Origin of the sequence: Thioalkalivibrio sp. AKL19, from assembly GCF_000420165.1 — a bacterium.
Classification (GTDB): domain Bacteria; phylum Pseudomonadota; class Gammaproteobacteria; order Ectothiorhodospirales; family Ectothiorhodospiraceae; genus Thioalkalivibrio.
This window is the reverse complement of the sequence record NZ_ATUK01000014.1, coordinates 20,001-75,355: the sequence shown is the minus strand read 5'-3', so window position 1 is coordinate 75,355 and position 55,355 is coordinate 20,001. Positions and strand designations below refer to the sequence as shown.

At 67.3% G+C, this 55,355-nt stretch carries 54 protein-coding genes, 1 tRNA gene and 2 pseudogenes (2 of these 57 cut by a window edge); 38 read left to right on the top strand and 19 right to left on the bottom strand.

Features of this window, described 5'->3' with window-relative positions; genetic code table 11:
* Positions 1-123, top strand: partial view of a hypothetical protein gene (locus tag F817_RS0110080; RefSeq protein ID WP_024327532.1) — the 3' portion only. Its footprint begins 324 nt before the window's first position; the window shows 123 of its 447 coding nt (coding positions 325-447); its start codon lies beyond the left edge, outside the window; it ends in the stop codon at positions 121-123.
* 28 nt (positions 124-151) lie between these two features.
* Here F817_RS0110080 and rnd read toward each other — a convergent pair whose 3' ends face one another.
* The 5 genes from rnd to F817_RS0110055 form a co-directional block, all read right to left on the bottom strand.
* The gene (gene rnd, locus F817_RS0110075) at positions 152-1,300 is read right to left on the bottom strand and encodes a ribonuclease D (RefSeq protein ID WP_024327531.1); all 1,149 of its coding nucleotides are present in this window, start codon (positions 1,298-1,300) and stop codon (positions 152-154) included.
* Positions 1,293-1,595, bottom strand: coding sequence for a DUF1244 domain-containing protein (locus F817_RS0110070; protein ID WP_024327530.1), 303 nt, complete (start codon positions 1,593-1,595; stop codon positions 1,293-1,295). The genes rnd and F817_RS0110070 overlap by 8 nt, the downstream gene beginning before the upstream one ends.
* Positions 1,596-1,685: 90 nt before the next feature.
* Positions 1,686-2,177 carry a rod shape-determining protein MreD gene (gene mreD, locus F817_RS0110065; protein WP_024327529.1) on the bottom strand — a complete coding sequence of 164 codons (492 nt, stop codon included), beginning with the start codon at positions 2,175-2,177 and terminating at the stop codon, positions 1,686-1,688.
* Positions 2,174-3,019, bottom strand: coding sequence for a rod shape-determining protein MreC (gene mreC / locus F817_RS0110060; RefSeq protein ID WP_024327528.1), 846 nt, complete (start codon positions 3,017-3,019; stop codon positions 2,174-2,176). The genes mreD and mreC overlap by 4 nt, the downstream gene beginning before the upstream one ends.
* 233 nt (positions 3,020-3,252) lie before the next feature.
* Entirely contained in the window at positions 3,253-4,299 is a 1,047-nt protein-coding gene (locus tag F817_RS0110055; RefSeq protein WP_024327527.1) for a rod shape-determining protein, read from the bottom strand.
* 140 nt (positions 4,300-4,439) lie between these two features.
* On the opposite strand from F817_RS0110055, the gene gatC reads away from it, so the two are divergent.
* The 5 genes from gatC (at position 4,440) to F817_RS0110030 (ending at position 9,182) form a co-directional block, all read left to right on the top strand.
* Positions 4,440-4,727: an Asp-tRNA(Asn)/Glu-tRNA(Gln) amidotransferase subunit GatC gene (gene gatC, locus F817_RS0110050; RefSeq protein ID WP_018865860.1), complete on the top strand. Its 288-nt coding sequence runs from the start codon at positions 4,440-4,442 to the stop codon at positions 4,725-4,727.
* 62 nt (positions 4,728-4,789) lie between these two features.
* Positions 4,790-6,244: an Asp-tRNA(Asn)/Glu-tRNA(Gln) amidotransferase subunit GatA gene (gene gatA / locus F817_RS0110045; protein ID WP_024327526.1), complete on the top strand. Its 1,455-nt coding sequence runs from the start codon at positions 4,790-4,792 to the stop codon at positions 6,242-6,244.
* Between the two features lie 11 nt (positions 6,245-6,255).
* On the top strand, positions 6,256-7,689 hold the full coding sequence (gatB, locus tag F817_RS0110040; RefSeq protein ID WP_024327525.1) for an Asp-tRNA(Asn)/Glu-tRNA(Gln) amidotransferase subunit GatB: 1,434 nt from the start codon (positions 6,256-6,258) through the stop codon (positions 7,687-7,689).
* A 30-nt stretch (positions 7,690-7,719) separates the two neighbouring features.
* The gene (gene hslO, locus F817_RS0110035) at positions 7,720-8,619 is read left to right on the top strand and encodes an Hsp33 family molecular chaperone HslO (RefSeq protein WP_024327524.1); all 900 of its coding nucleotides are present in this window, start codon (positions 7,720-7,722) and stop codon (positions 8,617-8,619) included.
* Between the two features lie 146 nt (positions 8,620-8,765).
* Positions 8,766-9,182, top strand: coding sequence for a hypothetical protein (locus F817_RS0110030; RefSeq protein WP_024327523.1), 417 nt, complete (start codon positions 8,766-8,768; stop codon positions 9,180-9,182).
* Between the two features lie 15 nt (positions 9,183-9,197).
* Here F817_RS0110030 and F817_RS0110025 read toward each other — a convergent pair whose 3' ends face one another.
* Positions 9,198-9,953 carry a molybdopterin-synthase adenylyltransferase MoeB gene (locus F817_RS0110025; protein ID WP_024327522.1) on the bottom strand — a complete coding sequence of 252 codons (756 nt, stop codon included), beginning with the start codon at positions 9,951-9,953 and terminating at the stop codon, positions 9,198-9,200.
* A gap of 189 nt (positions 9,954-10,142) precedes the next feature.
* Here F817_RS0110025 and F817_RS0110020 point away from each other — a divergent pair, with 189 nt between their 5' ends.
* Entirely contained in the window at positions 10,143-10,505 is a 363-nt protein-coding gene (locus tag F817_RS0110020; protein WP_024327521.1) for a hypothetical protein, read from the top strand.
* Between the two features lie 291 nt (positions 10,506-10,796).
* On the top strand, positions 10,797-12,011 hold the full coding sequence (locus tag F817_RS0110015; protein ID WP_231369403.1) for a hypothetical protein: 1,215 nt from the start codon (positions 10,797-10,799) through the stop codon (positions 12,009-12,011).
* Between the two features lie 217 nt (positions 12,012-12,228).
* On the opposite strand, the gene prmC is transcribed toward F817_RS0110015, so the two are convergent.
* The 3 genes from prmC to hemA are packed head-to-tail and all read right to left on the bottom strand — an operon-like array spanning position 12,229 to position 15,481.
* A complete protein-coding gene (prmC, locus tag F817_RS0110010) occupies positions 12,229-13,101 on the bottom strand; it encodes a peptide chain release factor N(5)-glutamine methyltransferase (RefSeq protein WP_024327519.1) in 873 nt (290 codons plus the stop codon).
* Complete coding sequence (prfA, locus tag F817_RS0110005; RefSeq protein ID WP_024327518.1) at positions 13,101-14,186, bottom strand: peptide chain release factor 1; 1,086 nt, start codon at positions 14,184-14,186, stop codon at positions 13,101-13,103. The genes prmC and prfA overlap by 1 nt, the downstream gene beginning before the upstream one ends.
* Complete coding sequence (hemA, locus tag F817_RS0110000; protein WP_024327517.1) at positions 14,183-15,481, bottom strand: glutamyl-tRNA reductase; 1,299 nt, start codon at positions 15,479-15,481, stop codon at positions 14,183-14,185. The genes prfA and hemA overlap by 4 nt, the downstream gene beginning before the upstream one ends.
* A gap of 132 nt (positions 15,482-15,613) precedes the next feature.
* Here hemA and F817_RS0109995 point away from each other — a divergent pair, with 132 nt between their 5' ends.
* The 9 genes from F817_RS0109995 to grxD all read left to right on the top strand — a co-directional run bounded on the left by F817_RS0109995 (position 15,614) and on the right by grxD (position 23,067).
* Positions 15,614-17,359, top strand: coding sequence for a tetratricopeptide repeat protein (locus tag F817_RS0109995; RefSeq protein ID WP_024327516.1), 1,746 nt, complete (start codon positions 15,614-15,616; stop codon positions 17,357-17,359).
* 14 nt (positions 17,360-17,373) lie between these two features.
* Positions 17,374-18,018: a lipoprotein insertase outer membrane protein LolB gene (lolB, locus tag F817_RS0109990; RefSeq protein ID WP_155988450.1), complete on the top strand. Its 645-nt coding sequence runs from the start codon at positions 17,374-17,376 to the stop codon at positions 18,016-18,018.
* The gene (gene ispE / locus F817_RS0109985) at positions 18,015-18,902 is read left to right on the top strand and encodes a 4-(cytidine 5'-diphospho)-2-C-methyl-D-erythritol kinase (RefSeq protein ID WP_024327514.1); all 888 of its coding nucleotides are present in this window, start codon (positions 18,015-18,017) and stop codon (positions 18,900-18,902) included. The genes lolB and ispE overlap by 4 nt, the downstream gene beginning before the upstream one ends.
* A gap of 15 nt (positions 18,903-18,917) precedes the next feature.
* Positions 18,918-18,992: transfer RNA gene (locus F817_RS0109980), tRNA-Gln, on the top strand.
* Between the two features lie 144 nt (positions 18,993-19,136).
* On the top strand, positions 19,137-20,075 hold the full coding sequence (locus F817_RS0109975; protein ID WP_196801213.1) for a ribose-phosphate diphosphokinase: 939 nt from the start codon (positions 19,137-19,139) through the stop codon (positions 20,073-20,075).
* Positions 20,076-20,199: 124 nt separating this feature from the next.
* Positions 20,200-20,907 (top strand): 50S ribosomal protein L25/general stress protein Ctc, encoded by a 708-nt coding sequence (locus tag F817_RS0109970; protein WP_024327512.1) that lies wholly within the window; start codon positions 20,200-20,202, stop codon positions 20,905-20,907.
* A gap of 24 nt (positions 20,908-20,931) precedes the next feature.
* Positions 20,932-21,564, top strand: a complete 633-nt coding sequence (pth, locus tag F817_RS0109965; RefSeq protein WP_024327511.1) for an aminoacyl-tRNA hydrolase — start codon at positions 20,932-20,934, stop codon at positions 21,562-21,564.
* Positions 21,561-22,655 carry a redox-regulated ATPase YchF gene (gene ychF / locus F817_RS0109960; protein WP_024327510.1) on the top strand — a complete coding sequence of 365 codons (1,095 nt, stop codon included), beginning with the start codon at positions 21,561-21,563 and terminating at the stop codon, positions 22,653-22,655. The genes pth and ychF overlap by 4 nt, the downstream gene beginning before the upstream one ends.
* Before the next feature lie 82 nt (positions 22,656-22,737).
* Positions 22,738-23,067: a Grx4 family monothiol glutaredoxin gene (gene grxD, locus F817_RS0109955; RefSeq protein WP_024327509.1), complete on the top strand. Its 330-nt coding sequence runs from the start codon at positions 22,738-22,740 to the stop codon at positions 23,065-23,067.
* Positions 23,068-23,248: 181 nt separating this feature from the next.
* Here the strand turns inward: grxD and rnt are convergent, their stop codons facing one another.
* Positions 23,249-23,935: a ribonuclease T gene (rnt, locus tag F817_RS0109950; protein WP_024327508.1), complete on the bottom strand. Its 687-nt coding sequence runs from the start codon at positions 23,933-23,935 to the stop codon at positions 23,249-23,251.
* Positions 23,936-24,209: 274 nt separating this feature from the next.
* On the opposite strand from rnt, the gene aceE reads away from it, so the two are divergent.
* From aceE to F817_RS0109885, 13 genes and pseudogenes are all read left to right on the top strand, one after another.
* Complete coding sequence (gene aceE, locus F817_RS0109945; protein ID WP_024327507.1) at positions 24,210-26,873, top strand: pyruvate dehydrogenase (acetyl-transferring), homodimeric type; 2,664 nt, start codon at positions 24,210-24,212, stop codon at positions 26,871-26,873.
* A pseudogene (gene aceF, locus F817_RS0109940) lies at positions 26,863-28,224 on the top strand (dihydrolipoyllysine-residue acetyltransferase); the annotation flags it as partial. The gene aceE and the pseudogene aceF, both read left to right, overlap by 11 nt.
* A 24-nt stretch (positions 28,225-28,248) precedes the next feature.
* Positions 28,249-30,036, top strand: a complete 1,788-nt coding sequence (gene lpdA, locus F817_RS0109935; protein WP_024327505.1) for a dihydrolipoyl dehydrogenase — start codon at positions 28,249-28,251, stop codon at positions 30,034-30,036.
* A gap of 6 nt (positions 30,037-30,042) precedes the next feature.
* Complete coding sequence (locus F817_RS0109930) at positions 30,043-31,020, top strand: OmpA family protein (RefSeq protein ID WP_024327504.1); 978 nt, start codon at positions 30,043-30,045, stop codon at positions 31,018-31,020.
* A 57-nt stretch (positions 31,021-31,077) separates the two neighbouring features.
* Positions 31,078-32,301 carry an argininosuccinate synthase gene (locus F817_RS0109925; protein ID WP_024327503.1) on the top strand — a complete coding sequence of 408 codons (1,224 nt, stop codon included), beginning with the start codon at positions 31,078-31,080 and terminating at the stop codon, positions 32,299-32,301.
* 91 nt (positions 32,302-32,392) lie between these two features.
* On the top strand, positions 32,393-34,330 hold the full coding sequence (locus F817_RS0109920; protein ID WP_029681090.1) for a diguanylate cyclase domain-containing protein: 1,938 nt from the start codon (positions 32,393-32,395) through the stop codon (positions 34,328-34,330).
* A gap of 87 nt (positions 34,331-34,417) precedes the next feature.
* Positions 34,418-35,206: a VacJ family lipoprotein gene (locus tag F817_RS0109915; RefSeq protein ID WP_024327501.1), complete on the top strand. Its 789-nt coding sequence runs from the start codon at positions 34,418-34,420 to the stop codon at positions 35,204-35,206.
* Positions 35,203-35,727: a hypothetical protein gene (locus F817_RS0109910; RefSeq protein WP_024327500.1), complete on the top strand. Its 525-nt coding sequence runs from the start codon at positions 35,203-35,205 to the stop codon at positions 35,725-35,727. Before F817_RS0109915 ends, F817_RS0109910 begins: the two co-directional genes overlap by 4 nt.
* Positions 35,724-37,112 (top strand): UDP-N-acetylmuramate:L-alanyl-gamma-D-glutamyl-meso-diaminopimelate ligase, encoded by a 1,389-nt coding sequence (gene mpl / locus F817_RS0109905; RefSeq protein WP_024327499.1) that lies wholly within the window; start codon positions 35,724-35,726, stop codon positions 37,110-37,112. Before F817_RS0109910 ends, mpl begins: the two co-directional genes overlap by 4 nt.
* Complete coding sequence (locus tag F817_RS0109900) at positions 37,109-37,744, top strand: flavin prenyltransferase UbiX (protein ID WP_024327498.1); 636 nt, start codon at positions 37,109-37,111, stop codon at positions 37,742-37,744. The genes mpl and F817_RS0109900 overlap by 4 nt, the downstream gene beginning before the upstream one ends.
* Positions 37,741-38,343 carry an LON peptidase substrate-binding domain-containing protein gene (locus F817_RS0109895; RefSeq protein ID WP_024327497.1) on the top strand — a complete coding sequence of 201 codons (603 nt, stop codon included), beginning with the start codon at positions 37,741-37,743 and terminating at the stop codon, positions 38,341-38,343. Before F817_RS0109900 ends, F817_RS0109895 begins: the two co-directional genes overlap by 4 nt.
* 56 nt (positions 38,344-38,399) lie before the next feature.
* The gene (gene trxA, locus F817_RS0109890) at positions 38,400-38,786 is read left to right on the top strand and encodes a thioredoxin (protein ID WP_024327496.1); all 387 of its coding nucleotides are present in this window, start codon (positions 38,400-38,402) and stop codon (positions 38,784-38,786) included.
* Positions 38,787-38,982: 196 nt separating this feature from the next.
* Positions 38,983-39,924, top strand: coding sequence for an AEC family transporter (locus F817_RS0109885; RefSeq protein WP_024327495.1), 942 nt, complete (start codon positions 38,983-38,985; stop codon positions 39,922-39,924).
* Positions 39,925-40,162: 238 nt separating this feature from the next.
* Here the strand turns inward: F817_RS0109885 and F817_RS14845 are convergent.
* From F817_RS14845 to thiD, 5 genes and pseudogenes are all read right to left on the bottom strand, one after another.
* Positions 40,163-40,368, bottom strand: a pseudogene (locus F817_RS14845) (hypothetical protein).
* 404 nt (positions 40,369-40,772) lie between these two features.
* Positions 40,773-41,591: a sulfite exporter TauE/SafE family protein gene (locus F817_RS0109880; RefSeq protein WP_024327494.1), complete on the bottom strand. Its 819-nt coding sequence runs from the start codon at positions 41,589-41,591 to the stop codon at positions 40,773-40,775.
* 92 nt (positions 41,592-41,683) lie between these two features.
* Positions 41,684-42,961: a glutamate-1-semialdehyde 2,1-aminomutase gene (hemL, locus tag F817_RS0109875; protein ID WP_024327493.1), complete on the bottom strand. Its 1,278-nt coding sequence runs from the start codon at positions 42,959-42,961 to the stop codon at positions 41,684-41,686.
* A gap of 81 nt (positions 42,962-43,042) precedes the next feature.
* The gene (gene thiE / locus F817_RS0109870; protein WP_024327492.1) at positions 43,043-43,687 is read right to left on the bottom strand and encodes a thiamine phosphate synthase; all 645 of its coding nucleotides are present in this window, start codon (positions 43,685-43,687) and stop codon (positions 43,043-43,045) included.
* Positions 43,677-44,465, bottom strand: a complete 789-nt coding sequence (thiD, locus tag F817_RS0109865) for a bifunctional hydroxymethylpyrimidine kinase/phosphomethylpyrimidine kinase (protein ID WP_024327491.1) — start codon at positions 44,463-44,465, stop codon at positions 43,677-43,679. Before thiD ends, thiE begins: the two co-directional genes overlap by 11 nt.
* A gap of 83 nt (positions 44,466-44,548) precedes the next feature.
* Between thiD and F817_RS0109860 the strand changes: the two genes are divergently transcribed.
* Complete coding sequence (locus F817_RS0109860) at positions 44,549-44,995, top strand: hypothetical protein (RefSeq protein WP_024327490.1); 447 nt, start codon at positions 44,549-44,551, stop codon at positions 44,993-44,995.
* A 288-nt stretch (positions 44,996-45,283) separates the two neighbouring features.
* On the opposite strand, the gene F817_RS0109855 is transcribed toward F817_RS0109860, so the two are convergent.
* Positions 45,284-45,961 carry an HAD family phosphatase gene (locus tag F817_RS0109855; RefSeq protein WP_024327489.1) on the bottom strand — a complete coding sequence of 226 codons (678 nt, stop codon included), beginning with the start codon at positions 45,959-45,961 and terminating at the stop codon, positions 45,284-45,286.
* 164 nt (positions 45,962-46,125) lie between these two features.
* Between F817_RS0109855 and F817_RS0109850 the strand changes: the two genes are divergently transcribed.
* Positions 46,126-46,686, top strand: a complete 561-nt coding sequence (locus tag F817_RS0109850) for an RNA pyrophosphohydrolase (protein ID WP_024327488.1) — start codon at positions 46,126-46,128, stop codon at positions 46,684-46,686.
* 20 nt (positions 46,687-46,706) lie between these two features.
* On the top strand, positions 46,707-48,974 hold the full coding sequence (gene ptsP / locus F817_RS0109845; protein ID WP_024327487.1) for a phosphoenolpyruvate--protein phosphotransferase: 2,268 nt from the start codon (positions 46,707-46,709) through the stop codon (positions 48,972-48,974).
* Positions 48,975-49,017: 43 nt separating this feature from the next.
* On the opposite strand, the gene F817_RS0109840 is transcribed toward ptsP, so the two are convergent.
* Both F817_RS0109840 and F817_RS0109835 read right to left on the bottom strand, forming a co-directional pair.
* Positions 49,018-49,530, bottom strand: coding sequence for a CopD family protein (locus tag F817_RS0109840; RefSeq protein ID WP_024327486.1), 513 nt, complete (start codon positions 49,528-49,530; stop codon positions 49,018-49,020).
* 51 nt (positions 49,531-49,581) lie between these two features.
* Entirely contained in the window at positions 49,582-50,097 is a 516-nt protein-coding gene (locus F817_RS0109835) for a peroxiredoxin (protein ID WP_024327485.1), read from the bottom strand.
* A 95-nt stretch (positions 50,098-50,192) separates the two neighbouring features.
* Here F817_RS0109835 and argC point away from each other — a divergent pair, with 95 nt between their 5' ends.
* The 4 genes from argC to erpA all read left to right on the top strand — a co-directional run bounded on the left by argC (position 50,193) and on the right by erpA (position 52,895).
* Positions 50,193-51,248 (top strand): N-acetyl-gamma-glutamyl-phosphate reductase, encoded by a 1,056-nt coding sequence (gene argC / locus F817_RS0109830; protein ID WP_024327484.1) that lies wholly within the window; start codon positions 50,193-50,195, stop codon positions 51,246-51,248.
* 124 nt (positions 51,249-51,372) lie between these two features.
* Positions 51,373-52,032 (top strand): DUF6776 family protein, encoded by a 660-nt coding sequence (locus F817_RS0109825; protein ID WP_024327483.1) that lies wholly within the window; start codon positions 51,373-51,375, stop codon positions 52,030-52,032.
* Complete coding sequence (locus F817_RS0109820) at positions 52,029-52,463, top strand: polymer-forming cytoskeletal protein (protein WP_024327482.1); 435 nt, start codon at positions 52,029-52,031, stop codon at positions 52,461-52,463. The genes F817_RS0109825 and F817_RS0109820 overlap by 4 nt, the downstream gene beginning before the upstream one ends.
* A 57-nt stretch (positions 52,464-52,520) precedes the next feature.
* The gene (gene erpA / locus F817_RS0109815) at positions 52,521-52,895 is read left to right on the top strand and encodes an iron-sulfur cluster insertion protein ErpA (protein ID WP_024327481.1); all 375 of its coding nucleotides are present in this window, start codon (positions 52,521-52,523) and stop codon (positions 52,893-52,895) included.
* 56 nt (positions 52,896-52,951) lie between these two features.
* Here the strand turns inward: erpA and F817_RS0109810 are convergent, their stop codons facing one another.
* Positions 52,952-54,100, bottom strand: coding sequence for an anhydro-N-acetylmuramic acid kinase (locus F817_RS0109810; RefSeq protein ID WP_024327480.1), 1,149 nt, complete (start codon positions 54,098-54,100; stop codon positions 52,952-52,954).
* Between the two features lie 138 nt (positions 54,101-54,238).
* Between F817_RS0109810 and tyrS the strand changes: the two genes are divergently transcribed.
* Positions 54,239-55,355: the 5' portion of a tyrosine--tRNA ligase gene (gene tyrS, locus F817_RS0109805; protein WP_024327479.1), read on the top strand. 98 nt of this gene lie beyond the right edge of the window; the window shows 1,117 of its 1,215 coding nt (coding positions 1-1,117); its start codon is at positions 54,239-54,241; its stop codon lies off the right edge, out of view.

Sequence of the window (55,355 nt, the reverse complement as noted above, 5' to 3'; positions counted from 1 at the left end):
GAGATCAAGGCGGAGGCGGAGAAGGCCGGCCTGGATACCAAGAACATCAGTCAGACCTTGGCCTACCTGAAGCGCCAGGGTCGCCTGACCTCGCCGCGCCGCGGCGTCTACAAGGCGTCCTGACGCGGCCGCAGGCCCGCCCGGACGACGATCACGGGCGGATCTGCAGCCCTTCCTCCGTACGTGTCAGCTCCCCATCGCCCGCAAACCAGCGGGCGATGGTCTTTCCGGCGATCTCGTGGCGCCAGCCACTGCCGAGGCGGCCGCTCGTGCCGTCGCCCTTCAGGAGTTCGACGACATCCTTGCGCTGCGCAATCGCGCCGGCGGTGATCTGGTTGCGTCGTGCGCACTCGCGCAGCAGGGCCATGCCGATGTCCGCAAGGACTTCTTCTGCTTCGGTCAGCTTGGCCTTGTCCGGCAATTGAGGCCATTCCTCGCGGGGCATGGCCTGGCCCTCGCGGATTGCCTCCAGCAGTTCTTCCTGACGCGGCGACTTCATGCCGTCAGGGAAGCCGCGCAGCTGGTGCAGGGCGCCACTGTCCTGCGGGGTGCGCCGGGCGATGTCGATCAGAATGTCGTCGGCCAGGATCCAGCGACGCGGGCGGTCGCTTGCCTGGGCGGCGCGTTCGCGCCAGGCGGCCACGGCCTTCAGTACGCCGCGCTCGCGCGGCTTGAGCCGCTTGGCCCCGGAGACCCGCTGCCAGGCGTTGTCGGGGTCCGGTTCGTACAGGGCCGGGTTGCTCAGCGCCTCCATCTCCGGGCGCAGCCAGTGCATGCGGTCATGACTCTCCAGTTCGTGCAACAGGCGCATGAATACAGTCGCCAGGAAGCGCACGTCGTCCGCGGCGTAGCGGATCTGCTGCTCGCTCAGAGGGCGGCGTGACCAGTCGGTTCGCGTCTGGCTCTTGTCGAGGTCGCGGTCGAGGATCGCCTTGACCAGATTGGCATAGCCGATCTGCTCGCCATAGCCAAGCATGCTGGCCGCGATCTGGGTATCGAATACCGGGGTGGGAACCCGTCCGAGCTCGCGGTACAGGACCTCGAGATCCTGTGAAGCCGAATGGAAGACTTTGGTCACGCCGGCATCGAACAGGAGTGGTTCGAGCAGGTGGATGTCCAGCTTCAGCGGGTCGACACAGGCGATCTGGTCCAGCGTCGCCAGTTGGATCAGGCAGAGGCGCGGGTAGTAGGTCTTCTCGCGCATGAACTCGGTGTCCAGCGCGATCCAGTCGGTCCCGGCGATGGTGTCCAGAAAGTCCCGCAGGGCCTCCGGGGTCTCGATCAGGCCGTGATCATGCATCGTGTGACTTCTGACTGGCTTCGAAGGCCGCCTTTTGCTCGGCGGTGGCCTCTTTCTGGTAGCGCTCCTTCCACTCCCCGTAGGGCATGCCGTAGACGATCTCGCGGGCGCTTTCGTAGTCGACCGATTCGCCGCGCTCCTCGGCGGCCGCCACGTACCACTTGGACAGGCAGTTGCGGCAGAAGCCGGCCAGGTTCATCAGGTCGATGTTCTGCACGTCCTTGCGCTCGTCCAGGTGCTGTAGCAGGCGGCGGAACACGGCGGATTCGATCTCGGTTTGCTTGTTCGGGTCCATGGGATGCTCCTTGTTGCGGGTTGGCACAGTATGCGCGACCGGCCCGGACGCTTCGAGCAGGCCCCGGGGTTCCCGGGCCTGTGAGCCACCTCAGGTCAGGTGCAACAGCCAGCGCCGGCGCATGTCGCGCAGCAGGAAAAAGATCAGCGGCCACAGCAGCGCGCTCGTGATTGCCGGCGACCAGTACATGATGTCGCCCGGCGGGAACCCGGTGATGCCCTGGGGCCACAAGGCCAGCAGCTTGAACAGCGCGATCAGGATCGCGACCACCATCATCTGCTGCCAGACCGGGTACACCCGCAGCCGCGGATGGATCTGCAGCACGATGTAGATGATCACCGCCAGGGCGATGGCGTTCTGTCCCAGCAACTGGCCCAGCAGGGTGTCCAGCAGCAATCCGGCGACGAACGCCGTCAGGACGCCGATACGGGTCGGAAAGGCCATGGTCCAGTAGATCAGCACGAGTGTCAGCCACTCCGGGCGCGCCGGGCGCAGGGCATCCGGGACTGGCACGATCGCCAGCGCCAGGGCCGCCAGCAGGGTCAGTGCCACCGGCCAGGGGATGCCGATGGCGCGGGTCACGGCGCTTCCGGGGGCGCTGCGGCCGGCTCCGGTGCGGGCGCATCCGGCGAGACATCCCGGGCCTCGTCGGCCTCGAGGGGGATGATCCCCGGCATGCTGCCCTCCGTCCACAGCAGCAGGACCTCGCGCGAGCGGTCCAGCGCGGCGAGGGGCTCGGCCTCGATGCTCAGGAACGGCTGACCCTGCGGTCGTTCAACCGAGGTCACGCGGGCCACCGGGTAGTCCGCCGGGAAGCGGCCACCGAGGCCGGAGGTCAGCAACAGGTCGCCGGGTTCCACATCCTCCTGCAACGGGACGTGGCGCATCTCCAGGCGTTGCGGGTTGCCGGTGCCAACTACCAGCCCCCGCAGCCCCGTGCGCGCGCTGAGCACCGGAAGGGCGTGGCTGGGGTCGGAGATCAGCAGCGCGACGGAGCTGGTCAGCCGGGTGGAAAGGACCTGGCCGATCACGCCGTCGGCGTTGATGACTGGTTGTCCGGCGTAGACGTCGTCATTGCGGCCCTTGTTGAGCACGATCTGCTGGCGGAAGGGATCCAAGTCCACGGCCAGCAGCTTCGCGATCTCGACGCGTTCCTCGGCCTGCTGGGCGGTGTTCAGGAGCGCCCGCAGGCGGTCGTTCTCCTGCTGCAGGGCCTCGAAGCGCAGCTGGCGGGCGCGCAGCTCGGCGTTCTCGCTACGCAGGATGCGATTCTCGGTGATCAGGTCCTCGCGGCTGGTGAACGACTCGAATACCCGGCTGAATGCGCGGACCGGCGCGTCCACCGCGACCTGCAGCGGGTAGGTGACCGTGGCCAGGGCGCCGCGGACAAACTGCAGCTCGTTCACGCGATGATCCAGCGCCATCAGCGCCAGTCCCAGCAGGACGACCGCGAGCAGGCGCAGAGTGGGCGAGACACCCAGTCTGAACAGCGGCTTGCTGATGGCGTGACCTCCGGTTCCGGATCGCGTCGACTAGGCAAGGTGGCGCGGGGGTTCGCTCCGTGCGGCCTTGCCGACCTGTTGCGGCCCGGAGTGTAACCCGAACCCGTCGTCCGGGGAGACCCGCGCCAGGGAGGCGCGGGTGGCGTGGCCCGGTGTTATTCCATCGACAGGAAGTCGACCCGCTTCTCGTCCAGCATCTCCAGCACCCGGCCGCCGCCGCGGGCCACACAGGTCAGCGGATCATCGGCGATGACCACCGGGATTCCGGTCTCTTCCATGATCAGGCGGTCCAGTTGCTGCAGCAGGGCGGAGCCGCCGGTCAGCACGATGCCGCGCTCGGCGACGTCTGCGCCCAGTTCCGGCGGGGTCTGTTCCAGCGCGGTACGCACAGCGGAGACGATGCCGTACAGCGGGTCCTGCAGGGCTTCGAGGATCTCGTTCGAGTTCAGGGTGAACGAGCGCGGCACGCCCTCGGCCAGGTTGCGGCCCTTGACCTCGATCTCCAGCAGTTCCTTGCCCGGGTAGGCGGAGCCCACCGCGTGCTTGATGCGCTCGGCCGTTGCCTCGCCGATCAGCACGCCGTAGTTGCGGCGCACGTAGGCCATGATCGCCTCGTCGAAGGTGTCGCCGCCGATGCGCACGGACTCGGAGTAGACGATGCCGTTCATCGACAGCACCGCGACTTCGGAGGTCCCGCCGCCGATATCCAGCACCATGGACCCGACCGCCTCGTCCAGCGGGATGCCGGCGCCGATGGCCGCGGCCACGGGTTCCTGCAGCAGGTAGACCTTGCGCGCGCCGGCGCCGAAGGCGGATTCGCGGATGGCGCGACGTTCCACCTGGGTGGCGCCGCAGGGCACACAGACCAGCACGCGCGGGCTGGGGCGGAAGATCCGGCGCTCGTGCACCTTCTTGATGAAGTACTGCAGCATCTTCTCGGTGGTGGTGAAGTCGGCGATCACGCCGTCCTTCATCGGACGCACCGTTACCACGTGCTCCGGCGTGCGCCCGAGCATCTTCTTGGCCTCGATCCCCACCGCCTCGATGGAGCGCGGGCCGCCCGGGCCGCGGTCCTGGCGAATGGCGACCACGGAGGGTTCGTTCAGGACGATGCCCTGGCCGCGCATATAGATGAGGGTGTTGGCGGTGCCGAGATCGATGGAGATGTCGTTGGAGAACAACCCCAGAAGGCGTTTGAACATGAAGAAGAAACCTGCTTGAGTGGGCGGGCGGGAAAGCCGTCGACTCTAGCAAGCGCCCGGGGTTTGGGCAACAACGGCTTTGTGGTAAGTTTGCGCTCCGTTTCGCCCGTTGAATTTGAACGCTACAGGACCCTCCCGTCATGTCCGTCGATACCTCCGAAGTCCGGCGCATTGCCCATCTCTCCCGTCTGGCCATGAACGACGACCAGGCCCGGGATTTCGCCGGAGGGCTGAGCGACATCTTTGCCTTTGTCGAACAACTGGATGGTGCGGCCATCGAGGGTGTTGAGCCGATGGCCCACCCGCTGGACGCCGAGCAGCGCCTGCGCCCGGACGCGGTCACCGAGCCGGACCGGCGCGAGGCCTATCAGGCCATCGCCCCGGCCGTCGAGGGTGGCCTGTACCTGGTCCCGCGCGTGATCGAATGATCCGCGCGGTCGCCGTTCTGTTGAACCCGTCACGCTTCTAGCCAGAAAGAGTCCCCGAAACCATGGCCCAGGAAACCCTGTCCGGCTGGGTGCGCAAGCTCCAGGCCCGCGAGATCAGTTCGCGTGAACTGACCCAGCTGTATCTGGACCGGATCGAGCGTCTCGATCCGCAGTTGAACAGCTTCATCACCGTGACCGCCGAGCAGGCGCTGGCGCAGGCCGATGCCGCCGATGCGCGCCTGGCGAAAGGCGAGCAGAGCCCGTTGCTGGGCGTGCCCGTCGCGCAGAAGGACATCTTCTGCACCGAGGGTGTGCGCACCTCCTGCGGCTCGCGCATGCTGGATCCGTTCGTCTCGCCCTACAACGCCACCGTCGTCGAGCGCATGAATGCCGCCGGCGCGGTGATGCTGGGCAAGACCAACATGGACGAATTCGCGATGGGCTCGTCCAACGAGACGAGTTTCTATGGCCCCGTTCGCAACCCCTGGGATACCGAACGCGTCCCGGGTGGTTCCTCCGGCGGCTCCGCCGCCGCGGTGGGGGCGCGCCTAGTGCCGGGTGCCACGGGCACCGACACCGGCGGCTCGATCCGCCAGCCGGCAGCCTTCTGCGGCATCACCGGGCTCAAGCCGACCTACGGGCGCGTCTCGCGCTACGGCATGATCGCCTTCGCCTCCAGTCTCGACCAGGGTGGCCCGATGGCCGCGACCGCCGAGGACTGCGGGCGGATGCTGAACGCGATGGCCGGCTTCGACGAGCGCGACTCCACCAGCGTCGAGCGCCCGGAAGAGGACTTCACCGCCGGACTGGAGCAGGACCTGAAGGGCCTGCGCATCGGCCTGCCGACGGAATTCTTCGGCGAGGCCGGACTGGACGAGCGCGTGCGCGGCGTGATCGACGCCGCCATCGAGGTGCTCAAGGGCCGCGGCGCCGAGGTGCGCGAGGTCGGCCTGCCGAACAGCCACCTGTCGGTGCCGGCCTATTACGTGGTCGCCCCGGCCGAGTGCTCCTCCAACCTCGCGCGCTTCGACGGCGTGCGCTATGGCTATCGCTGCGAGAATCCCGAAGACCTGATGGACCTCTACACCCGCTCGCGCGGGGAGGGCTTCGGCGACGAGGTGAAGCGCCGCATCATGGTCGGCACCTACGTGCTGTCCGCCGGCTACTACGACGCCTACTACCTGAAGGCGCAGAAGGTCCGGCGCATCATCGCCGACGACTTCCGTCGCGCCTTCGAGGACGTGGACGTGCTACTGGCGCCGACCACCCCGGAGCTGCCGTTCGCGCTGGGTGCCAAGGCCGACCCGGTCAGCATGTACCTGTCGGATATCTACACCATCGCCGCGAACCTCGCGGGGCTGCCGGCGATGTCGCTGCCGGCCGGCGAGATCGACGGCCTGCCGGTCGGGCTGCAACTGATCGGCAACTATTTCGACGAGGCGCGCCTGCTGGGCGTCGCTCACCAGTATCAGCAAGAGACCGACTGGCACGCGCGCGTGCCGGCGGCCTTCGCCTGAGGGCCCTGAACATGGAATGGGAAACCGTCATCGGGCTGGAGATTCACGCCCAGCTCAATACCGTCTCCAAAATCTTTTCCGGGGCGCCCACCGCCTACGGCGCCGAGCCCAATCGCCAGGCCTGCCCGGTGGACCTGGGCATGCCCGGCGTACTGCCAGTGCTGAACCAGGGTGCGGTGGAGCGGGCCGTGATGCTGGGCCTGGCGATCAATGCCGAGATCACCCCGCGCTCGGTTTTCGCGCGCAAGAACTACTTCTATCCGGACCTCCCCAAGGGCTACCAGATCTCGCAGTTCGAACTGCCGATCGTGGGCCTGGGGCATCTGGATATCGAACTGGAAGACGGCACCATCAAGCGCGTCGGGGTGACCCGCGCGCACCTCGAGGAGGACGCCGGCAAGAGCCTGCACGAGGGCTTCGAGGCGATGACCGGTATCGACCTCAACCGTGCCGGTACCCCGCTGATCGAGATCGTTTCCGAACCGGAGCTGCGCTCCGCGAAGGAGGCCGTTGCCTACATGAAGAAGCTGCACTCCCTGGTGCGTTACCTCGACATCTGCGACGGCAACATGCAGGAAGGCAGCTTCCGCTGTGACGCCAACGTCTCGGTGCGGCCCAAGGGCCAGACCGAGTTCGGCACCCGCGCGGAGCTGAAGAACCTGAACTCCTTCCGCTTTGTCGAGCGCGCGATCAACTTCGAGGTCGAACGCCAGATCGACCTGATCGAAGGTGGTGGCTCGGTAGTACAGGAAACCCGCCTGTACGATCCGGACCGCGACGAGACGCGCTCCATGCGCAGCAAGGAAGAGGCGAACGACTACCGCTACTTCCCGGATCCGGATCTGTTGCCGCTGGTCGTGGACCATGCCTTCATCGACTCCGTGCGCGCGAAGCTGCCCGAGCTTCCGGATGCCAAGCGGGCGCGCTTCGTCGAGCAGTACGGCCTGTCCGACTACGACGCCGGCGTCCTCACCGCGACCCGCGAGATGGGCGACTTCTACGAGGCCGTGGCCGGCGGCTGCGACGCGCCCAAGCTGGCCGCCAACTGGGTGATGGGCGACTTCTCCGCCGCGCTCAATCGCTCCGAGGTGGAACTGAAGGATGCTCCGGTCAATGCCGATGGCCTGGCCGGTCTGCTCGCGCGCATCCAGGACGAGACCATCTCCGGCAAGATCGCCAAGGAGGTCTTCGAGGCGATGTGGAACGGCGAGGGCAACGCTGATGCCGTGATCGAGGCCAAGGGGCTCAAGCAGATCACCGATACCAGTGCGATTGATGCCATCATCGACGACGTGATGGCCAGCAACCCGCAGCAGCTCGAGCAGTACCGTGGCGGCAAGGACAAGCTGTTCGGCTTCTTCGTCGGCCAGGTGATGAAGGCGACCCAGGGCAAGGCCAACCCGGCCCAGGTCAACGAGCGCCTGAAGGCCAAGCTCGACGGCTGATGCGCTTTATTTCGTTCGAGTTCAGCTGCCATGCGTGAGACCGACACCCTCCATCGCTTCATGCTGGAGGAGGCCGGGGTGCGCGGCGAGTGGGTGCACCTGGATGCCGCCTGGCAGGCCCTTCTGGAGCGCCACGAGTACCCGCCCGTGGTGCGTGACCTGCTGGGCCAGGCCTATGCGGCGGTCGCGCTGACCGCAGCGACACTCAAGTTTGACGGCTCGCTGATCCTGCAGGTCACCGGCCCCGGGCCGGTGCACATGATCGTCGCCCAGGCCGATGGTAAGGGACGGTTGCGCGGGCTCGCCCGCTTTCGCGAGACTCCGCCGGAGGGCGCGACGCTGGCCGAGTGTGCCGGCGAGGATGCCCGGCTCATGCTGACCCTGGACCCCGGAGATGGCGGCGAGCGCTACCAGGGCGTGGTCGAGCTGGAGGGCGAGACCCTGGCGGACGCGATGAACGTCTATTTCGAGCGTTCGGAACAGCTTCCGACGCGGCTTTGGCTGGCAAGCGGGGCACAGTCCGCGGCCGGCATGCTGCTGCAGGCGCTACCCGGCGAGGGTGGTGGTGATGCAGTGACGCGGGATTCCGAGGAGTGGAACCGCGCAACGATCCTGGCCGAGACCACCACCGCCGAGGAGCTGCTGGAGCTGGATGCGGGGACCCTGCTGGGCCGGCTGTTCGCCGAGGAGCGCGTGCGCCTGTTCGACGGCACCGGTGTCAGCTTCCACTGCCCCTGCTCCCGCGAGCGCATCGGCGAGACCCTGCGCAGCCTGGGCCGCGACGAGATCCGCAGCATCATCGAGGAGCAGGGTGCGGTCGACGTGACCTGCGAGTTCTGCAACGCCCACTACCACTTCGACCCGGTGGATGCCGAGGCCCTCTGCGCCCCCGAGGGTACCCAGCCGCCGACTCCGGAAACCCGCCAGTAGCCAGCGCCTGGGGGCGGGCCGCTGGCCCCCCTCGTTAGCCCGCCGTGACCCCCGGAGGGCCGATCCGCTCGTGACGCCCGCCCGACCGTCTGCGGTCTTGCTATAGATGCAGGACTGATCTTCCAGCGTTCGCAGACGGGGGCGCAATGTATTCCCGGCACACCGAGATCCCGACCCTGGATGTCCGCCCCGGCTGGCTGGTGGAGGCGCGCTACTTCAACCAGGTCCGCCGGGGGCTGGCCCTGCTGGGGCCGGAAATCCGCCTGTCGCCGCCGGGGCTCAAGCAGCTGGACCTGATCCTGCAGCGTGATGCCTGGATCGTCGTCGACCGGGTGCTGAACGACATGCCGGTGGTCGCCTGGACCGCCTTCCACTCCCGCGGGCGGCGCAGCCTGCACCGTCCGGTTGCCTGCGAACTGCTGCTGTTTCACGCGATGGCGAGCATGGTCATGAACCGCACCCTGTCCGCGATGGAGCCCGAGCTGGCGGTGGCGCTCGCCGACGCCGCGCCGGCGCTGTCACCCGGCAAGGTCCTCCCTTTTAATCCGCGCTCCTGCGCCTGATCCGGCGCGTCCGGCTCAGGCCGGGGCGTGGCGGTGGCCGCACGCCGGGCAGGCCGGGTCGCGGCGCAGCCGGATCTCGCGGAACTGCATGGCCAGACCGTCGAGGATCAGCAGCCGCCCGCCAAGGGTCGGCAGCCCCATCAGCAGCTTGAGTGCCTCGGTCGCCTGCAGGCTGCCGACCACGCCGGGCAGGCTGGCCAGCACGCCGTTGGCGGCACAGGTGTCCTCATCGCCACCCCCCTCGCCGTACAGGCAGTGGTAACAGGCCGCTTCCGGATCGCGGTAGTCGAAGGTGGTCAGCTGCCCCTCGAAGCGGATCACCGCCCCGGAGACCAGTGGCGTGCCGGCTGCGAGTGCAGCGCGGCTGATGGCCCCGCGGGCGGCGAAGTTGTCCGTACCGTCCAGTACTACATCGGCATCGGTGAACAGCCGGTACATCGCCTCGTTGTCGAGGCGTTCGGTGCGCGGGTCCACGCGGCACTCGGGGTTCATCGCGGTGACGCGGTCGACCGCGGAGGCGACCTTGTCGCGGCCAATATCGGCTTCGGTATGGAGGATCTGGCGCTGCAGGTTGGTCACCTCGACGTGGTCGGGGTCCACCAGGGTCAGGTGACCCACCCCGGCCGCGGCCAGGTAGGCGGCGACCGGCGAGCCCAGTCCGCCAAGCCCCATGACCACCGCATGTGCTCGCCGCAGTGCCTCCTGCCCCTCGACCCCCACGCCGGGGAGCATGATCTGGCGGCTGTAGCGCAGGAGCTGGTCGTCTTCCATGCGGAGGGTCTCCGGGGGGGGGCGGGCCAAAATTGTAACCGGCGTCACGTTCGCAGGCGGCGTCAGTTGGGTACCGTTCAGGAACGCACGATTCAATCAGCGTCTCCCTCGGCAATCCTGCCACAACCATCGGTCGGTCGACGCTCCAGGCGAATGCGCGGACGACCCGAATGAAAGGAGGGATCATCCATGAAACGAACCGCGATTCTGGCACCCGCGGCATTGCTGGTGGTCGTCCTGTCCGTCCCGAGCCATGCGGCCCAGCCGGTCACCGGGCTAGTGCAGGCGGTGGGGGCCGTCAGCTCCGATGCGGCGGCCTTGCAGCCTGTGCGGCATGGCCATTCGCGTGGGCACAAGCACTACCGCGGCCACCCGGGTGCGCGTGGTCACAAGCAGGCCAAGCGGGCGAAACCGCGCGGCCGAGGGCATCACAAGCACTCGCGCAGTCATGCGCATCATTACCACCACTACTATGACAACCGTTCGAGCCGCTACCGCCACCGCTCGTCGCCCAGCGGTTCGGTCAACCTGCGCCTGCGCCTGCCGCTCTGACTCGGGCGCGCCCCTGGCGCAACGCGAGCCCCGGCCGGGGCTTTTTTGTGATGGGCGCAGAGGACGCGCGAGCTCGGGGATTCGCGTGTCCCTTTCTTTCAAATCGGTCACATTTATGTAAATATTCCGATATAGGACCCCGCCGATATAGCGGGGTTTTTTTTGGGGTGGCTCCCCATGGCGGCACCGGTGTCTCGGTGCCGGTTTTCCGCGTGGAATGGTGAGAGTGTTTGGCTCGGTGTGGTGATTCTGCGCATCTAACAGGGTTTGATTTGTCAGGGAGAACAACACATGAAGAAAGGACTCGGTGTCCTTGCTGTTTCGGTATTGCTTGCAGGCTGTCTGGCCGCACCCGAGCCTCGTCCGGTGCAGCCGGCGGAATCGGCGCAGTCGTCTGGGGACGATGATTACGAACGTGCCATGGCGCTTCTCGAGGCGATGGGGGCGGCGCAGCAGCGGCATCCGCAAAAGCAATCGGGCGTTGCGGCAGGCGGCTTCGGGCAGATGAGCCCCGAGGAAGTTGTTGAACGGTTGGAGCCTATGTGGGCGTCTGACAATCAGGGCGCCAGGTTTGAACGCCGTCGAGACGGTTTCCTGGTCGATGGTGTCGCCTATGTGGAACCACAGGGAGAGATCTCCTCCTACGGATTCGATACGACAACCGGTGCGGTCACCTACCTGATGGCTCTCACGGACCGTGAATACCAGGTGAGGATTGCGAATCCATCCAATGGTCTTGCGCCTGTGACGATTGCGCATGCCGAGCGTGGTGGATCGAACTGGAATATTCGGACGGTGACTGGAGAGACCTTGAGGGGGTCCCACTTGATGCCGACATCGCGTGGCTTCGCTGTCGCGCGAGACACGAACGCCTTTGTCTATGCTCCGGGAGAAGGTATTAGCACGGTCGGAGTCCCGGATGGTTTCCATCTGGCGGCTCACCAGAACGGCGATATTGCCTCCACGGGATACATTCTGATCGAGCGCAATCGGGCGCAGGGCAGTGGAGAGTCGATGATGCGCACGATGCGTGCTCTCGGGGATGCGCTTGGAGGTAGCTCGGCCGAAGATTATGCGTTGATCAACTACCGTGACCAATCAGTGGTTCCGATCAACATCTCGTCCGAAGGCGGGCAGGTGAACGTGTACTCCGAGTGCCGACAGCGCAATTCGATTGTGAATGAATGTGCGAATATGCATTCGTTTGAAGCCTTGTACGATCCGCGAACGGGGCGTCGTAACGAAGGCCACTATTTCTGGCGTTTGCACTGGTTTTCGACCGAGCAGGGCCCGATTGCCGTGACCCATGAAGCTGGACTGCGACGGATTGCAGTAACGCGCCTTGATACTGGCGAGAAGGCGGTAGCCTTCAGTCGTGGTTTGGGCATTGCCTCCATGGACGCCGAGCAGTATCCGTCGGGGCGAGTTAAGGTGACCGGAGGCTGGGCCTTCAGGAGCCATGAACTCGCGGACGCGTTCGAGGCTTTCGACAAGAGCGATGGCTGATACCCTTAAGCGTCGGTGAGATCGCCGTATCTGAGCGGTGGTTTTGCCCGGTTCTGGTGCCAGTGGGACCGTCACTGAAGCCAGTTGGTTATTGGCTTGATGGTTATGACCCTTCCGGTTGAATGCGATTGGCCCCGGCACCTTGTGCCGGGGCCTTTTTGTTTGTACTCGCTTTGCTCGGCGTGAAGGGTGCTCCCGTGCTGCAGAGCTCGTGCGTTCAAGCTGGCCCTTCGGGTATCAGAAGGCCCTCCGTGATGCGTACGTGTCCGGCCATGTCGACGTGTGACCGGATAGCGGTGTAGCCGGCATTTTTCAGCATCCGGCGCACGGCGCGGGCTTGGTCGAAACCGTGTTCCAGAAGCAGGCGGCCAGAGGGCGCCAGGTGCTCGCCGGCGGTGTGGATGATGGTGCGCAGGTCCGCCAGGCCGGCATCGGCCGCGACTAGCGCAGCGCGCGGCTCGAAGCGCACGTCGCCATGGGCCAGGTGAGCGTCGTCAGGGGCGATGTAGGGTGGGTTGCTGACGATCACGTTAAATGTACCGCGTGGCTTGAGCGGGGCGAGCCAGGTCCCCTGCAGGAAAGCCACGTCCAGTCCGAGTCCGTCCGCGTTGGCGCGGGCTTGGCGGAGGGCGTCCAGGCTGCGGTCGGAGGCGACGGCCTCGATGACTGGGCGTTCCGCCTTGAGCGCCAGGATGATCGCGCCGGTGCCGGTGCCAAGGTCCAATACGCGAGGATTTTCGTGGCTGCAGGCGTCAACGGCGGCGAGCGCATGCTCGACCAGCAGCTCGGTCTCGGGGCGTGGGATCAGGCAGGCCGGGGAGACCCCCAGCTCCAGCGTCCAGAAGCTGCGCCGTCCGAGGATGTGGGCCATCGGCTCGCCGGCGCAGCGGCGCTGGCACAGCGCGTCCACGCGGGCGGCTTGCTCGGCGGTGGCGGCGTCGTTGCCGTGGGCGATCAGTTGCGCGGTACCCTGGCCGGTGGCGGTGCCCAGCAGCATGCGGGCCTCCAGTCCGGGGTTTTCGATCCCGGCGTCCTGCAGGCGGGTGCGCAGGTCCCGCAGCAGGCTGTCGAGCGAGGCCCGGGCTTCCATTACGCCTCGGAGAGGGTGGCGAGTTGCTCGGCCTGGTATTCGTGGATCAGCGGATCGATGATCGGGTCGAGGTCGCCGGCCATCACCTGTTCCAGCTTGTACAGGGTGAGGTTGATGCGGTGGTCGGTGACCCGGCCCTGCGGGAAGTTGTAGGTACGGATGCGCTCGGAGCGGTCGCCGCTGCCGACCAGGCCCTTGCGTTCGGCGCTCTGCGCGGCGGACTGGGCCTCGCGCTCGGCCTCGAACATCCGCGCGGCCAGGTAGGTCATGGCCTTGGCGCGGTTCTTGTGCTGCGAGCGTTCTTCCTGGCACTCGACCACGATGCCGGTGGGCAGGTGGGTCAGGCGTACCGCGGAGTCGGTCTTGTTGATGTGCTGCCCGCCGGCGCCGGAGGCGCGGAAGGTGTCCACGCGCAGGTCGGCCGGGTTGATCTCCGGCATCTCGACCTCTTCCAGCTCCGGCAGGATGGCGACGGTCGCGGCCGAGGTGTGGATGCGGCCCTGGGACTCGGTCTCGGGGACGCGCTGCACGCGATGGGCGCCGGACTCGAACTTGAGCCGGGAATAGGCGCCCTGGCCGGCCAGGCGCGCGATGACCTCGCGGTAGCCGCCGTGTTCGCCCTCGCTGGCGCTGAGGATCTCCAGCTTCCAGTTCCGCTGCTCGGCATAGCGGGTGTACATCCGCAGCAGGTCGCCGGCGAAGATCGCGGCCTCGTCGCCGCCGGTCCCGGCGCGGATCTCCAGGAACACGTTGGCGTTGTCGTGCGGATCCTTCGGGATCAGGTGGCGGTAGAGTTCCGCCTCCAGCGCCTCGGTCTGTTCCGACAGCGTCTCGATCTCGGCCTCGGCCATGGCGCGCAGCTCGGGGTCATCGTCCTCGAGCATGGCGCGCGCCTCGTCCAGCGCCGCGTGGTTGTCGTGCCAGGCCTTCCAGGCCTCGGCCACCGGTTCCAGCTGGCTGTATTCCTGGGACAGTCGGCGCAGCTGGTCCGGGTCCTCGGCGGCGTCCGGGGTGGCCAGCAGCTGCGCGATCTCGGCGTGGCGTTCGGCCAGGCCTTCGAGCTTGGTGCGGAACGAGGCCTTCACGAACGGGTGCCGGAGTCGGAATCGTCGCCGGGGTCGTCTTCCGGAGCGGGCAGCTGGAACAGACGATGGGCGGCCTCCAGCAGGCGGGCATCGCCCTCGTGCGCGGCGGTGTTCAGCGACTTGCAGGGGGCGTGCATCAGCTTGTTGGTCAGGTTGTGGGCCAGCAGCTGCATCGCCTCCTCGGGCGACTTGCCGGCGCGCAGCATGGCCTCGGCCTTGGCCAGCGCCTCGGCCTTCACGCTGTCGGCGCGTTGGCGGAGCTGGCGGATGCTGTCCACCGAGTCGCGGGCGCGCAGCCAGCGCATGAACTCGCCGGCGCGCTGGGTGATGATCTCCTCGGCCTGTTCGGCGGCGGCCTGGCGCGAGGCCATGTTCTCGTCGATGACTTCCTGCAGGTCGTCCACGGTGTAGAGGTAGACGTCCTCAAGCTGGCCGACCTCGGGTTCGATGTCGCGTGGCACGGCGATGTCCACCATGAACATCGGCTTGTGCCGGCGCTTGCGCAGCGCGCGTTCCACCGCGCCCTTGCCGAGGATCGGCAGCGGCGCGGCGGTGGAGGAGATCACGATGTCGGCCTCGGCCATGCGGTCGGGGAGCTGGTCGAGACTGATGGCCTCGGCATCGAAGCGGCCGGCCACCGCGCGGGCGCGTTCCACCGTGCGGTTGGCGACGATGACGTTGCCGATGCCGCCTCCCGAGAGGTGTTGCAGGGCCAGTTCGATGGTCTCGCCGGCACCGATGACCATCGCGGTCAGGGGTTTCAGGTCGCCGAAGATCTGGCGAGCCAGTGACACTGCCGCGAAGGCCACCGAGACGGCGCTCTGGCCGATGGCGGTCTGGGTGCGCACGTCCTTGGCGGTAGCGAAGGCATGCTGGAACAGGCGTTCCAGCGAGCGGCCCAGTGTGCCGGCGTCATGGGCATGCTGGTAGGCAGTCTTCATCTGCCCGAGGATCTGCGGCTCGCCGAGGACCATGGAGTCCAGCCCGCTGGCCACGCGCAGGGTGTGGCGCACCGCGGAGCCGTCGTGGTGCAGGTAGAGATAGGGTTTCAGCTCGTCGCGGTCGATGCCATGGTAGCCGCCGATCCAGTCGAGCACACGCTGTTCGCTGTGCGGGTCGCCCTCACGGAAGTACACCTCGGTGCGGTTGCAGGTGGACAGGATCGCGGTTTCCGGCAACAGCACGCCGGAGCGCAGCGAGTGCAGGGCCTCGCCGAGCTCGTGCTCGTTGACGGAGAGCCGTTCGCGAATGGCGACCGGAGCCGTCTTGTGATTGATCCCGAGAGTGAACAGCATGCTGGCGCGTATTGTGCCGGAAAACGCGGGCGCGTGGCCGAATTTCCCGATAGTGTACTGTGCTGTAGGCTTGGCGGCAGTGGCTTTCGGGCGGGATGGAACCCCGGAGGCGCCTGCCCCGTCCCATCCGATATGCCCGTACTGATCCCGACTGGACACAACATGATTCGAAGCCTGCTCGCGCTGGCCGCCGTGCTCTCCCTGGCGGGCTGCGCGCATACCCAACTGGACGCCTCCGAACCCCCGGAGTCGGACCACCCCGCGGTGCAGCCGTTGATGCAGACCGAGGACCCGGAGGCGGCGCTGATGTTCAGCGTCCTGGTCGCCGAGATCGCGGTGCGCTCCGGCGAGCATGCCGCGGCGGCGCGGTACTACGGTGCCGCGGCGTTGCTGAGCGATGACCCCTCGATTGCCGAGCGTGCCACCCGCATCGCGTTGTTCGCGCGCGACCAGGAACAGGCCCAGCGTTCGGCCGATCGCTGGCTGCGCCTGGCCCCCGAGAGCACGGATGCCAGCCAGATCTCGACCGTGCTGCGGATCAACGCCGGCGACGCCGAGCAGGCGGCCGAGCAGCTGGATTCGCTGATGAATCGCGTAGTGGTTCAGGGGGGGGATCCCCACTCCACGCTCGGTGCCGTGATTGGTCAGGCCCAGGATCAGGCTGTGGCGCTGGAGACGATGCGCTTGCTCGCCGAGCGGCGCAGCGACGATGCGGGGGTCCACCGTGTGCAGGCCGAGGCCGCACTGCGCTTTGGCGAGCCGGGCGAGGAGGTGGTGGCGATCACCGGGCGGGCCACCGAACGCTTCCCGGAATCGGTCCCGCTGCGTCTGCTGCATGCACGCGCCCAGAGCGAGGCCGGGCGGCAGGATGCCGCGATCGAGACCCTGCGCGCGACCGTGGAGGCACACCCGGAGAGCCGCGAGGCGCGCCTGGGCTATGCGCGCGTCCTGACGGAGATGGAGGACGACACCTTCGCCCGCGAGGAGATGGATCGCCTGGTGGAGATGGCGCCGGAGGATACTCAGCTGCTGCTGGCGCTCGCCTTGATGAATCTGGAGGCGGAGCAACTGGGGCCGGCCCGCGACTACCTGGAGCGTCTTGACGCCCTGGGCGAGCGCGAGAACGACGTCGCGTACTACCTAGGAAGGTTGCACGAGATGGCCGACGAGCCGGATGACGCCCTGGCGGCCTATGCCCGCGTCGAGGCCGGCGACCATGCCGAGGATGCCCGCCTGCGCAGCGCGCGTCTGACCCTTCGGCGCGACGGGGCCGAGGCTGCCCGGGAGCTTTTTGATCCCATGCAGCAGGGCGTGGACGACGACCTGGCCCGGCGCGCCTACCTGGCCGAGGCCAACGCCCTGCGCGAGATGGAGGCATATGCCGAGGCCCGCAGCCGCTTGAACCGCGGGCTGGTCCAGTTCCCGGGCGACACCCGGCTGCTGTACCTGCGCGGGCTGGTGCACGAGCGCGAGGATGATATCGCCGCCGCCGAGGCGGATTTCCGCGCCATCCTTGAGTCCGATCCCGAGAACGTCGCAGCGCTGAACGCGCTGGGCTACACCCTGGCGGATCGCACGGAGCGCTTCGAGGAGGCCTATGAACTGATCCTGCGTGCCTACGAGCAGGAGCCGAATGATGCCGCGATCATCGACAGCTATGGCTGGGTCCTGTATCGCCTGGGCCGTCTGGAGGAGGCCGAGACCCAGCTGCGGCGGGCCTATTCCCTGTCGGATGACGGCGAGATCGCCAGCAACCTGGCGGTGGTGCTGTGGGAACGCGGCGAACGCGACGAGGCGCGCGAGATTCTCGAAGCGGCGCTGGAGCGCGAGCCCGATCACGAGCGCCTGCAGCGGGTTCGTGACGACTTGACCGAATGAATCAGGCAAGGGTCATGCGGAGGCCGCGACGGGTCCCGGGCGGGGTCTGGCTGGCCGGGTTGCTCGTTGGCTGGGGGCTGTTTGTGGCGGGCTGTGCCGCGCCTCTGCCCGAGGCGGATACCTCGCCGGCGGCCGAGGCCGCCTTCGAGGCCCGTAATGCTCAGCTCGCGGCACTGGACAGCTGGCGACTGGTGGCGCGCCTGGGGCTGGCCTCCGGGGAGGAATACTGGTCCGCCCAGCTCAACTGGCGCGTGCAGGAAGGCCAGCATGTGCTCGATCTGTCCGGCCCGATGGGGCGCGGCGGTGGCCGGCTGACGCTCTCCGACAGTGGCCGGGCGCTGCTGGTGACCCGGTCCGGCGAGCGCTTCGAGGCGCGCGATCCGGATGCGCTGGTGGCGCGGGTTCTGGGGGAGTCAATCCCGGTCAGCGGCATGATCTACTGGGTGCGCGGCCTGCTGCACCCGGAGGCCTCCTACCAGCTGGATATCGATGCGGACGGCCGACCCCTGGAGATTCTGCAGTCCGGCTGGGCCATCGAATACACCGAGTTCGAGGAGGTTGACGGCGTTTCGATGCCGGTTGCCATGGTCCTCGGGCGCGAGGAGGTCGAGTTGCGCGCCCGCATTGGCCGCTGGCAGCTCGGTGGGGACGCGCCGTGACGGCCGCGCCTGCGGCCGGCGCCTTCGACACGACCTTTCCCGCGCCGGCCAAGATCAACCGCTTCCTGCACATCACCGGGCGCCGGGCGGACGGGTATCACGAGCTGCAGACGGTGTTCCAGTTCCTCGGGCTGGAGGACACCCTGCGTTTCGAGCCACTGCCCGGGGGGCGTTTCGAGATGGCCGGGACCGACATCGATGGCACCGATAACCTCTGCCTGCGTGCCGCCCGGCGCCTGGCCGGGGTGGCGGAAACGCCCTTCGGTGTGCGCATCCACCTCGATAAACGGATCCCGGTCGGGGGTGGTCTGGGGGGCGGCAGCTCCGATGCGGCGACGACGCTGGTGGCCTTGAATCACCTGTTCCGCCTGGGTTGCTCTGTCGAGCAATTGGCGGCGATCGGCCTGGAGATGGGGGCCGACGTTCCGGTGTTCGTGGCAGGACACGCCGCCTGGGCCGAGGGTGTCGGCGAGCAGCTCGTGCCCGTGGACCCGACGACCGGCTGGGTCTTGCTGATTGACCCCGGCGTGTCGGTTGCCACCGGGGCCATGTTCGGGTGTGCGGAATTGACACGCGACTGTCCCACCGAGACAATTTCGTCCGCGATCGATGACGGGCGGTTCGTGAACGTGTTCGAACCGGTGGTCCGGGCGCGCTATCCGGAGGTCGACCGGGCGCTGTCCTGGCTGGCGGAGCAAGCGCCGCGGGCGCATCTGAGCGGCAGCGGTGGCTGCGTGTTCGCGATCTTCTCCGAGGAAGAGGCGGCCCGGGCGGCGCAGTCCGCACAGCCGGTACCCTGGCAGAGCTGGGTGACGCGGCTGGAAAATGTGTCGCCCCTGCAGGCCTGGCTGCCGTCACGGGGCGCCGGCATCGAAACGCGATAGCGTTTAGCGAGATATTGGGCCGTAGCCAAGCGGTAAGGCAGCGGGTTTTGATCCCGCCATGCGCAGGTTCGAATCCTGCCGGCCCAGCCATACACCCGCCCCGCGCCCGGGATGGCGCGAGGCAAAACCATCAGGACCCCGGCCACGCGCCGGGGGCTATACTGGAGCCCGGGCGAGATCGCAGCCCGCTCCACTCCATCCAGACCGGGACGAACCGTGGTCGACAAGAATCGCATGATGATCTTCGCGGGCAATGCGAACCCGCGTCTCGCCCAGGCCGTTGCGGAACACCTGGGGCTGCCGATGGGCAAGGCCATCGTGGGGCGTTTCAGCGATGGCGAGGTGCAGGTCGAGCTGCTGGAGAACGTGCGCGGCCGCGACGTCTTCCTGATCCAGCCGACCGGCCAGCCGACCAACGAGAACATCATGGAACTGGTGATCATGGTGGATGCGCTGCGCCGCGCGTCGGCCGGTCGCATCACCACGGTCATCCCGTACTTCGGTTATGCCCGCCAGGACCGTCGTGTGCGCTCGGCGCGGGTGCCGATCTCGGCCAAGGTGGTCGCGAACATGATCGAGGCGGTGGGCGCGGATCGCGTGCTGACCATCGACGTGCACGCCGACCAGGTTCAGGGTTTCTTCAACGTCCCGGTGGACAATATCTACGCCTCGCCGGTGCTGCTGGGCGATGTCTGGCGTCATGTCTCGGGCGATCTGACCGTGGTGTCGCCGGATGTCGGCGGGGTGGTGCGTGCTCGCGCGATCGCCAAGCGGCTGGATGACGCCGACCTGGCGATCATCGACAAACGGCGGCCGCGGGCCAACGAGTCCGAGGTAATGCACATCATCGGCGATGTGCGCGGCAAGTCCTGCATCATCATCGACGATCTGGTGGATACCGCTGGTACGCTGTGCCAGGCCGCGAAGGCCCTGAAGGCGCACGGGGCGGAGTCGGTGATGGCCTATGCCACGCACCCCGTGCTTTCCGGCGCGGCAATTGATAACATAAACGGTTCGGCGCTTGACGAGCTGGTGGTGACCGACACCCTGGCTCTGCAGCCCAACGCACAGGGTTGCGACAAGATTCGTCAGCTGTCGGTCGCGGAGATGCTTGCGGAGACCATCCGTCGCATCAATCGCGAGGAATCGGTCAGTTCGCTGTTCATGGACTAGCGAAGCCGCCGGGCCGAAAACGAATTCGGGGAGTTCGTCTCCCCTTCAGCGCCCCGCCTGGTCGCGGGCGGGGTGTGTTCAGGGCGCTTCGGGTGAAGCGCCTTTCATTTTGGAGACTGTAGCAATGAGCATGAGCTTTACCATTGAAGCCGAGAAGCGTGACGAACAGGGTTCGAGTGCGAGCCGCCGCCTGCGTCGCGCCGGCAAATTGCCCGCCATCCTGTACGGGGCGGACAAGGACGCCGTGGCGATTACGCTGGATCACAACGCGATGGTCCACAACCTCAAGGAAGACGCGTTCTACTCGCACATCCTGAGCGTGAAGCTGGACGGCAAGACCGAGAAGGCGATCCTGCGCGACGTGCAGCGCCATCCGTTCAAGCCGACCATCTACCACGTCGACCTGATGCGCGTGAGCGCCAACCAGCCGATCCGGGTCAGCGTGCCGCTGCACTTCCACAACGAGGAAGAGGCCAAGGGCGTCAAGCTGGGCGGTGGCATGGTCAGCCGCATGATCAACGAGCTCGAGGTCGAGTGTCTGCCGGGTGACCTGCCCGAGTCCATCGATATCGACGTGCTCGAGATGGATGTCGGTGACACCCTGCACATCTCCGAGCTCAAACTGCCGGAAGGCGTGCAGAGCGTGGCCCTGATGCATGGCGAGGACTACGACTACGCCGTGGTCAGCGTAGTGCTGCCGCGTGCGGCCAAGACCGACGAGGAAGAGGGCGAAGAAGCCGAGGCCGAGGCTGCGGAAGCCGAAGGTGGCGAGGAAGCCGCGGGTGGCGAAGAGGCCTCCGGCGACGAGGCGGAGTCCGAGGACAAGGAGTAAGCCCTGCGGCTTGCCGCCTGAACGATGGCGATCCAACCCGAACCGATCCGTCTGGTGGTCGGGCTGGGCAACCCGGGCCCGCGTTACGCCGAAACCCGGCATAACGCGGGTTTCTGGTTTGTGGACACCCTGGCCCGCCGGCATGGCGCGGAATTTCGCCCCGAGAGCCGCTTCGATGGCGACGCGGCGCGTCTGGTCCTGCCCGAGGGCGACTGCTGGCTGCTCAAGCCCATGAGCTTCATGAACAAGAGTGGCCTGCCGGTGCGCAAGTGCGCCGACTTCTACCGCATCCCGCCCGAGGCCATCCTGATCGTGCATGACGAACTGGATCTCGATCCGGGAGTGGTTCGGCTGAAGCTGGGTGGCGGGCATGGCGGGCACAACGGCCTGCGTGACCTGCATCGGCACATGGGCGGTCCGAACTACGCCCGGCTCCGGGTCGGGATTGGCCACCCGGGACAACGCGATGACGTGGTGCCCTTCGTGCTGGACCGCCCCGGAAAGGCCGATACCCGGGCCATCGAGGAGGCCATCGACACGGCTTTGGACCAGATCCCGGCCCTGGTGGCCGGACGCTGGGACGAGGCGGTGCGCAATCTGCATGGCGGTGGGTCGAAGCCGGCCGCCGGCCCCAAGAACCCCGAGGAAGCCCGATGAGTCTGAAATGCGGGATCGTGGGCCTGCCGAATGTCGGCAAGTCCACCCTGTTCAATGCCCTCACGCGCGCGGAGATCGCCGCGGAGAACTATCCCTTCTGCACCATCGACCCGAACGTCGGTGTGGTGGAGGTCCCGGATCCGCGCCTGACGCGCCTGAGCGAGATCGTGAAGCCCCAGCGCACGCTGCCGACCACGGTCGAGTTCGTGGACATCGCCGGGCTGGTGGCCGGGGCCGCGCAGGGCGAGGGGCTCGGCAACCAGTTCCTGGCGCACATCCGCGAGACCGACGCCATCGCCCAGGTCGTGCGTTGTTTCGAGGACGACGACATCGTGCATGTCGCCGGCAAGGTGGATCCGATCGCCGACATCGAGACCATCAGCACCGAGTTGATGCTGGCGGATCTGGAGACCGTGAACAAGGCGCTGACGCGCCTGGCGCGTGCGGCGAAGTCGCAGGACAAGACCGCGATCGCCCAGCTGCAGGCGGCCGAGAAGGTCGCGGCCGGCCTGGATCAGGGAATCCCCGTGCGGGCGCAGGATCTGGACGCGGACGAGCGTCGCGCGCTGTACGATCTGCATCTGCTGACGCTCAAGCCGCTGATGTACATCGCCAACGTCGACGAGGCCTCGCTGGCCGGGGGCAACGCCATGGTCGAGGCCGTGCAGGCCAAGGCCGCCGAGGAGGGTGCCGAGGTGGTCAGTGTCTGTGCCGCTATCGAGGCCGAGATCGCGGTGCTGGACCCCGAGGAACGTGCGGAATTCCTGGCCGATTTGGGGCTGGAAGAGCCGGGTCTTGACCGGGTGATCCGGACGGCCTATCGCCTGCTGAACCTGCAGACTTTTTTCACTGCGGGCGAGAAAGAGGTGCGCGCCTGGACCGTGCGCCAGGGCTCCACCGCGCCGCAGGGCGCGGGGGTGATCCACACCGACTTCGAGCGCGGTTTCATCCGTGCCGAGGTGGTGGGGTACGACGACTTTGTCGCCCACAACGGCGAGCAGGGTGCGAAGGATGCGGGCAAATGGCGCCTCGAGGGCAAGGAATACGTGCTGAAGGAAGGCGACGTGGTACATTTCCGCTTCAATGTCTGAGCGTTATACTAGGAATTGAGCTTGGGGTGCGGCGCGACGCCGCCGGCGCCCCGTTCTGGCACCAAATTTCGGGAGTACAGTAATGGACGTAATGGATCGCATCCGCCAGCAGGTGGAAGACAATCCGGTGGTGATCTTCATGAAGGGCACCCCGCAGTTCCCCATGTGCGGGTTCTCCAGCCGTGCGGTGGAGGCGCTGAAGCGCTGTGATCAGGAATTCGGCTACGTGAACGTGATCGCGGATCAGGAGGTCATGCAGAACCTGCCGCGTTTCGCCGACTGGCCGACCTTCCCGCAGGTCTACATCGACGGCGAACTGATCGGGGGCTGCGACATCACCCTCGAGATGTTCGAGAACGGCGAGCTCAAGAAGATGGTCGACGCCGCCCACGCCAAGCGCGCCGCGAGTTAGGAACACCGTGCCGTAGTCCAGCTCTGTGGGCTGCGGCACACCCCAAGTCCCTCATCGCGAGGCCCCGCGGGGGCTGTGGCGATCTCCCGACATGACTCTGGATCCACGGTCGTGGTCGTGTCGGGAGATTGCGTCAGCCCTTCAGGGCTCGCAATGACGGGGTCGGCCTCGGGCACTAATATCAGCTCCCGGGCGGAAGCTCTTCCGGGTCGGGCAGGCGTAGCGCCGGCTGCGGCACCCCGATCCCGTCCTGCCAGCGGTTGGCGATCTGGCAGAAGATGTCTGCGGTCTTTTCCGCGTCGAACGCGGCGCTGTGGGCGGACTCGGTATCCCAGCCAAGCCCCGCGGCGTCGGCCGCTCGTGCCAGCACCGTCTGACCAAAGGCTAGTGCCGAGAGTGACACCGTGTCCAGGCTGCTGAACGGGTGGAACGGGTTGCGCTTGATCCCGCAGCGTTCGGCAGCGGTATGCACGAAGCCAAGGTCGAAGTGTGCATTGTGTCCGACCAGGATCGCGCGCTTGCAGTGGTTGACCTTCACTTCACGGCGGACCTCGCTGAACAGCTTCCCCATCGCCTGATCCTCCGGCCAGGCTGCCCGCAGCGGGTGGTACGGGTCGATGCCGTTCACTTCCAGGGACTTCGGGTCCATCTCCGAGCCTTCATAGGGACGGACATGCAGACTCACCGTGCGATCGCGCACGAGATGGTCCTGCTCGTCCCGACGCAGAAACACCGCGGCCACTTGCAGGAGCGCATGGCGGCGGCAGTCGAAGCCCCCCGTCTCGACGTCCACCACCACCGGCAAAAAGCCTCGGAAACGGTTCGCCATTGGGCGGTGCTGCGGGTCCAGCTGGACGGGTTCGGCCATGGTTTTGCTCGATCTCGATGGGGGTGTTTCGCGGGTTTCGGAGTCGGTGCGGGCGGATCGAAAGACTTTTGAGGTGTTTGCGGATTTTTCCGCATATTTTGCCGACGTTCGGCGCCATAGAAGGCTTTCGCTTGACCTGTTGGCGGCACAGTCGGGATACTTGCGCCTTTTATGCCCGCCCGACACCGGCGCATGGTAGCAAATGCCCGACCGCCCGGTGGCCCGGCCCTGTAGTGGCAACCCGATTCCCAACCCGTTTTCAGGGGTAGAACGCATGGACCCGAACGCGACCGAACACGATATCGACCCGCAGGAGACCCAGGAGTGGATTGACGCCCTGGCCTCCGTGCTGGAGACGGATGGCCCCGAGCGGGCACATGCCCTCCTTGAACGTCTGGTCGACAAGGCGCGCCGCAGCGGGGCCTACCTGCCGTACTCCGCCAACACCGCCTATGTGAATACCATCCCCACGCACCTGGAGCCGGAATATCCGGGCGACGGCGCGGTGGAGCATCGCATTCGTTCCTACATCCGCTGGAACGCGATGGCGATGGTGGTCAAGGCCAACCGAGCCTCCGCCGAACTGGGCGGACACATCGCGACCTTCGCCTCCGCCGCGACGCTGTACGACGTTGGCTTCAACCACTTCTGGCACGCCCCGTCGCATGACCACGGTGGTGACCTGCTGTTCGCCCAGGGTCACTCCTCGCCGGGCATCTACGCCCGCGCGTTCATGGAGGGGCGCCTGACCGAGGAACAGCTGGATCACTTCCGCCGCGAGGTCGACGGCAAGGGCCTGTCGTCCTACCCGCACCCGTGGCTGATGCCCGACTTCTGGCAGTTCCCGACGGTCTCCATGGGGCTTGGCCCGATCATGAGCATCTACCAGGCGCGCTTCATGCGCTACCTGCAGGATCGCGGCCTGGCGCAGACCGAAAACCGCCGCGTGTGGAGCTTTGTCGGCGACGGCGAGGTGGACGAGCCCGAGACCCTCGGTGCAATCACCCTGGCCTCGCGCGAGAAGCTCGACAACCTGACCTGGGTGGTCAACTGCAACCTGCAGCGCCTGGACGGCCCCGTGCGCGGCAATGGCAAGATCGTGCAGGAGCTGGAGGCGATCTTCCGCGGCGCTGGCTGGAACGTGGTCAAGGTGCTGTGGGGCCGCTACTGGGACCCGCTGCTCGCCAAGGACACCGACGGCCTGCTGCAAAAACGCATGATGGAGGCGGTCGACGGCGACTACCAGAACTACAAGTCGCGTGACGGCGCCTACGTGCGCGAGCACTTCTTTGGCAAGTATCCCGAGCTCAAGCGCATGGTGGCCAACATGTCCGACGAGGACATCTGGCGCCTGAATCGCGGGGGGCACGACCCGGTCAAAGTCTATGCGGCCTACAAGGCGGCCACCGAGCACAAGGGACAGCCGACCGTGATCCTCGCCCACACCGTGAAGGGCTACGGCATGGGCGCGGCGGGCGAGGCCCAGAACCGCACCCACAGCCAGAAGAAGATGGATGCGGACGACATGAAGCAGTTCCGCGACCGCTTCAACATCCCGCTGTCCGACGAGCAGGTGGAGAAGGCCGAATATATCAAGCCGGATCCCGACTCCGAAGAGATGAAGTACATGAACGCGCGGCGCAACGACCTGGGCGGTCACCTGCCCGTGCGTCGGCCGCTGGCCACGCCGCTCGAAGTGCCCGGGCTGGATGCCTTCAACGGCCTGCTGGAGGCTTCCGGCGAGCGCGAGATGTCCACCACCATGGCCTTCGTGCGCCTGCTGACCCTGCTCGCCCGCGACAAGAAGATCGGCAAGAACATCGTCCCGATCGTGCCCGACGAGGCACGGACCTTCGGCATGGAAGGGCTGTTCCGCCAGCTGGGGATCTATTCCTCGGTCGGCCAGCTCTACGAGCCGCAGGACAAGGAACAGGTGATGTATTACAAGGAGGACAAGAAGGGCCAGATCCTGGAAGAGGGGATCAACGAGGCTGGCTCCATGTCCTCCTGGATTGCCGCGGCCACGTCCTACTCCACGCATGGCGTGGCGATGGTGCCGTTCTACATCTTCTATTCGATGTTCGGCTTCCAGCGGGTCGGCGACCTGATCTGGGCCGCCGGCGACATGCGCGCGCGCGGCTTCCTGATGGGCGCGACGGCCGGGCGCACCACGCTGGCCGGCGAAGGCCTGCAGCATGATGACGGTCACAGCCTGATGATGGCCGCCAACGTGCCCAACTGCATCGCCTACGACCCGACCTTCGCCTACGAGCTGGCGGTGATCGTGCAGGACGGCATGCGCCGCATGTACGCGGAGCAGCAGAGCGTCTTCTACTACATCACCGTGATGAACGAGAACTACCCGCAGCCGGCCATGCCGAAGGGCGCCGAGGAAGGCATCCGTCGCGGCCTGTACCGGTTGCAGGCCGGCGGACGCAAGAAAAAGAAGGTGCGCCTGCTGGGTTCCGGAACCATCCTGCGCGAGGCCATCGCCGCCGCCGAAATGCTGGACAAGGACTTCGGCGTGGCCGCCGAGGTCTGGAGCGCGACCAGCTTCAACGAGCTGGCCCGCGACGGCCGCGATGCCGACCGCCATGCGCGCCTGAACCCGGAGGCCAAGCCACGAAAGTCCTGGGTCGAGGAGTGCCTGGGCGGCTCGGACGACCCGGTGGTGGCCGCCACCGATTACGTTCAGGCCTACGCCGACCAGATCCGCGCCTTCGTGCCGGCCGACTATCGCGTGCTGGGCACCGACGGCTTCGGCCGCTCGGACACCCGCGCGGCGCTGCGCCGGCACTTCGAGGTCGATCGTTACCACATCGCGGTCACGGCCCTGAAGGCCCTGGCCGACGCCGGGACCGTCGAGGTCAAGACCGTCACCGACGCGATCAAGAAGTACAAGATCGACGTCGAACGGCCCAACCCCTTGCAGGCCTGAGGCCGCCGGTACCGAGGCAGGAGCAGACATGAGCAACACGACTACCGTGCACGTACCGGACATCGGTGACTTCAAGGACGTCGAGATCATCGAGGTGATCGTGAGCCCGGGGGACACCATCGCCCCGGAGGATCCGCTGATCACGCTGGAATCGGACAAGGCCTCCATCGAGATCCCGGCCCCGCAGGGCGGGACCGTGAAAGCAGTCAAGGTAAAGGCCGGCGACCGCGTCAACGAGGGCGATCCGATCCTGGAACTGGAACCCTCCGACGAGGGTGCCGCCGAGGACAAGTCCGCGAAAGACGAGCCGCCGAAGCAGGAAGCATCCTCTTCGGATGCCAAAGCCGAATCGGCCCCCGAGGCCGAAAAGCCGCAGCCCTCCGAGGCGCCGAAGGCCGCCGACCGGGCCGACCCGCGCCCGTCGCCCACCGAGCACATCCGTGACGAGTCGGCCTTCCGCAAGGCGCATGCCTCGCCGGTGGTGCGCAAGTTCGCGCGCGAGCTGGGCGTCGACCTGAGCAAGGTCGACGGATCCGGGCGCAAGGGGCGCATCCTGCGCGAGGACGTGCAGGGCTTCGTCAAGCGCGCCTTGAGCCAGGGCGCTGGTGGCGGGCTGGGGGTCGAGCCGATGCCGGAGATCGACTTCTCCGAATTCGGCCCGATCGAGACCCAGCCGCTGTCGAAGATCAACAAGCTCACCGGCAAGAACCTGCATCGCAACTGGGTCACCGTCCCGCACGTGACCCAGTTCGACGAGGCCGACATCACCGAGCTCGAGGACTTCCGCAAGTCGCTGAAGGCCGAGTACGAAAAGAAGGGCGTGAAGGTCACCTTCCTGCCGTTCCTGATGAAGGCGGTGGTCTCCGCGCTCAAGCAGTACCCGCGTTTCAACGCCTCGCTGGACGCGACCGGCGAGAACCTGATCATCAAGCAGTACTACAACCTCGGCATCGCGGTGGACACCCCGGACGGCCTGGTCGTCCCGGTGGTGCGCGACGTGGACCGCAAGAGCCTGGTCGACATCGCTTCCGAACTGATGGACCTGTCCCAGCGTGCCCGTGACAAGAAGCTGAAGCCGGCGGACATGCAGGGGGGGTGCCTGACCATCTCCAGCCTCGGCGGGATCGGCGGGACCCAGTTCACGCCGATCGTGAATGCCCCAGAGGTCGCGATCCTGGGCGTGTCGCGCTCCAGCATGAAGCCGGTCTGGAACGGCAAGGAGTTCGAGCCGCGCCTGATTCTGCCGCTGGCGCTGTCGTACGATCACCGGGTGATCGACGGCGCCCTGGGCGCGCGCTTCGCTACCACGCTGAGCGGGCTGTTGTCCGACATGCGCCGCATGCTGCTGTAACCGAATTCGAACCGGAGCGATTGGATGAGCCAGACCAAGACCATCGAGGTCCCGGACATCGGGGATTTCAAGGACGTCGAGATTATCGAGGTCCTGGTGCAGCCGGGCAGCGAGATCGCCCCGGAAGATCCGTTGATCACCCTGGAGTCCGACAAGGCGACCATCGACGTGCCCGCCCCCGAGGCCGGCACGGTGAAGAAGCTGCACGTGAAGGTCGGGGACAAGGTGTCCAAGGGCAGCAAGCTCCTGGATCTCGAGGGGAGTGGCGAGGCCGCGGGCGGCGCGGATGCGCCGGCGTCCGGCGGCGGCGAAAAGGCCGAATCCGCGAAGGCGGAGTCCGGCGCCGCGAGTGCGCCGAAAAAGGCGGCGGCCCCCAAGGCGGCCGCCGACCCGAACACCGACAGCCAGTGCCAGGTGCTGGTGCTGGGTTCCGGCCCCGGCGGTTATACCGCCGCCTTCCGCGCCGCGGATCTGGGCCTGGACGTGGTGATGGTCGAGCGCTATCCGCAGATCGGCGGCGTGTGCCTGAACGTCGGCTGCATCCCGTCCAAGGCGCTGCTGCATGCCGGCGAGGTGCTGCACGAGGCCGAGCGCTTTGCCGCGCTGGGCATCAAGTTCGGCGAGCCGGAGATCGACCTGGACGGGCTGCGTGGCTACAAGGGCAACGCGGTCAAGAAGCTGACCGGCGGGCTCAAGCAGCTGTGCAAGCAGCGCAAGGTGCGCGTGGTGCAGGGCACGGGCGAGTTTGTCGGTGCCAACAGCATCGCTGTGGAGGGTGATGACGGCCGCGAGGTGATTGGTTTCGAGCACGCGATCATCGCGGTCGGTTCACAGGCGATCAAGCTGCCCGGCTTCCCCTGGGACGACGAGCGGGTGATGGATTCCACCGACGCGCTGGACCTGGCCGAGATCCCCGAGCGCATGCTGGTGGTTGGTGGCGGCATCATCGGCCTGGAGATGGCCTGCGTGTACGAGTCGCTGGGTGCGAAGGTCACGGTGGTGGAGCTGTCCGACACCCTGATGCCGGGCGCGGACCGCGACATCGTGCGCCCGTTCGAGAAACGCGCGAAGAAGCGCTTCGAGAATATCTTCCTGAAGAGCAAGGTCTCCGGTGCCAAGGCCACCAAGGCCGGGATCCTCTGCCAGTTCGAGGGCGAGGCCAAGGGCCTGCCGGAAGAGGACACCTTCGATCGCGTGCTGGTCGCCGTGGGCCGCGGCCCGAACGGGGCGAAGATCAAGGCCGAGGCGGCCGGCGTGCAGGTGAGCGAGCGCGGCTTCATCGAGGTCGACAGCCAGCAGCGCACCAACGTCGAGCACATCTTCGCCATCGGCGACGTGGTCGGCCAGCCGATGCTGGCGCACAAGGCCACTCACGAGGGCAAGGTTGCCGCCGAGGTGATCGCCGGGCACAAGGTCCACTTCGACGCCCGCGCGATCCCGTCGGTGGCCTATACCCACCCCGAGGTCGCCTGGATGGGCGTGACCGAGGAGCAGGCCAAGGCCGACGGTATCGAGTACACCAAGGGCGTGTTCCCCTGGGCTGCCTCCGGGCGGGCGATCGCGCTGGGTGCCGAGGACGGCCTGACCAAACTGCTGTTCGACGCGGATGGCCGCGTGATCGGAGCCGGTATCGTCGGTCCGTCCGCCGGCGACCTGATCGGCGAGGCGATGCTGGCGCTGGAGATGGGTGCCGAGATGGAAGACATCGGTCTGACCGTGCACCCGCACCCGACCCTCAGCGAGACGGTGGCCTTCGCCGCCGAGGTCGCGCACGGCTCGATCACCGATATCCTGCCGCCGAAAAAGCGCTAGCGGGTTATGGCCGGCCTGCGCCAGTGGCTGCGTTGCGCGCTCCCGGGGCTGGTCCTGGGGGCCGGCATGGCCACGGCGGGCGCGGCGCCGTACAGCGAGCCGCTGGAGCGTAGTGACTGGCAGTTGACCGAGGAAGATGCCACCTGCCGCATTCAACAGGCCGTGCGTCACGGCGGTACGTTGCGTTTCGAGGCCCGGCCGGGTCTGTTGACCGCCGTCTTCTGGCAGGCCCCCTACGCGATGCCGGCCGGCGGCGCGCCGCGGCTGCGTACCGGCGCGCCGGAATGGCTGCGCCCGGCGACGCAATCGTCGCTGGATGTGCGGTTGCAGCCCCGCGACGCTCACCTGTTCCGGGTTCCCCAGGCGTTGGCGCAGCCCCTGAAGGCCCGACTTCTGGCCGGCCATGACGTGCGCATCGATTTTCCCGATGGCGACGACTCGGTGCACTTCCGGGGTATCCGCTTTGCCCTGCGGGCGCGGGATTTCCGCGCCTGTTACGGGGAGCAGGACACGCTTGCCGCGACCCCGGAAACGGGGGCCCTGGACCGCTGGAGTGTCTATTTCGAAACGGGTAGCCATCGTCTGAATGCCGAGGCGCGCGAGGTTCTGCAACGTGCGGCCCGAGTCCTGGCGGCTGCGGAGGCCCCACGCATTCGCGTCGTTGGCTGGACGGATGCCGCCGGCCCGCTGGAGATCAACCGCCCCCTCAGCCGCAATCGTGCCGAGGTGGTGCGTGAGGCCCTGGTGGAAGCGGGTGTCCCGGCCGCGGGCGTCGAGATCGAGGCGCCTGGCGTGGATCCGGCCGCCGATGGCGCGCGTCAGGCCTCGCGGCGCAGTGATATCTGGTGGCTGGATACGGGCGATTCGGGCGCGGGCGGCGCGTCGGTTGAGGTGCTGCCGGGCGCCGGCCCGGAAGAGCCCAGGGGCCACGATCCGCGCCCCGATTCGGCCCCGGCTGCCCCCTCCGAGACCCCGGCATGGTAGTGACGCCAGCCGTCAAAACGACTATATCTTTACCTTAGGAAAAGGATAGAAATTCTTATGAGCTCCTCGATCAAGCGCGTCGTCCTCGCATACTCCGGCGGTCTGGATACCTCGGTCATCCTCAAGTGGCTGGAGGATCAGTACGGCTGCGAGGTCATCACCTTCACCGCCGATCTGGGCCAGGGCGAGGAGGTCGAGCCGGCCCGCGCCAAGGCCGAGGCCCTGGGCGTGAAGCAGATCTACATCGAGGATCTGCGTGAAACCTTCGTGCGCGATTACGTCTTCCCGATGTTCCGCGCCAACACGATCTACGAGGGCGAGTACCTGCTGGGTACCTCCATCGCGCGCCCGCTGATCGCGCGGCGCCTGGTCGAGATCGCCGAGGAGACCGGAGCCGACGCGATCGCCCACGGCGCCACCGGCAAGGGCAACGACCAGGTGCGCTTCGAACTGGGCGCCTACGCGCTGAAGCCGGGCATCAAGGTGATCGCCCCCTGGCGCGAATGGGACCTGAACTCGCGCGAGCGCCTGATGGCCTACGCCGAGCAGCACAACATCCCGGTGGACTACAAGAAGCAGGGCACCAAGTCGCCGTACTCCATGGATGCCAACCTGCTGCACATCTCCTACGAGGGTGGCCCGCTGGAGGACCCGTGGACCGAGGCCGAGGAAGACATGTGGCGCTGGTCGGTCGCCCCCGAGGCGGCCCCCGACGAATCCGAGACCCTGACCATCGGCTTCGAGAACGGCGACCCGGTCTCGATCAACGGCGAACGCCTGAGTGCGGCGGCGCTGCTGTCGAAGCTCAACGAGCGTGGCGGGGCCCATGGCGTGGGCCGGCTGGATATCGTCGAGAACCGCTACGTCGGCATGAAGTCGCGCGGCTGCTACGAGACCCCGGGTGGCACCATCCTTCTCAAGGCGCGCCGGGCGCTGGAGTCCCTCACTCTGGACCGCGAGGCGGCGCATCTGAAGGACGAGCTGATGCCGCGTTACGCCAGCATCATCTACAACGGCTACTGGTGGAGCCCGGAGCGGCGCATGCTGCAGGCCGCGATCGACGACACCCAGGGGGTCGTCAACGGCGAGGTGCGCCTGCGCCTGTACAAGGGCAACGTGATCGTCGCCGGCCGGCGTTCCGAGGACACCCTGTTCGACGACGCCATCGCCACCTTCGAGGATGACGCCGGGGCCTACGACCAGAAGGACGCCGAGGGCTTCATCCGCCTCAACGCGCTGCGCCTGCGTATCGCCGCCAGCCGCAACCGAAAGCCGACATGACATGACGGACCCCGGTTTCCGTTGCCGACGGTTCAGGAGCGCCCGCTGGGGGGGCTCCGGAGCCGGGTGGCTGGGGCGGCTGGGCCTGTTGCTGCTGCTGGTGATCGGCGGGCTCGCCCCGCTCGCGGCCCAGACGGTGGACGAAGGGGATGCCGTGGCGAGCGAGGAGCGTCTGGTGCTGGGCGTTCTGGCCCATCGCGGGGACGATGTCGCGCGCAGCCGGTGGACCCCGTTCGTCGAGTACCTGTCGGAACAGGTGGAAGGCGCCTACTTCGAACTCGAACCGGTGGACAACGACGCTCTGCAGGCGGCGGTGGCGGAAGATCGCTTCGATCTGGTCCTGACCAACAGCGGGTCCTATGTGATGCTGGAACAGCAGCACGGGATCTCGCGAATCGCGACCATGCAGCCGCGGCAGGTCGGCCGTGACGAGGATCGCTTCGGCGCGGTCGTGATCGCGCGGGCCGATCGCGAGGACCTGGTGGAACTGGGGGACCTGAGCGGTCAGCGCCTGTCCGCGGTGCATCCCGATGCCTTCGGAGGCTGGTGGATGACCTGGCGCGAGTTGAAGGCGGCCGGCGTGGACATCGAGACCGACCTGGCATCGCTGGTGTTTACCGGCTTTCCGGTTAGCCGGGGCCTGGACTGGGTTCTTCGGGGCGAGGTCGACGCCGCGACCTTCCGTACCGGCATCCTGGAGGATCTGGCGGCGCGCGGCGACCCGCGAGTCGAGCAGGTCCGCGTGGTCGGCGAGCGCGCCTTTCCGTCGTTCGCCTACCGCGCCAGCACCCGCCTGTACCCCGAGTGGCCACTGGCGATGCGCGGCGATCTGGATGCCGGGCTGGCCCACGCGATCCTGCTGGCGACCCTGTCGCTGGAAGAGGGGCACCCGGCGAGCCGGGCAGCCGGCATCGGCGGCTGGGCTGCGCCCCGCTCCTACGAGGACGTGCACGGACTGATGTACGAACTGGGCGTCGGCCTGTACGCGCCGCAGCCCTTCGACATCCTGGCCTGGCTGCGCGCAAACCTCGTGTGGCTGGTCTCGGCGCTGGCCGCGGTGGCGCTGCTGGCGCTGCTGTATGTCTCGCGGGTGCATGCCCGGGTGCGCCGTTCCGGGCGTAACCTGGAGCGCAGCATGGAGGCGATTCCGGACGCCGTGATCACCCTCGACGCCCGCGGCGGGATCTCCTATGTGAATACGGCGGCCCGCGAGTTGGCCGGCCTGACGCGTGACCAGGTGCTGGGCTGTTCCCTGGACCAGCTTCTCGACCTGCGCGAACTGGGTACCAGTCGTCCCCTGCTGCCGGACGATGCCCGGGGGGACCGGCTCGAACAGACCCTGGGCGAGCGTTCGGATGCGCGCCTGGTGCGTCGCGATGGCCACGAACTGATCGTGCGCATTGCCCGCACGGCCCTGGATCCGGTGGCCGGCAGTTCGGTGCGCACGTTGCTGGTGCTGACGGACGTCTCCGAGGAGCGTCGGCTGGTGGACCGCCTGGTACACGAGGCCAGTCACGATGGCCTGACCGGGCTGCTCAACCGGCGCGCGTTCGAGCGCGAGCTGGAGATGGCCATGCATGCCGTCCGCGACAATCGCGCGGTGGCCAGCCTGCTGCTCGTGGACCTGGACTATTTCAAGGAGGTCAACGATCTCCATGGCCACCGGGTCGGTGACGAGTTGCTGCGCCAGGTGGCCCATGTGCTGCGTCAGCTGACCCGGGGTCATGACGCCGTGGCGCGGATCGGGGGGGACGAATTTGCGATCATCGCCCGTGACACCAATGCCGAGTATGGGCGTATCCTTGGCCATCGGATCTGCGCGGCCCTCGCGGATCGCCCGTTGCAGGTGGAGGCCCGGGACGTCACCATTGGCGCCTCGGTGGGCGTGGTCGAACTGGGTCCCGATGTGCCTGGCGTCGACGAGGCATTCGTGGCGGCTGATCGCGCCTGTTACCAGGCCAAGGATCAGGGCCGGGGCCAGGTCGGGCTGGCCCGCAAGGCGGACATTCACCCGATCACCGGGTCCTGATGGATGCGCGCCACCGGCGCGGAACGACCTCCTGTCCGCGCGGTCCATGCGAAACCGGCCCGGCGCCGGATTGAATAAAGGAATCACATGTCCGTTGTCTCCTGTCTGCGTCCCGGTCTGCTGGTGCTGATGTTCCTTGGCCTGACCGGCTGCGCGACGGTACCCAGCGAGGACCGTCACCCCGACGACCCCTGGGAGTCCTACAACCGGGCGGTGTTCGAGTTCAACCAGGACTTCGACGAATCGCTGCTGCGCCCCGCGGCGGTGCAGTATCAGCGTCTTCCGCAACCGGTTCAGACCGGGGTGGGCAACTTCTTCTCCAACCTCAACGACTTCACGGTCCTGTTTAACAACCTGTTGCAGGGCAATCTGGAGAATGCCGCGTCGGACACCGGACGCATCATGTTCAATTCGACCTTCGGGCTGTTCGGTCTGATCGACGTGGCCTCGCCCATGGGGCTCGACAAGAACAACGAGGACTTCGGCCAGACACTCGGGGCCTGGGGCGTGGCCCGTGGCCCTTATCTGCAGTTGCCCCTGCTCGGTCCCAGTACGGCCCGGGATGCCCCTGCGCGTGTGGTGGACCGCTATACCAACCCGCTCCACCACACGAATCTGCGCAGCGATCACACCGGCTGGTGGGTGGGCCTGATTGCGCTGGAGGTGGTCGACATGCGGGCCGGCCTGATCCCGACCGAACGCATGCTGGAACAGCTGTCCGATGACCCCTATATCGCGATGCGCCAGGGCTATCTGCAGCGCCGGGACTTCCTGGTCCGCGGTGGCATGCCGGATGACGAGGCTGACGCCATGCTGGATGAACTGGAGGAACTCGAGGCGCTGGAGGCCATGGAGGCCGAGGAGAGCGAACGTTGAACGGTCTTGCCGCGATGCTGAACATCCTGCGCCTGCAGACCGGGCCGCAGGACCTGCCAGCCGATAACGGCACGCTGGTCTTCTGGGTTGGCATCGCCCTGATTGCCGGCATGGTGATCGGGATCCCGCTGTACGGCTTCGGGCAGGCGCTCGCGCTGAACGTGATGGACCTGGTGGTCCTGTACGCCTTTGTCGTAATCGTGCTGAACTTGCGGGGGGTGCCGGATCGCTGGCGGCAGACTTTCACGGCAATGGCGGGAACGGGCGCGGTGCTGGGCCTGCTGATGGCCGTGCTGATGCTGCTGGCGGGCGGCCCCGATCCGGCCGGTGATCCCGAGGAGGTCTCCACCGGCCTGCTCCTCGGGATGCTGGTGCTGTTTGCCTGGTTGTTGCTGGTGTTCGGTCACATCCTCCAGCAGGCTCTGGGGCTGGGTATGCGCCTGGTCGGGATGCTGATCGCCCTCGGTTACATCGTGGTCTCCAGCGTCGTCACCCAGACCGCGATCGGGCTGTTCCAGTGAGTGCCGGACGCCTGCACGTCCTCGGCATCGGGGGTACCTTCATGGGCGGGCTGGCCCAGCTGGCCCGCGCCCGTGGCTACACCGTCACCGGCTCCGACCAGAAGCTCTATCCGCCGATGAGCGACCAGCTGGAGCAGGCCGGGATTGTCTACCACGAGGGCCACGACCCGGCGACGCTGCCCGACGCGGGACCGGTCGTGGTCGGCAACGTGATGCGCCGCGGCATGTCCGTCGTCGAGGCCCTGCTGGATCGCGGGCTGGACTACACATCGGGGCCGCAGTGGCTGGCCGAGCACCTCCTGCGCGATCGCTGGGTGCTGGCGGTGGCCGGCACCCACGGCAAGACCACCACCGCCAGCCTGCTGGCCTGGATCCTGGAATACGCCGGGATGAATCCCGGTTTCCTGATCGGCGGGGTCCCCGGCAATTTCGGGGTGAGCGCCCGCCTGGGGGAGGCCCCGTTCTTTGTGATCGAGGCCGACGAATACGACAGCGCCTTCTTCGACAAGCGGGCCAAGTTCGTCCACTACCGCCCGCGCACCCTGGTGCTGAACAATCTCGAATTCGACCACGCCGATATCTACCCGGACCTGGCCGCGATCGAGCGCCAGTTCCACCATCTGGTGCGCACGGTCCCGGGCCAGGGCCGCATTCTGGTTCCGGCAGGCGATGCCGCACTGGAGCGGGTGCTGGAGATGGGCTGCTGGACCCCGGTGGAATACCTGAGTACCAACGCCGATCCGGGGGCGGGCACCGCACTGGCCGCACGTCCCCTGAACGCCGATGCCTCCGAGTTCGAGGTGCTGGCCGACGGTGCTGTGGTGGGGCAGGTCGCGTGGTCGATGAGCGGGCGGCACAACCTGGCCAATGCCCTGGCCGCCCTCGGCGCGGCCCGCCATGCCGGGGTGCCGCTGGCCGCCGGGATCGAGGCGCTCCCGGACTTTCGTGGTGTACGCCGGCGCCAGGAACTGCGCGCCGAGATCGACGGCATCCGGGTGATTGACGACTTTGCCCACCACCCCACCGCGATCCGCATGACCCTGGAAGGACTGCGCGGGCAGGTCGCGCCGGGCGGGCGCCTCGTGGCGATCCTCGAACCGCGTTCCAATACCATGCGCATGGGGGTGCATGCCGATGCCCTTGGTTCGGCCCTGGCGCGGGCGGACGCGGTCCACCTGTATCACGCACCGGAGCTCGACTGGTCCAGCGACAGCTTGCAGCGGCAGCTCGGCGACCAGCTGTCCGTGGCGCGTGATATCGAGTCCCTGCTGCAGGGGATTCTTGCCTCGGTTCGCGCTGGAGATACGCTGGTGATCATGAGCAACGGAGGCTTCGACGGGCTGCACCTGCGCCTGATCGAGGCCCTGCAGGGAACCCCCGCATGAGCGAACGCCCGCGCAGTATCTCCCTGGCCCTGACCGGGGCCTCCGGGGCCCCTTATGGCTTGCGCCTGTTGCAGTGCCTGGTGGAGTCCGGCCTCCAGGTGCACCTGATGCTGTCGAAGCCGGCTCAGGTGGTCCTCGGGCTGGAGACGGACCTGGACCTGCCGGGCCGCCCGGGCGAGATCGCGCGCTACTTCAGCGAGTACTACGGGGCGACGCCCGACCAGATCCACTGTTACGGTGCCGAGCAGTGGACGGCCCCGGTGGCCAGTGGGTCGGCCGTGCCGGAGGCGATGGTGATCTGCCCCTGTACCACGGCCACGGTTTCGGCGATTGCCACCGGGGCCTCGCGCGGGCTGATCGAGCGTGCCGCCGATGTCGTGCTCAAGGAGCGCCGCAAGCTCCTGCTGGTGGTGCGCGAGACGCCGTTCTCCGAGATCCACCTGGAGAACATGCTGCGCCTGGCGCGCATGGGCGCCGTGGTGATGCCAGCCAATCCCGCTTTCTATCACCGTCCGCAGTCCATCGACGACTTGGTCGACTTCATGGTGGCGCGGGTGCTGGATCATCTCGATGTCGAGCACGCTCTGGTGCCGCGCTGGGGTGCCGCGCCAATGCCGGGAGAGGATGCATGACCACGCTGCCGCTGTTCCCGCTCAATACAGTGCTGTTCCCCGAGGGACTGCTGCCGCTGCGGATCTTCGAGACCCGCTATCTGGATATGGTGCGGCGCTGTCTGCGCGACGACGGTCGCTTCGTCATCGTGGCGACCGAACCGGAACGCGAGTCTGGCGAACTCCCGTCCGAGACGGATCCCTCCGCGGGCTTCTATAGTGTCGGCACCGAGGCGGTCATCGTGGACTGGGACCAGCGCCCCGACGGGCTGCTGGGGATCCTGGTCAAGGGCGAGGGCCGGCGAGTCATCCACAATGCCCGGCATGCCGACGACGGCCTGTGGCTGGGCGACGTGGAGCCCTTGCCGGAGTATCCCGAGGTGAGCCTGCCGGTGGACTATGCCTCGCTGGCAGATCTACTGGAGCGCTTGCTGGACCAGTTGGGTACGCCCTGGTCGCACCTGGAACGGCGCTTCGACGACTCGACCTGGGTGGCCGCCCGGCTGATCGAACTGCTGCCCATCGATCTCGAGATCAAGCAGCAGTTGCTGGAGGCAGACGACCCGATCGAGCGTCTGGAACGCCTGCGAGCGGCCATGCTCGCAGCATCGAAATCCTGAAAGCCGGCGCCGAGGCTGGTAAGGTTCCGGTACATTTTTAACCGGAGCCCGCCATCATGGCCGTTCAGGAACTCACGCAGGACACCTTCGAATCCACCATCACCGGGAACGACATCGTCATCCTGGACTTCTGGGCCCCCTGGTGTGGCCCGTGCCAGCAGTTCGCCCCGACCTTCGAGGAAGCCTCCGGCAAGCACCCCGACGTGGTCTTCGCCAAGGTGAATACCGACGAGGAGCAGGGCATCGCCGGCGCCTTCCAGATCCGTTCCATCCCGACCCTGATGATCTTCCGCGAGCAGATCATCGTGTTCTCGCAGCCGGGTGTGCTCTCTGCCGGGCAGCTGGACGAGGTGCTGGGCAAGGTGCGCGAACTGGACATGGAGCAGGTGCGCGCGGACGTCGAGCGCCAGCAGCAGGAACAGGAGCAGGCCGGGGGCGCGTAAGCCGTCTCCGAAGAACGTCTCCCGCGGGCAGGTTCCGCGGGGCCGAGCCCGGCCGAGCCTTGCAGCTCCGCCGGGCTTTTTCGTGTAGGGCGTGGGCCGGGGCCGTAGAATGGGCGCCGTCAGAACCCGGACCCCGCCGCCAGGCGCGAAAGGATGCCGTCACCATGTCCCTGTCTCCCAAGGCTAGAGGCCCGTCATGCTGAGCGTGATGACCCAGATGGGGGCGCTGATTGTCGCCGGTGTGGTGTGGCGGGCTCTGCAACCCGGGGGCCTGGATGCGGACACCACGCGCCGGGTCCTGACCACCCTGGTCTACTACCTGTTGTTGCCGGCGCTGGTGCTTCAGGTCCTGTGGGTTGCCCCGCTGGGCCTGGACTCCCTGCGCATCGCGCTGGTGGCCGGGCTGACGGTGCTGGCAATGGTCGGGGTCACGCTGATGGCCTGCCGGATCTGTGAGGCCGAGCGTGCCGCCATCGGGGCCATGTTGCTGGCGGCGGCCTGGCCCAACGCCACCTATCTCGGCCTCCCGGTACTCGACAGCCTGTTCGGCGAGGCCGGGCGCGCGGTGGCGATCCAGTACGACCTGTTTGCCTGCCTCCCGCTGGTACTGACGCTGGGCGTGCTGCTGGCGCGGCGCTACGGCGATCCCGAGGCGGTGCGCCTGTACGGGGGGGGGAGTCCGCTGCGCGCGCTGGCGGCGGTGCCGTCGATCTGGGCGGCGGTGGGCGGCGTGGCGCTAAATCTCGCCGGGGTCCCATTGCTCGACTGGCTGGACGTCTTTCTCGGGTTCCTGGCGGACAGCGTGGCCCCCTTGATGCTGTTCTCGCTGGGCCTGGCGCTGGTGTTCAACCGTTTTCGTGGCCGTGATGCCCGGCCGCTGGCGGTAGTCGCCGTGGTCCAGTTGATCTTGGCCCCCGTCTTTGCCCTGGGGCTGGTGTTGTGGACCGGTCTCGAGGGGGTGCCCGGGGTCGGGTCGGTACTGGAGGCGGCGATGCCGGCGATGGTGCTGGGGTTGGTGTTCTGTGACCGGTTCCGGTTGGATACTGGCCTCTACGCGGCCGCGGTCACCCTGACCACGGCGCTGTCGTTGGTCACCCTGCCGCTGTGGTTCGCCCTCGCCACCCGCCTCATCGCCTAACCATTGAGGCTCCGTGCGGTCGGTTTTCGCATGTCCGCTAGGCTGGCCCTGGTTCATCGTCTGGAGTTTACGGTGCCTTCGTCCGGCCACCTGCCACGCGCTCTCTCGCGAGCGCACCGCGAGGTCCTTTCTTGCTTGCCCAAGAAAGTACCCAAAGAAGGGCCCCCGGATTCCGCCCGGGAACCTTGCTCCAGGGCCCTCGGACCGGCGGCGCTGAACTCGCTACGCTGCGCTTCGCTCAGACATCCAGCGCCTTCTCCCGGCCCGAGCACCCTTCCGCAAGGGGCTCCATACGGGAGGGAAGGTCAAAACCGACCGTATCCCCACGCTTCTGCCTAACCATAGGCATCGCCGCCCGAACACCCCCGGCGCCCGCTGTGCGGGCGCGGCACGCAAGGGCCGCAGGCCGAGCGTGCCGAAGATGTATGAAGACCTAGCCATCATCCACTGGCAAGAACGTTGGTATAGCCGTTTTTTGGACCTGCCTCCCCGTTGTCGTCGCGCCGAGTGGAGAGGCTTTTCGCGGGATTCAAGGCGCTGGATGTTTGAGCGGAGCCGCAGGCGCAGCGAGTTCAGCGCCGCCCGCGAAAAGCCTCGGAGCGAGGGAAACCCCGGCCCGCGCAGCGGGCCGGGGTCGCGGCAGTCGGGCGTGTTTCTTGGGTACTTCTTTGCACGAGCAAAGAAGTACCTCGCGGCGCGCTGGCGAGTCAGCGCCGGGCAGTATGTGGACCGAAGCCACCGTAAACACCGGGTGATGAACCAGGGCCAGCCACAATCAGGCAGGCGGTGGGCCGAAGGCACCGTAAACACGGGTGACGAATGAAGACCTGTCTGGGCGGGGGCGAGTGCTAGCGGATGAGCATGAGGATGCCGGCGAGGATCAGGATGCCGGCGAAGCCGCGGCGGAGGTGGGTGACCGGCAGGTGATGGGTCAACCAGACGCCCCCGCGTACGCTGATGGACGTGCCGATGACGACGCCGAGGATGGCGGGCAGGTAGAGGTAGCCAAGCGCCCATTCCGGCGCCTGATACGCCGGGTCGGTCCATTGCGGCAGGGCGAACACCAGGCTGGCACCGATGGAGATCGGCACGCCCAGCGCCGCCGCCGAGCCGATCGCACGGCGCAGCTCCAGCCCCTGACTGACCAGGAACGGCGTGGTCAGCGTGCCGCCGCCGATGCCGATCAGCGAGGAGATCGCACCGATCAATGCCCCGCCGCCCAGCCAGACGCTGCGCCGGGGCACCGGCGCCTCCGGTGGCTGGATGTTCAGCAGCATCCAGATGCCGATCGCCACCTCGAAGGCGCCGAAGATACGCCCCAGGTGGTCGGAGTCGATGCGCGTGGCCAGCCAGGCGCCGATCAGCGCGCCGACGATGATGCCCGGCAGGAGACGGCGCACCGCCGCGCCGTTCACGCCGCCGCGGCGGTGGTGGGCGCGCGCCGACAGGATCGCCGTGGGGATGATCGCCCCCAGCGAGGAGCCGACCGCGAGCTGAACGAGGCTGGTCGAGTCGAAGGCCAGCAGGCTGAACACGGCGACGAATACCGGCACCAGGATCAGCCCGCCGCCGATGCCGAACATGCCGGCCGGGATGCCGGCGACCAGGCCCAGAAGCACGAACAGCAGCCCCAGCGCCAGCGGTGACTGGATGAGCGTATCGATCATTCGTGCGTAGCGCTGGGTGGTGGGTCAGGGCACAGCGGACCGGCAGACCGCTGGGGTCGCCGGTTCACTGCGCAGGAGAGGCGAGGGCGCGCTCAGAGCGCCTTGAAGGACTTGCGGGCGGCCTCGATGGTCGCGTCGATGTCGGCGTCCGAATGGGCGTTGGACATGAAGCCGGCCTCGAAGGCGCTGGGGGCCAGATAGATCCCCTCGCCCAGCATCGCGTGGAAGAAGCGGCCGAAGGCGGCGGTATCGCAGGCCGTGGCGCCGGCGAAGTCGGTGACCTTCTGCTCCGAAAAGAACAGGCCGAACATGCCCGGCACCTGATTGGTGGTCACGGCCACGCCGGCCTCGCGCGCGGCGTCCTCGAAGCCCGCGACGACCTTCTTCGTGCGCGTCTCCAGCTCGTCGTGGAAGCCCGGGCGCGACAGGATATCCAGAGTCTTCAGCCCGGCGGTCATCGCGATCGGGTTCCCCGACAGGGTGCCGGCCTGGTAGACCGGGCCCAGCGGGGAGAGGTGTTCCATGATGGCGTGCTTGCCGCCGAAGGCCCCCACCGGCATGCCGCCGCCGATGATCTTGCCCAGCGTGGTCAGGTCCGGGGTCACGCCCAGATAGCCCTGGGCGCAGTTCTTCGACACGCGGAAGCCGGTCATCACCTCGTCGAAGATCAGTACCGCGCCGTGCTGGTCGCAGACCTCGCGCAGGGTCTCCAGGAACCCGGGCTCGGGCGGGATGCAGTTCATGTTGCCCGCGATGGGCTCGACGATGATGCAGGCGACCTCGTCACCCTTCTCGGCAAAGAACGCGCGCACGCCGTCCGGGTCGTTGTAGGTCAGGGTGCTGGTCAGCGCGGCCAGTTCCTTGGGCACTCCCGGGGAACTCGGCTGGCCGAGGGTCAGGGCCCCGGAGCCGGCCTTCACCAGCAGCGAGTCGCCGTGGCCGTGGTAGTTGCCCTCGAACTTCACGATGCGGTCGCGGCCGGTATAGCCACGCGCCAGGCGGATCGCGCTCATGGTCGCCTCGGAGCCCGAGTTGGTCATGCGCACCATATCCATCGACGGCACCAGCTCGCAGACCTTGGCGGCCATGTCGTTCTCCAGCCGCGTGGGGCAGCCGAAGGACAGGCCGTTGTTGCAGGCCTCGCGCACCGCCTCGATCACCTCGGGGTGGGCGTGGCCGGCCACCATCGGGCCCCAGGAACCGATGTAGTCGATATAGCGCTGGCCGTCGGCGTCCCACATGTAGGCGCCGTTGGCGCGGTCCATGAAGATCGGGGTCCCGCCGACGCCCTTGAAGGCGCGCACGGGGGAATTCACGCCGCCGGGGATGTGCTGCTTGGCGGCCTCGAACAGACGCTCGGTTTCCTGCATGACGGTGTCCTGTTTTTCGTTGAGTTCGGGATTTGGTAGGCCCGGCAACCATAGCGACGGCCGCGGGCGGGTGCAAAGAGATCAGTCGAACAGTTCGCTTATCTGACGCGCGGCGGCCTCGGGGTCGGGCGCGGCGCTGATACCCTGAATCACGGCGACCAGATCGGCCCCGGCCGTGACGACCTCGGCGGCATTGTCCGCGGTAATACCGCCAATGCCGCAGATCGGCAGGTCCAGGGCCGCGCGTGCGCGCCGGATCAGTTCCGGTCCGGCATACGCCGCCTCGGGCTTGGTCGGGGAAGCGAACATCGTGCCGAAGGCGACATAGTTCGCTCCGGTCCGTGTGGCGGCTTCAGCGCGCGCGAGCTCGTTGTAGCAGGAGACGCCGACCACCGCGCCGGGGCCGAGCCGCGCGCGGGCCGCGACCGGGTCCGGGTCGTCACGCCCGAGGTGCACGCCATCGGCCCCGACCCGCGCGGCCAGCTCGGTGTCGTCGTTGATGATGCACAGCGCGCCGTGCGCATGAGCGAGGGCGACCAGTTCGCGGGCGATGGCCTCGCGTGCATCATTGGCCAGGACCTTGTCACGGAACTGGATCAGCCGGGCCCCGCCGCGCAGCGCGGCCCGGCTGTTTTCGAGGTGGGTGGTGCGCGGATCCGCACCCTCCGGCACGGCCGGGGTGACGAAGTAGAGTCCGCGCAGACGGGGGTCGCGCTCAGTGGTCATGCGGGCACAGCCGGTTGGGGACGTGCTGGCCGTGGCCGGGGGCATAGCCCCGGGCGACCGCGTCGTTCATGAAGGCCTGGGCCTCGATCACCGCCGGTTCCAGGTCACGGCCGCGCGCCAGGAAGGCGGCGATCGCCGCCGCCAGGGTGCAACCGGAACCGTGGTAACCAGCCGGCTTGCGCGGCAACTCGAAGGCGCGCATGTGTCCGTCCTCGCGGTACAGGCGGTTGATGATGGGTTCATCACCGCCGCCCTCGTGGCCGCCGGTGACCAGCACGTTGCGCGCGCCCCGTTCGCGCAGCTGCTGGCCCCACTGGGTGGCATCGTCGGTCCGGGCCAGGCGCGCGGCCTCCGGTCCGTTGGGGGTGATCAGGGTCGCGCGCGGTAGCAGGGCCTCGCGGGTCGCGTCCACCACGGCCTCCGTCGCCAGCGCGCCGCCGCCGCCGGCGACCATCACTGGATCCAGCACCACCGGGATGTGCGGGTGTGCGGCCAGCAGCGTGGCGACCGCGGTGACGTTGTCCACCGAGCCGAGCATGCCGATCTTGATCGCGGCGACCTCGAGATCGGCCAGCGTCACCTCGATCTGGGCGCGCAGCTGCTCCGGCGGGAGCACGGTGAAGTCCACCACGTTGCGGGTGTCCTGCACGGTGATCGCGGTCACGGCCGTGGCCCCATGCACGCCGAGGCGGGTGAAGGTGGTCAGGTCGGCCTGCAGGCCCGCGCCGCCGCCGGGGTCGGAGCCGGCAATGGTCAGCGCGATCGGGGGATGATTCATGAATGGGGGCTCCCGTGCTAAGGTTGCGCGCGCCCCGGCACCCCCGGGGCGTTTCTGGTCCGAATTCCGGGAGTGTACGCAGCATGAGCAGCGAGTTCGAAGTCGAATCCCTCCGTCCCCTGGTCGCCGTCGCCGAAGCGGGTGGCACGCTGAACGCGGAGGTCGATCAGGCCCTGGCCGCGCTGGAGCAGGAGCTGAACCGGCTCGCTGGCGAGCTGCAGGTGGAATATGTCGGCCCCGGGGTGGGTATGGCGGACATGGCTGCCCAGCATGTCTATCGCCTGGTGATCCGCCAGCACGAGATCGACGTGACCCGTCACGAGTGGAGTCTCTGGGTCTGCGATGCGCTGGACAACTGCGACTTCCGCGCGACCTGGCCGGTGACCGGCGCCGGTCGCCTGCGGCGCAAGCAGGTGGTGGCCGTGGTGCCGGAGCTGGTTGCCGGATATCGCGATGCGGTCGTGGCCGCAGGCAAGGGTGATACCCCGGCCGGACAGCGCCTTGCGCAGATCGCGGCGGTCTTTGAATAACGCTGACGGCTATACCCGCCGAGCTGCGTCAGCCGAGAAGGATCAAGGGCGTTTGCACCACAGAGTGCACAGAGGACGCGGAGAAAGGCGAGTGTGTTGGCTGGAGGGGGTGGGCGCTTGATGGCTTCGGGTTGGGTGCAGGCAAGTCCCGCCAAGTACGCAGGCTTATACCTTTCGCCCGTCCCAACGGATCCAGGTCTTCGAAAGTTCTTTTGGTTTTTCTTCGTGCCCTCTGTGTCCTTCGTGGTGCAATCAATTCATCGGGCCAGGGGCACGAAGCGTCTCTCCTTAAGCCATGCCGTCGCGCAGGGAGATCACCGGCCAGCCCTTGTTGCGGGCATGTTCCGCGAGGGTGGGGTCCGGGTCGACCGCGACCGGGCGTCCCACACGTTCGAGTAGCGGGATGTCGTTGCGCGAGTCGCTGTAGAAGCTGGCGCTGGCGATGGTGCCCTCGGGATCGGGGTGATCCGCCAGGTGCTGGCGCAGGCGCTCGATCTTGCCTTCCTGGAAGCAGGGCACACCGGTCAGTTCGCCGGTGAACTCCCCCTGCTCGTTTTCTTCCGCCAGGGTCGCGATCAGGTGATCCACGCCCAGCAGGTCCGCGATCGGCTGGGTCACGAACTGATTGGTCGCGGTGATGATCACCAGCTCGTCGCCCGCGTTGCGGTGCCCGGCCAGCAGGCGCGCGGCGCCGGGGGCGATCATCGGCCGAATCAGCGTGTCGATGAAGCGCTCCCGCCAGGCCTCGAGCTGCGCGCGCGGGTGTTCGGCCAGCGGGCTGAAGGCGAAGCGGCAGAATTCGTGGATGTCGAGGGTGCCCGCCACGTACTCCTGGTAGAAGCGGTCGTTGGTCTCGGCATGACAGGTCGGGTGGACGGCGCCGACCTCCGCCAGGAATTCATTCCAGGCGTGATCGCTGTCGCCGGCGAGCAGGGTGTTGTCGAGGTCGAACAGGGCCAGGGCCATGGGGCGGTTCTCGGGTTGGCGTGAGTCGGACGAAAGTGTACCGGCGGTCGTGGTGGCCTGCAGCCTCCCGCGCCCTTCCGGGCCGGCACCGGAGGCCGGGTAGGGGCTTTGCCGCCGAGGCGCCGGCTGTGGAACAATGCCAGTAATAGAAAAGCGTCTGGCTGATGCAAGTGATTGATTGTGACGGGTATCGCGCAAACGTAGGCATCATCCTGTGCAACGCGGAAAAACAGCTGTTCTGGGGCAAGCGGGTCGGACAGGAGGCCTGGCAGTTTCCCCAGGGGGGCGTGCACGCGGAAGAAACGCCGGAAGAGGCGATGTACCGCGAGTTGCGCGAGGAGACCGGCCTGTTTCCCCGGCACGTGGAGGTGCTGGGCAGCACCCGTCATTGGCTGCGCTATCGCCTGCCGGAGCGCATGGTCCGGCGCCATCAGCGCCCGGTCTGCATCGGCCAGAAGCAGCGCTGGTTCCTGCTGCGCATGGTCGGAGACGAGAACGACGTGGTGCTGGATGCGATGCAAACCCCGGAATTCGATGACTGGCGCTGGATCGACTACTGGCGCCCGGCGCGCGAGGTCGTGCACTTCAAGCGCCAGGTCTATCGCCGCGCGCTGTGCGAACTGGTGCCGCTGATGTTCCCGGAGCTTGAACAGGGGCGCGAGCACCGCGGCGGCCGCCGCGGTCCGGACCCCTCCCTGACCCGTTCGCCGGTGTCCTCGCGTTGACGGTCCCGAAGCAGCCCTCGATGCTGGAGGTCCTGCGCCGCGTGGTGCAGGAGGTCAACGGTGCGGCCGATTTCTTTGAAGCGCTGCACATTATCGTCACGCGGGTGAAAGCGGCGCTGGAGATCGATGTCTGCTCGATCTACCTGAAGTCGCCGCAGTCCGGGCGCCTGGTGTTGATGGCCTCGGAGGGCCTGCGCTCCGAATCGGTGGGGCAGGTCGAGATGGATCCGTCGGAAGGCCTGGTCGGTCTGGTCGCCTCGCGCGCCGAGCCGGTCAACCTCGACAGCGCCCAGGACCATCCGCGCTTTCGCTACTTCCCCGAGACCGGGGAGGAGCACTTCCTCGCGTTCCTCGGCGTGCCGATCATCCACCAGCGCAGCCTGCTGGGCGTCCTGGTGGTGCAACAGCACCAGGCGCGCAAGTTCGATGACGAACATGTCTCCTTTCTGATCACCCTGGCGGCCCAGCTGGCCGGAGCCATTGCCTACGCCGAGTTCAACGACGAGATCTCCTCCGAGACCCCGCTGATCGGGCACGTGAACGTCGAGGCCACGGGGATCGCCGGTTCGCCGGGCGTGGCCATCGGGCGGGCCGTGGTGGCCTACCGGCTGGCGGATCTCGATTCCATCCCGGATCGCGAGGGCGCCGGGGTGGACAACGAGCTGGAGCACTTCAAGCAGGCGGTCGCGGAGACCCGTACCGAGATCGAGGACCTGAAGCAGCGCATGGGCGAGGCCCTGGGGCCGGACGAGCAGGTGCTGTTCGATGCCTACCTGATGCTGCTGGGGTCCGATTCGCTGGTGCACAAGACCGAGGGGCGCATCCGCAACGGCCAGTGGGCGCCCGCCGCGTTGCGCGACACGGTGCGCGAGAGCGTGCGGGTGTTCGAGGACATGGAGGACCCGTACCTGCGCGAGCGCGCGGCCGACGTGCGCGACCTCGGTCGCCGCGTGCTTTCGCACCTGCTGCCGGCGGATCGCAGCCAGGACGAGTTTCCCGATGGCGGGATCCTGGTGGGAGACGATCTCACGGCCTCGCATCTGGCGGAGGTGCCAATCGAGCGCCTCGGGGCGATGGTCTCGGCCAAGGGAACGGGCTCCTCGCATATCGCGATCCTCGCGCGGGCGCTGAACATCCCGGCGGTGATGGGCGTGTCCGAGCTGCCGGTCGGGCGGCTGGAGGGGCGCGAGATCCTGGTCGATGGTTATCGCGGCCGGCTGTTCGTGAACCCCAACGCCGAGTTGCGTGCGGAGTTCGAGCGCCTGGTGCGCGAGGAGCGCGAGCTGGCGGAGGACCTGCGGGCGCTCGCGAAGGACCCGGCCGAGACCCGCGACGGGGTTGCCGTGCCGGTGCTGGCGAACTCGGGTCTGCTGGCGGATATCAAGCCGTCGCTGGAGTCCGGGGCCGAGGGGGTCGGGCTGTACCGTACCGAGGTCCCGTTCATGATCCGCGACCGGTTCCCCGGCGAGGAGGAACAGGTCCAGCTCTACGAGCAGGTGCTGGCCTCCTTCGACCCGATGCCGGTGACCCTGCGCACCCTGGATATCGGTGGCGACAAGGCCCTCCCGTATTTCCCGGTGAAGGAGGACAACCCGTTCCTCGGCTGGCGCGGCATTCGCATCTCGCTGGACCACCCGGAGATCTTTCTGACCCAGTTGCGGGCGATGCTCAAGGCGAGCCGGTCGCACGACAACCTGCAGATCCTGTTCCCGATGATCTCGGCGCTGGACGAGCTGAAGGGCGCGATGACCCTGCTCAACCGGGCGCGCGAGGAGTTGCTGGACGAGGGGTTCCGCATCCCGATGCCGCGTGTCGGGGTGATGGTGGAGGTGCCGGCGGCGGTATACATGTCGGAGATGCTCGCACGGCGGGTGGACTTCCTGTCCGTGGGTACCAACGACCTGGTCCAGTACCTGCTGGCGGTGGACCGCAACAACGCCCGCGTGGCGCATCTGTACGACACCCTGCATCCGGCCTGCATCCACGCGCTGGAGACGATCACCGACGGCTCGCACCGGGCGGGCAAGCCGGTCAGTGTCTGCGGCGAGATGGCGGCCGATCCGGCCGCGGTGATCCTGCTGCTGGGGATGGGGATCGACAGCCTGAGTGTCAGCGTGTCCTCGATCCCGCGGGTCAAATGGGTGATTCGCAGCTTCTCCACCGACCGCGCCGAGGCGTTGCTGGCGCAGTGTCGACTGCTGGAGAACGCTGATCAGATCCGCTCGCTGCTGAACAATGCCCTGGTGCAGGCCGGGCTGGGCGGCCTGGTGCGCGCCGGCAAGACCTGACCGCGGCGTTCCCAGCCGGGAATGCCCACCGCAGGGGCGCAGCTCAGGTGCGGCGTGCCCGCCACTGCGCGATCAGCGCGCTCAGCAGGAAGATCCCGAGCACCACGCCGATGGCGATCAGGCCGTCGGTGATGGAACGATTGACCACCAGCACCACCACACCCACCAGGATCGGAACCGGAAACTCGTTGAACCAGCGATACCAGGTGTGGTCGCGCCGGTTCAGATCGTCGCGGAAGTCGCGCACGATCTTGCCGCACCAGACGTGATAGGCGACTAGGAGCGCGATCAGGGTCAGCTTGAAGTGCATCCACGGTTCGGTCAGGTAGAACGAGCGATCCACTAGCATGGCCACGCCGAAGGCGATGGTGATCAGGGCGCCGGGGGTCATGATCCCGTAGAACAGTTTGCGCTCCATCACCTTGAAGCGCTCGTGACCCAGGGCGTCCTCGGTCATGGCGTGATAGACGAACAGGCGCGGCAGGTAGAACAGCCCGGCGAACCAGGTGACCATGAAGATCACGTGCAGGCTGAGGAACCAGTTATAGGCTTGCATGGAGGTCCTTCTCGTCGGCGGGCCGGGAGCCGGTGCCAGCTCAGCGTTGATTTACGAGAGCCAGCGTTCCAGGTGGCGTTCGATCTGTTCGAAGTCCGGGTCGCCCAGCTTCTGGTAGACGATGCGGCCATTCGGCGAGATCAGGAAGGTGGTCGGTGTCAGGCGCACGCCGCCATAGGCCTGGGAAAAGGCGTCGTCGCTGTCGTGGATGACCTTGTAGGGCATCCCGCGGTCCTCGCGCATGGCCTCCACGCGGTTGATCGGGTCGTAGGACAGCGCGACCGCCAGCAGCTCGAAGCCCTTGTCCGCGTAGGTCTCGTGCAGATGGATCAGTTCCGGGATCTCGCGGATGCAGGACGGGCAGTTGGTCGCCCAGAAGGAGATCATCACCGGCCGGCCCTCGTAGTCCTCCAGGGCTACCTGCTCGCCATCCAGGGTGGTGGCGGAAAAGGCGGGTGCCGGACGCATGCCGTCATCGGTCAGCCAGATGGTCGCGGCGATGGCGACCAGCGCGATGATGAAGATGCCTCCGAAGATGGCCTTGCGGTCGATCCTGACTTTGCTCATGGGGTGTGATCCGTTGATCGAATAGCCTGCAAATGTGGACTGGCGGGGCGGGCTTGCGTTCCGTGGTCCCGGTCAAGGCGGTATCATGCCGCAGCATGACGAATGCAACCAACAGCAAACCCATCCGCATCGGGGTTGTCGGGGCCACCGGCTACACCGGCGTGGAGTTGCTGCGCCTGCTGGCGCGGCATCCGGCGGCCGATCTTCGGGTCGTGACCTCGCGTGGCGAGGCCGGCACGCCCGTGGCCGATCTGTTCCCCAGCCTGCGCGGCGCGGTGGACGCGGTGTTCCAGATCCCGGACGAGGCGACCCTGGGCGAGTGCGACGTGGTCTTTTTCGCGACCCCGCACGGGGTGGCGCACGGCCTGGCCGCGCCGCTGCTTGAGCGGGGCACGCGTATCATCGACCTGTCGGCGGATTTCCGCATCCGCGATCCCGAGTTGTGGGCGCGGTGGTACGGGCAGGCGCATGGCGCTCCGCAGCACCTGGCCGAGGCGGTGTACGGCCTCCCCGAACTGAACCGGGAGCAGATTCGCGATGCGCGGCTGATCGCGGTGCCGGGCTGTTACCCCACGGCCGTGACACTCGCGGTGCTGCCCCTGCTGGAGGCCGGTCTGGTCGATCCTGCGGACGTGATCGCGGATGCCAAGAGTGGCGTCAGCGGGGCCGGGCGCAAGGCGCAGATCGGCGGGCTGTTCGCCGAGGTGCAGGAAGACTTCCGTGCCTACGCCAGCGGCGGGCACCGGCACTGGCCGGAGATCCACCAGACCCTCAGCGGTGTGGCCGGGCAGTCGGTGGGGCTGATCTTCCAGCCTCACCTGGTGCCGATGACGCGCGGGATTCATGCGACCCTTTACCTGCGCCCGCAGGTGGCGGACGCGGACTGGCAGGACTGTTTCGAGCAACGCTATCGCGACGAACCGTTCGTGGACGTGATGCCGGCGGGTGCCCATCCGCAGACGTCCAGCGTGCGGGGTACCAATCTGTGCAGGGTGGCGCTGGCGCAGCCGCCGCATTCCGGGCGACTGATGGTGCTGTCGGTGATCGACAACCTGGTGAAGGGCGCGGCCGGGCAGGCCGTGCAGAACATGAATCTGATGTTCGGCCAGGCCGAGACCGCGGGGCTCGACGGGCTGCCGGTCTTCCCCTGATGCGCGGGGCAGCCGCATGAGCATCCGTGTTCCACGCCTGCCCCGGCGACCGCGGATCCCGGCGCGGCGAAAGTCGTCGGGGCGGCGCGGCGGCGCGTGGCGGACCGTGCTGCTGGCGGGCGTACTGCTGGTGATCGGGGTCGTCGTGGCGGGTGTCTGGCTGACGGGTGCCGGCCGTGACGAGACGCCAACGGAGGACTCGCGGGCGGGGATCGACGCCCTGCGAGCGGATCTGGAACGGGAGGTCGCCGCTCGTCAGGAGGCCGAGGAGGCCCTGCGGCGCGCCGAGCAGCAGCTGGCGATCAAGAACGCGGAGGTTTCCGCCTTCGCCGGCGACATCGAGCGGCAGGAGGCCGAACTGCTCGCGTTGCGTGACGAACTGGCGTTCTACCAGGGTCTTGCAGAAGGGGCGGGCGAGGATGGGCTGGGTATCCGGGGACTCCGGTTGCAGCGCACCGGGGAGGCCGGGGTGTTCGATGTCAGCTTTCAGCTCTACCGTCCGGGGTTGGGCCGTTCGGTGGATCTGCGATGGACACTGGAAGTGGACGGCGTGCCGGCCGACGAGGAGGATGTCGTCACGCTCGATGCCGATGCCCTGGGTCTGGACGCCGCTCGCACGCTGGAGGATCTGAGGCTGGTGCGGAACCAGCGGGTCCGGATCCGTTTGCCGGAAGATTTCGAGCCTCGGCACTTGGCGCTGCGCGCGAGTGCCGAGGATGACGAGGATCTCGAACCGGCCTCCGAAAGGGCCGAGTGGGGTCGCCTGCTGGAGGGTACGCAATGATTGGACGCAAGAAGGGCCGTCGGGCGCGCAAGGTGGATACGCTGGTCGGGCGCAATACGGTGATCCACGGCGACATCGAGTTTGGCGGCGGGCTGCACATCGAGGGGCGCGTGATCGGTGATATCCGGGCCGCGACGGACCCATCGGCCGTCCTGGTGGTCGCGGACGGGGGAGTGATCGAGGGTCATGTCGCCGTGCCCCACCTGCTGATGAACGGAGAGGTGCATGGCGATGTCCATGTGGGAGAGCACGTGGAACTGGGCGAGACCGCCCGCCTGGCCGGCAATCTCTACTACACCGTGCTGCAGATGATGGAAGGCGCGCAGATCGACGGCCTGCTCAAGCGGGTCGACCACCCGTTGCAGGGTGAACTGGAAGGAGCGGACGAGACCCCGGCCCTGAGCAATCCCACGGAAGATGGGCATTCTTGACTCCGGGGCTCAGTTTTCCGTAGCGTGAATGAAAATGATTATTACAGGAGGCCCCGAATGTCCGAGCCCATGACGTCCGAAGCGGAACTGGACATCGAAATGCCCAGCCCGCTGATCTTTACCGATGCCGCGGCCACCAAGGTGAAGGGGCTGATCGAGGAAGAGAACAACGACAACCTGAAACTGCGCGTGTTCGTCAGCGGTGGCGGGTGTTCGGGCTTCCAGTACGGCTTCACCTTTGACGAGACGGTCGGCGACGGTGACACCGTGGTGGAGAACGGCGGGGTGACGCTGCTGATCGACCCGATGAGCTTCCAGTATCTGGCCGGTGCCGAGATCGACTACACCGAAGGTCTGGAAGGCGCGCAGTTCGTGATCCGAAATCCCAATGCCACCACGACCTGCGGCTGCGGTTCCAGCTTCTCGGTCTGAAGTCGACCGAAATTCCGACAGAAGAAGGCCCGATCCGGTGGATCGGGCCTTCTTCATTATGGGGCGGCTGATGCGTGCCTGGCGGATCGAGTGCCACCGGGGATGATGCAGCCGAGCACACGCGGGCCGCGCGCCCCGGTGACCTCCGGCAGGTTGCCGGATTCTCCGGCAAGGGTGCGGGCGGCCAGCCAGGCGAACGCAGCGCCTTCCACTTGCTGCGCGGGAACGCCGTGGCGCTCGGTGGACTCCACGCGGGTATCGGGCAGCGCCCGGGCGAGGCGCTGCATCAGGTGTCGGTTGTGTGCGCCGCCGCCGCACACCAGCATGCGGTCGGGCGGTCGGGTGTGCAGGTGCTCCAGGGCACGGCGGACGCCCTCCACTGTCAGTTCGGCCAGGGTCGCCTGGATGTCCTCGGGACGGACCCGGTCGAGGCGGTCGCCCCCCACGCGCCGCAGCCAGCCGGGCGAGAAGTACTCGGGGCCGGTGCTCTTGGGCGGGGAACGCCGGAAGAACGGGTCCTCGAGCAGCCGGGTCAGCAGTTCCGGGTCCGGCGTGCCGGTTCGGGCCCAGGCGCCATCGTGGTCGAACGGAGTCGAATGGTGGCGTCGGTTCCAGTCGTCCATCAGCGTGTTCGCCGGGCCGCAGTCGAAGCCGATCACGGGTTGACCCGGCTGGAGCCAGGTGACATTGGCGATGCCCCCAAGATTCAGTACCGCGCGGGTCTCGTCGGTCGCGCCGAACTGCATCGCGTGAAAGCCACAGGCCAGGGGGGCACCTTCGCCGCCGGCCGCGATGTCGCGCGGACGGAATTGGGCCACGGTGTCGATTCCGGTCGCCTCGGCAATGCGGAACGGATCGCCGATCTGCCAGGTGAAGGGCGGTTCCGCGTCCGGGGCGTGGTGCACGGTCTGGCCGTGACTGCCGATGGCCCGGATCGCGGTCGGGGCCAGGCCGGTCTGGTCCAGCAGGGCGTGGACGGCGCGGGCGAACAGCTGGCCTAGGCGTGCGTCCAGCGTGCCCAGCTGGCGGTAGCGCAGGGTTTCGGTCGTGGCCGCGGTCGCCAGCTCCTGGGCGAGGTCTTCGGGATAGTCCAGCTGGCAGTGATCGACCACCTGTAGGGTCCCGTCCCCGTGGATTTCTGTCAGCACGGCATCGACGCCGTCCCGGCTGGTGCCGGACATCAGCCCGATAAAGCGTTCCGTCATGGTGTTCACCCTCGCGCGCCCGTTGCGGTCTGGCTGCATTCTGGACCACCGCGGCATTTCGCGTCCGCCTGGGGGTCGCGGTATCCTTGCGCGCGACCGGCCAGCCCGGCCGGTCGCCGATCTCGATCAAGGGGCGATATGGAACTCGAAGACCAGTTGGCCGTGATTCGTCGCGGTGCCGATGAAATCCTGCTCGAGGACGACCTCGTCGAGCGCCTCAAGGCGGGCCGCCCGCTGCGAATCAAGGCGGGATTCGATCCCACGGCCCCGGATCTGCACCTGGGCCACACGGTGCTGATCAACAAGCTCCGCCAGCTCCAGGACCTGGGTCACCATATCCTGTTCCTGATTGGTGACTTCACCGGCCGTATCGGTGACCCCTCGGGGAAGAACGCCACACGCCCCCCGCTGTCCGCCGAGGACATCGAACGCAATGCCGCGACCTACCGCGAACAGGTGTTTCGCATCCTCGATCCCGAACGCACCGAGGTTGTCTTCAATTCCACCTGGATGGAGCCGCTGGGTGCGGCCGGCATGGTCCAGCTCGCCGCGCGCCATACCGTGGCACGCATGCTCGAGCGTGATGACTTCCACAAGCGCTACACCGAGCACCAGCCGATCGCGATCCATGAATTCCTTTATCCGCTCATTCAGGGCTACGACTCCGTCGCCCTGAATGCGGATATGGAGCTGGGCGGCACCGACCAGAAGTTCAACCTCCTGGTGGGCCGCGAACTGCAGAAGCAGGAGGGACAGCCACCCCAGGTGATTCTGACCATGCCGATCCTCGAAGGGCTGGACGGCGTCCAGAAGATGAGCAAGTCACTGAACAACTATATCGGGGTGCAGGATTCCCCCGACGACATGTTCGGCAAGCTGATGTCCATTTCCGACGACCTGATGTGGCGCTACTTCGAACTCCTGAGCCTGCGGCCCATGCACGACATTCGGGAGGCCCGCCGCGCGGCGGAGGCCGGCGAGCGCAATCCGCGCGACATCAAGTTCGAGCTGGGCCGGGAGCTGGTGGACCGATTCCACGGGCCGGGGCGTGGCGAGAAGGCCCAGGCCCGTTTCATCGAACGCTTCCAGAAACAGGTCGTACCGGAAGACCTGCCGCAGGTCACCGTGACGGTGCCGGCCGCTGGCCTGTTGCTGCCCAATGTCCTCAAGTCCGCCGGGTTGGTGGCATCCACCTCCGAGGGGCGCAGCATGCTCCGTCAAGGCGCCGTACGCCTCGATGGCGACCGCGCCGAGG

What these genes read in the sequence shown, in the direction of transcription:
- thiE (WP_024327492.1), bottom strand. Translation starts at nt 43,687, where the DNA reads ATGACCACTGAGCGCGACCCCCGTCTGCGCGGACTCTACTTCGTCACC.
- F817_RS0109820 (WP_024327482.1), top strand. Translation starts at nt 52,029, where the DNA reads ATGATTGGACGCAAGAAGGGCCGTCGGGCGCGCAAGGTGGATACGCTG.
- F817_RS0109855 (WP_024327489.1), bottom strand. Translation starts at nt 45,961, where the DNA reads ATGGCCCTGGCCCTGTTCGACCTCGACAACACCCTGCTCGCCGGCGAC.
- F817_RS0110015 (WP_231369403.1), top strand. Translation starts at nt 10,797, where the DNA reads ATGAAGAAAGGACTCGGTGTCCTTGCTGTTTCGGTATTGCTTGCAGGC.
- F817_RS0109925 (WP_024327503.1), top strand. Translation starts at nt 31,078, where the DNA reads ATGAGCTCCTCGATCAAGCGCGTCGTCCTCGCATACTCCGGCGGTCTG.
- ptsP (WP_024327487.1), top strand. Translation starts at nt 46,707, where the DNA reads ATGCTGGAGGTCCTGCGCCGCGTGGTGCAGGAGGTCAACGGTGCGGCC.
- F817_RS0109915 (WP_024327501.1), top strand. Translation starts at nt 34,418, where the DNA reads ATGTCCGTTGTCTCCTGTCTGCGTCCCGGTCTGCTGGTGCTGATGTTC.
- F817_RS0109900 (WP_024327498.1), top strand. Translation starts at nt 37,109, where the DNA reads ATGAGCGAACGCCCGCGCAGTATCTCCCTGGCCCTGACCGGGGCCTCC.
- hemA (WP_024327517.1), bottom strand. Translation starts at nt 15,481, where the DNA reads ATGCTGTTCACTCTCGGGATCAATCACAAGACGGCTCCGGTCGCCATT.
- ychF (WP_024327510.1), top strand. Translation starts at nt 21,561, where the DNA reads ATGAGTCTGAAATGCGGGATCGTGGGCCTGCCGAATGTCGGCAAGTCC.
- lolB (WP_155988450.1), top strand. Translation starts at nt 17,374, where the DNA reads ATGCGGAGGCCGCGACGGGTCCCGGGCGGGGTCTGGCTGGCCGGGTTG.
- argC (WP_024327484.1), top strand. Translation starts at nt 50,193, where the DNA reads ATGACGAATGCAACCAACAGCAAACCCATCCGCATCGGGGTTGTCGGG.
- F817_RS0109930 (WP_024327504.1), top strand. Translation starts at nt 30,043, where the DNA reads ATGGCCGGCCTGCGCCAGTGGCTGCGTTGCGCGCTCCCGGGGCTGGTC.
- F817_RS0110025 (WP_024327522.1), bottom strand. Translation starts at nt 9,953, where the DNA reads ATGGAAGACGACCAGCTCCTGCGCTACAGCCGCCAGATCATGCTCCCC.
- F817_RS0109885 (WP_024327495.1), top strand. Translation starts at nt 38,983, where the DNA reads ATGCTGAGCGTGATGACCCAGATGGGGGCGCTGATTGTCGCCGGTGTG.
- F817_RS0109975 (WP_196801213.1), top strand. Translation starts at nt 19,137, where the DNA reads ATGATGATCTTCGCGGGCAATGCGAACCCGCGTCTCGCCCAGGCCGTT.
- thiD (WP_024327491.1), bottom strand. Translation starts at nt 44,465, where the DNA reads ATGAATCATCCCCCGATCGCGCTGACCATTGCCGGCTCCGACCCCGGC.
- F817_RS0110070 (WP_024327530.1), bottom strand. Translation starts at nt 1,595, where the DNA reads ATGGACCCGAACAAGCAAACCGAGATCGAATCCGCCGTGTTCCGCCGC.
- gatB (WP_024327525.1), top strand. Translation starts at nt 6,256, where the DNA reads ATGGAATGGGAAACCGTCATCGGGCTGGAGATTCACGCCCAGCTCAAT.
- pth (WP_024327511.1), top strand. Translation starts at nt 20,932, where the DNA reads ATGGCGATCCAACCCGAACCGATCCGTCTGGTGGTCGGGCTGGGCAAC.
- F817_RS0109840 (WP_024327486.1), bottom strand. Translation starts at nt 49,530, where the DNA reads ATGCAAGCCTATAACTGGTTCCTCAGCCTGCACGTGATCTTCATGGTC.
- hslO (WP_024327524.1), top strand. Translation starts at nt 7,720, where the DNA reads ATGCGTGAGACCGACACCCTCCATCGCTTCATGCTGGAGGAGGCCGGG.
- F817_RS0109810 (WP_024327480.1), bottom strand. Translation starts at nt 54,100, where the DNA reads ATGACGGAACGCTTTATCGGGCTGATGTCCGGCACCAGCCGGGACGGC.
- trxA (WP_024327496.1), top strand. Translation starts at nt 38,400, where the DNA reads ATGGCCGTTCAGGAACTCACGCAGGACACCTTCGAATCCACCATCACC.
- F817_RS0109995 (WP_024327516.1), top strand. Translation starts at nt 15,614, where the DNA reads ATGCCCGTACTGATCCCGACTGGACACAACATGATTCGAAGCCTGCTC.
- F817_RS0109970 (WP_024327512.1), top strand. Translation starts at nt 20,200, where the DNA reads ATGAGCATGAGCTTTACCATTGAAGCCGAGAAGCGTGACGAACAGGGT.
- F817_RS0110055 (WP_024327527.1), bottom strand. Translation starts at nt 4,299, where the DNA reads ATGTTCAAACGCCTTCTGGGGTTGTTCTCCAACGACATCTCCATCGAT.
- grxD (WP_024327509.1), top strand. Translation starts at nt 22,738, where the DNA reads ATGGACGTAATGGATCGCATCCGCCAGCAGGTGGAAGACAATCCGGTG.
- F817_RS0110030 (WP_024327523.1), top strand. Translation starts at nt 8,766, where the DNA reads ATGTATTCCCGGCACACCGAGATCCCGACCCTGGATGTCCGCCCCGGC.
- aceE (WP_024327507.1), top strand. Translation starts at nt 24,210, where the DNA reads ATGGACCCGAACGCGACCGAACACGATATCGACCCGCAGGAGACCCAG.
- F817_RS0110020 (WP_024327521.1), top strand. Translation starts at nt 10,143, where the DNA reads ATGAAACGAACCGCGATTCTGGCACCCGCGGCATTGCTGGTGGTCGTC.
- F817_RS0109880 (WP_024327494.1), bottom strand. Translation starts at nt 41,591, where the DNA reads ATGATCGATACGCTCATCCAGTCACCGCTGGCGCTGGGGCTGCTGTTC.
- gatC (WP_018865860.1), top strand. Translation starts at nt 4,440, where the DNA reads ATGTCCGTCGATACCTCCGAAGTCCGGCGCATTGCCCATCTCTCCCGT.
- F817_RS0109835 (WP_024327485.1), bottom strand. Translation starts at nt 50,097, where the DNA reads ATGAGCAAAGTCAGGATCGACCGCAAGGCCATCTTCGGAGGCATCTTC.
- F817_RS0109895 (WP_024327497.1), top strand. Translation starts at nt 37,741, where the DNA reads ATGACCACGCTGCCGCTGTTCCCGCTCAATACAGTGCTGTTCCCCGAG.
- hemL (WP_024327493.1), bottom strand. Translation starts at nt 42,961, where the DNA reads ATGCAGGAAACCGAGCGTCTGTTCGAGGCCGCCAAGCAGCACATCCCC.
- prmC (WP_024327519.1), bottom strand. Translation starts at nt 13,101, where the DNA reads ATGGAAGCCCGGGCCTCGCTCGACAGCCTGCTGCGGGACCTGCGCACC.
- gatA (WP_024327526.1), top strand. Translation starts at nt 4,790, where the DNA reads ATGGCCCAGGAAACCCTGTCCGGCTGGGTGCGCAAGCTCCAGGCCCGC.
- rnt (WP_024327508.1), bottom strand. Translation starts at nt 23,935, where the DNA reads ATGGCCGAACCCGTCCAGCTGGACCCGCAGCACCGCCCAATGGCGAAC.
- erpA (WP_024327481.1), top strand. Translation starts at nt 52,521, where the DNA reads ATGTCCGAGCCCATGACGTCCGAAGCGGAACTGGACATCGAAATGCCC.
- F817_RS0109860 (WP_024327490.1), top strand. Translation starts at nt 44,549, where the DNA reads ATGAGCAGCGAGTTCGAAGTCGAATCCCTCCGTCCCCTGGTCGCCGTC.
- mreC (WP_024327528.1), bottom strand. Translation starts at nt 3,019, where the DNA reads ATGGCGCTGGATCATCGCGTGAACGAGCTGCAGTTTGTCCGCGGCGCC.
- lpdA (WP_024327505.1), top strand. Translation starts at nt 28,249, where the DNA reads ATGAGCCAGACCAAGACCATCGAGGTCCCGGACATCGGGGATTTCAAG.
- F817_RS0109850 (WP_024327488.1), top strand. Translation starts at nt 46,126, where the DNA reads ATGCAAGTGATTGATTGTGACGGGTATCGCGCAAACGTAGGCATCATC.
- rnd (WP_024327531.1), bottom strand. Translation starts at nt 1,300, where the DNA reads ATGCATGATCACGGCCTGATCGAGACCCCGGAGGCCCTGCGGGACTTT.